The organism is Herbidospora solisilvae (assembly GCF_009901565.1).
Lineage (GTDB): Bacteria > Actinomycetota > Actinomycetes > Streptosporangiales > Streptosporangiaceae > Herbidospora > Herbidospora solisilvae.
Window position 1 is genome coordinate 613117 of record NZ_WXEW01000003.1, and the last position, 56057, is coordinate 669173.

Sequence of the window (56057 nt, forward strand, 5' to 3'; positions counted from 1 at the left end):
TAGTAGTCGGCGCTGTGCGGGCCGACGTTGGTGATCTCGAAGTAGTAGGTGATCTTGGCCCCGGCCTTCACCTTCTTCGGATAGACGACGTTGTGCACCTTGAAGGTGGCGAAAGGAGCCTTCTTCGCGGTGACGCCCTTGGCGGCGCTCGCCAAAGCGGGCGCGGCGCTCGCGGGAACGCTCACCGCGAGCGGCCCTAAGAGCATGAGTCCGGCGACGATGCCGGAAGTTCGGCGCATGGAATTCTCCGTTGGACAAGACATGGCAATCCCCGTATGTCTAGACCATTATCACTTTGGAACGGTTAAGCACTACTACACTTCGCGTAGAGTTGATCGTTTGTACGGGGGAGCACCGTCGTGCCGCAGACTTCGCCATTACGGCCTGGCGACCCAACTGAGCTGGGGGTTTACCGCATCGATGCGCGCCTTGGGGAGGGCGCGCAGGGTGTCGTGTACGCCGGGACCGCACCCGACGGGACCCCGGTCGCGATAAAACTGTTGCGCGTTACGGACGCAATCGACGCCGACTCGTTCCTTCGCGAGGTCTCCGCCGCGCGCCGCGTCGCGCAGTTCTGCACCGCTCAGGTCATCGGCGCCCACATGGACGGCGACCGCCCCTACATCGTGTCCGAGCTCGTCGACGGCGTCTCGCTGCAGCGGGTCGTCCAGCAGGAGGGCCCCCGCACCGGCGGCAACCTCCACCGGCTGGCCGTCGGCACCATCACCGCCCTGGCGGCCATCCACCGGGCCGGGATCGTCCACCGCGACTTCAAGCCGTCGAACGTGCTGCTGGCGCAGGACGGGCCGCGCGTGATCGACTTCGGCATCGCGCGGGCGCTCGACTCGTCGTCGACCCTGTCGAGCGGGGTGGTCGGGACGCCGGCGTACATGTCGCCCGAGCAGATCGAGGCCAAGCGCGTCGGGCCGCCGTCCGACATGTTCAGCTGGGCCGTGACGATGTTCTACGCGTCGACCGGGCGGCCCGCCTTCGGCCACGACAGCCTGCCCGCCGTGCTCTACCGGGTCATGAACGACACCCCCGACGTCTCGACGCTGCCCGACCTGCTGCGCCCCATCGTCGAGGCCAGCCTCGACAAGCAGGCCGAGAACCGCCCGACCGCGAGCGAGGCCCTGTTCGCCCTCCTCGACCACCAGGTCGACGACGACCTCGACAAGTCCCTCCTGGCCGGCCTCAACGCCGCCTCGAAGAAGAAGGACAACGCGCCGCCGGCGGAGAAACCCGCGTCCGCGCCGGTCACCCCGGGCTTCGCCCCGCCCGACCCGCAGGCGCCGCATCTGCGGCCACCGGGCGAGGGCTTCCCGCCACCTGGCTATCAGGCCCAGCCGGGATATCCGCAGGGCCCGGGCCAGAGTTTCCCGCCACCCGGTTATCAGGTCCAGCCGGGGCATCCGCAGGGCCTGGGCCAGAGCTTCCCACCACCCGGCCATCAGGGACAGCCGGGCCACCCGCAGGAGCCGGGCCAGAGTTTCCCGCCACCCGGTTATCAGGTCCAGCCGGGATATCCGCAGGGGCCGGGCCAGAGTTTCCCGCCTCCGGGTCATCAGGCACAGCCCGGCTATCCGCAGGCCCCTGGATACCCGCCGCCCTACCAGCAGCCGCAACCGGGGCAGAGCTTCCCGCCGCCGGGCTACCAGGGTCCGCTCGGACCGCACCAGAGTTTTCCGCCGCCCGGATACCAGCCGCCGGCCGAGCCGAAGGCCAAGGGCAAGGCGAAGGCCAAGCCGAAGTCGAAGTCGAAGGACGTGGCGACGTCCAAGGACACACCGCCGCCGCCCCTCGACGCCGACGCGACCACCTACCACCCCCGTCCCGATCCCACCGGCGGCTGGCTCGGCGAGGCGCCGCCCACGAAGAGCAGGGCGGGCCTGGTCACCGGGGTCCTGGTCGGCGTGCTCGGGGTGGCGGCGACCGCGCTGTTCCTCGTGCCGAACCTCTTCGGCGACGAGGACGAGCCCGAGAAGATCCCCGTCGCCGCCCAGGGCGGGGTCACCGACGCGCCCGTGACCCAGCTGCCGAGCACCACCACCTCGGCCTCGGTCCCGTCGCCGGCGGCGGCCTCGTTGTCGCCGACCACCGCGCCGTCACCGTCGCCCAGCCCGACGCCGACCGTGGCGCCGGTGCCCGAACTCGGCAAGCAGGACGGCGGCTCCCTGGCCGGCCACCGGAGCTCCATCTACTCCGTCGCCGTCGGCGGCGACAAGGACAAGCCCGTCGTCGTCACCGCCAGCGTCGACCGGTCGGTCCGGATGTGGAGCGCCGAGTCGCACAAGGCGCTCGGCAAGCCGATCTACGCCCACGGCGACTGGGTCTACGCCGTCGCCACGGCCGAGGTCAACGGCCGCCCGCTCGCCGTCACCGGCAGCCGCGACGGCTCGGTCCGCGTCTGGGACGTCGAGAAGCGCAAGGCCGTCGGCGGCGGCCTGTGGGGCCACGGCGACTCCGTCTACACGGTCGCCATCGGCAAGGTCGGCGCCAAGTGGGTGGCCGCCTCCGCGGGCGCCGATGGCCGCATCAGGTTGTGGGACCTGAAGACCCGTCAGCCCATCGGCGGCGGCATCAGGGCCCACAAGAACGTGATCAACTGGCTGGCCTTCGGCCAGGTCGGCGACAAGACCGTCATCGTCTCGGCCAGTGAGGACAAGAGTCTCAAGGTCTGGGACGCCTCGTCCGGCAAGCAGTACGGCAAGACCTTCAGGGGCCACGGCAAGCCCGTCTACTCCGTCACCACCGGCGAGGTCGACGGCAAGGCCGTCGCCATCTCGGGCGGCCAGGACAAGAAGGTCCGCGTCTGGGACCTGAAGACCGGCAAGCAGGTGGGCAAGAGCCTGACGGGCCACAAGGACAACGTCTACTCGGTGGCCTACCGCGAGATCGGCGGCCACCCGATGGCGGTCTCCGGCTCCACCGACGGCACGCTCCGGATGTGGGACCTGGAGGAGTCGGAGGAGGCCGGCAAGCCGGTGAAGGCCCACGACGGCAAGAACGTCTACTCGGTCGGCTTCGCCGACGTCGACGGCGAGACGGTCGTCGTCTCGGCCGGGGAGGACAAGCGGGTCAGGTTCTGGAAGCTGGAGGACTAGGCGCGGAGTTGTTCGAGGATCGCGTGGTGGGCGGCGACCCGCGCCCGGCGTACCGCATGATCGAGGGCCTTCAGCGCCTCGCGGCGCGCGGTGACCTGACCGGAGGTCAGCCCGCGCTCCTCGGCCAGCCGCAGCGCGAGCGAGAGGCGGGCCGCGAGGTGGCCGACGCGGTGGGCGCGGCCGGGGTAGCCGGGCGCCAGCGCGCCGTCGACGTGGTCGAGCGCCGGGAAGCCCTGCATGGGCCCGTCGACCGAGGTCAGCGCGTCGGTCGCCGACCGCATCGCGGCCGACAGGGCCCGCTCGGCGTCGGCGAGCTGCGGCACGTCGGCGTCGGCGACGTGGGCGTCGTGGACGGTCCACCGGATGCCCGAATAGGACGAGCCGCGCCGGTCGGGGGAGGGCACCAGCCCGAACCGCCGGGTGCCGAGCACGGCGATGACGGCCTGCCCCGCTTCGAGCGCGGCGCCGTTGAAGACCGGCGGCCCGGTGAGGCCGAGAAGGTCACCGGGGATGGGCAGCGCCAGCCGGAACGACGACAGTCCGGTCGCCCGCAGTTCGGCGAGGAAGACGCGCAGCGGCGACTCGCCAGTGATATCCGTCACGATCTGGGGACCGGCCACCCGCTCAAGGGCGTCGACGGCGTCGTCGAGACCGGCGTGGCCGGTCAGCCAGGCGTTCCCCCAGGAGACCAGGGCCGCGGAGATCGGTGAATCGGTGCGCACCCCAACCACGATAAGGCAATAGATTTTACGCGGACGGATTCGGACGTGAGGGGGATCGTCGTGGGCGGTCAGGTGCTCAACATGCGTGGCGTCGCCATCCGGCGCGACGGCGCGATCCTGGTGCGCGACATCGACTGGGCGGTGGCCGAAGACGAACGCTGGGTGGTGATCGGCCCCAACGGCGCCGGCAAGACCACACTGCTGCAGATCGCCGCCGCGCTGCTGTTCCCCACCGACGGCCACGTCGACATCCTGGGCGAGCGCCTGGGGCAGACCGACGTGTTCGAGCTGCGTCCGCGCATCGGCCTGGCCAGCTCGGCGCTGGCCGAGAAGGTCCCGCCGGAGGAGAAGGTCATCGACCTCGTGCTGACCGCCTCCTACGCCATCCTGGGCCGCTGGACCGAAGAGTACGACTCCCACGACGTCACCCGCGCCGTCGAGCTGATCGACCAGCTCGGCTGCGCCCACCTGATCCGCCGCCGGTTCGGCACCCTGTCCGAGGGTGAGCGCAAGCGCGTCCAGATCGCCCGTGCCCTCATGCCCGACCCCGAGCTGCTGCTGCTCGACGAGCCGGCCGCCGGGCTCGACGTCGGCGCCCGCGAAGATCTGGTAAGGCGCCTTTCCCAGCTCGCGCAGGACCCGAAGGCGCCGACGATGGTGCTCGTCACCCACCACGTCGAGGAGATCCCGGCCGGGTTCACCCACGCGCTGATGCTCCGGCACGGTTCGATCGTCGCCCAGGGCCCGATCGACTACGTGATGACCGGCGACAACCTGTCGAAGACGTTCGGGGTGCCGCTGGGGCTGGAGAGGAACGCGTCCGGTCGTTGGTACGCCCGGCCATTCTGATATTTCGTTCTTTTTCCTCTTGTAAAGCGTCGTCCAAATATCATTCACTCCAGTCGTCACAGACTGGAGTGGACGCATGACCCAGCTCGTCATCACCCTCGTCGTGGTCTTCCTCGCCGCGTTCGCGCTGGCCCGGACGATTCGCATCGTGCCGCAGGCGACGGCGAGAATCGTCGAACGGTTCGGTCGATATCACCGCACTCTGAACGCGGGACTGAACATCGTCGTGCCGTTCATCGACCGCATCAAGGTCGAGGTCGACCTGCGCGAACAGGTGGTGACGTTCCCTCCCCAGCCGGTCATCACGTCCGACAACCTGGTCGTCTCCATCGACACGGTCATCTACTTCCAGGTGACCGATCCGAAGGCGGCGACGTACGAGATCGCGAGCTTCATCGTCGCGGTCGAGCAGCTGACCGTGACGACCCTGCGCAACGTGGTCGGCGGAATGGACCTCGAACGCACGCTGACCTCCCGCGAGGAGATCAACACCGAGCTGCGCGGGGTGCTCGACGACGCGACCGGCCGCTGGGGCATCCGGGTCAACCGGGTCGAGCTGAAGGCCATCGACCCGCCCGCCTCCATCCAGGACTCGATGGAGAAGCAGATGCGCGCCGACCGTGACAAGCGCGCCGCGATCCTCACCGCCGAGGGCAACAAGCAGTCGGCCATCCTCACCGCCCAGGGCGAGCGCGAGGCGGCCGTACTGAAGGCACGCGGCGAGGCCGAGGCCGTGGTGCTGCGGGCGCAGGCCGAGGCGGAGGCCCGCGCGATGCGGGCGAAGGGCGAGGCCGACGCGATCGGCATGGTCTTCAAGGCCATCCACGACGGCAACCCCGACGAGCGGCTGCTGGCCTACCAGTACCTGACGACACTGCCGCAGATCGCCAAGGGCGACGCGAATAAGTTGTGGATCGTCCCCTCGGAGATGGGCAAGGCCCTGGAGTCCTTAGGAGGCCTCTTCCAGCCCCAGAGCAAGCCCGACAAAGACCTCCCCGTCAAGCCTCCCGCGACCTGACCGGAAGTCCCGCCCCCGTGTCCTGAGCTCGGGCCGCTGCCGCCTAGGATTCCGTCAGCCGGTACGAGATGAGGATCTGTGACACCGTGTTGACGGCGTGGGAAGCGGCCGCGGTGTTCGCGGCCGGGATCGGGGCGGGCGGCATCAACGCCGTCGTCGGCTCCGGTTCGCTGATCACGTTCCCGACGCTGCTCGCGGTGGGTTATCCGCCGATCGTCGCGAACGTGTCCAACAACATCGGGCTGGTGCCCGGCGGCGTCACCGGCGTGCTCGGCTACCGGGCCGAGCTCCGGGGGCAGCGCGCCCGGCTGACCAGGCTCGCCGCCGCCTCGGTCCTGGGGTCGCTGGTCGGCGGGTTCCTGCTGCTCCGGCTCCCGGCCCAGGCCTTCGACGTGATCGTGCCGGTGCTGATCGCCATCGCGTGCGTGCTGGTGGTCATCCAGCCCTGGGTGGCCGGCTGGATCTCCCATCGCCGCCGTTCGGAACACGGCGGGCCGTGGCTCTGGCTGGGAATCTTCGGGGCCGGCATGTACGGGGGCTACTTCGGCGCCGCCCAGGGGGTCGTGCTCATCGGGCTGATGGGGGTGTTCCTCGACGAGGAGCTCCAGCGCCTCAACGCGGCCAAGAACCTGCTGTCGCTGCTGGTCAACTTCACCGCGGCGGTGCTGTTCGTGGTGATCGCCGAGGTCGACTGGACCGTGGTCGCGCTGATCGCGCTCGGTTCGGCGATCGGCGGATTCGTGGGCGCCCGGATCGGGCGGCGTATTCCCGCGCCCATCCTGCGGGGGGTGATCGTCGTGGTGGGGATCACGGCGATCGTGAAGTTGTTGGCCTGATTTATGCGTACAAATTATCGAAAACGGGTATGAAACCCCATGTGAAAGGGGATCGCGTAGAAATCGTCATCGACGCCGGAGGAACCCCCCGCACCTACGAGGTCATCGCGACGAAGGCCGGCCGCCGGGTCGAGGTGACCACCGGCCGGGGTGTCGTCGAGGTCTCCGAAGTGACCAGGAACGGAACTCCGGTCCGCACCGCCCGGTTCATGCAGAGCCGGGTGCTCGCCCTGGTGGAGCACCCGATCGACGCTAACGAGCCGGCCTGACCTGAACCACGCCGTCGCGGCGCACCCTCGTCTCGAACGAGGGCTGCCTCGCCGTCGCCGGGCCGTGGATCACCGCGCCGTCGGCGATCCGGAACACGCTGCCGTGCCACGGGCACACCACGCACGGCTCGCCGTTCTCGATCGTCACCCGGCCCTGGTGCAGCGGCCCGGCCAGATGGGAACACCCGTCGGCCAGCACCGTCACGCCCTCGCCCAGCCGCAGCACGAACAGGTCGATGTAGCCCAGGCGGCGGGCGACGGGCCGCCCGTTGGGCAGGTCGCTGATCGGGCCGAGGTCGTGCCAGCCGGTCGGCACCAGATGGCTGACCTGCTCGGCGTGGTTGGCCCCCGCCGCGAGCCGGTAGGCCAGGTGGCCGCCCAGGTAGGCGCCGGCGCTCGCGGCCATCAGGCCCGCCGTCGCGAAGAACCGCCCGGCCCTCTCGCGCCCGGCGATCCGGAACGCCAGCGAACCGGCGTAGAAGCCCACGGCGGCGGCGTTGGCGATGGCGTGCACGAACCCGACCCGCTGCTGCTCACGGTGCAGGGCCGACCAGTCGGTGACCCCCGCCGCGGCGGTCGGCAACGCGGTCGCCAGGCCGGCGGCCAGAACGGTTCGGGCGGCCATGGGGTCGGACTTGGTCGCGTCGAGGATGGCGGTGGCCACGAAACAGCCCACGGCCACGGTCGCCAGCGGCGGGTGCACCGGATGGCCGATCGGCACGCCGTGGAGCGCGTCACGCACCCAGCCGGGCCCGATCCGCGATCTGACCGCCTTCGCGAGCCCCCTGATCGGCCGGTCGAGCGCGGTCGCGTGTTCGAGCCGGTCGAGGAGATCGCCGCCGCCATTGCCGATTTTGCGTGGCTTCGCGGACTTCTCGGTTGATCTGTCCATCGATGTCACCCCCTGACACGACGTACCCGGCCTGTCAGGAGACGAACATCATCGGGCGAGGTGACCTCGCAGGACCGACGTCTCCACCAGATCGTGGGCGTAGGCGCCCAGGGTGGGGGAGCCCTCCTCGATGATCGCCACGTTGGCGAGCACCTGCGAGGCGGTGACCTTGTAGAGCGCCCAGGTGCCGCCGTCGTTGTGGTGGTTGGCCATGATCGGCGCGAGCCGGTCGAGGGCCTTGGCGTAGCGGGCCTCCGGGGTCTGCCGGGCCTCGAACTCGTCCCACAACTCCCGCAGGGGCCCGGCCTGGTCGCTCGGCAGCAGCCCGAAGATCCGGTCGGCGGCGGCCCGCTCGGCCGCCTCCTGCGCCTCGACGGCCACCCGGTCGTAGATGAAGGTGTCACCGGCGTCGATCTCGACGATGTCGTGGACGAGCAGCATGCGCACCACCCGGTCGATGTCGGTGCCCTCGGGGGCGTGCTCGGCCATCACCAGCGCCCAGACGCCGAGCTGCCAGGAGTGCTCGGCGTCGTTCTCGCGGCGCGATCCGTCGATGAGGGTGTTCCGGCGGATGACACGCTTCAGCTTGTCGATCTCCACCACGAAGGCGAGCTGAGCGTCGAGGCGATCCCGGTGCTGCGCGATGGTCACCGCGCCACCCTATTCCGTGGTGATCAAACGCGGCACAGGATCACCGGAACACCGTTGAACACGGCATTCCCGGACAGCGGATCAATGATCTTTTCATCCGTCAGCACGTTGACGTTCACGCCCGCGTTCCCGGACGCCACCTGTTGCGGCAACCCGTCGTGTCCCCAGCCGTGCGGCAGGCTCACCACGCCGGGCATGATCTTGTCGGTCGGTTCGAGCGGGACGGTCAGCTCGCCCGCCTCCGACCGGATCAGCGCGTGGTCTCCGAGCCCGAGCCGGGCGACATCGGCGGGGTTGATCTGGAGCGTGCAGCGGTTGCTGCCGCCGACGAGTGGTTCGATGTTGTGCAACCACGAGTTGTTCGACCGCAGGTGGCGGCGTCCGATCAGGACGAACTCGGGCGCCGCCCGGTCGAGCCGGTCGCGGAGCCGGGAGACGTCCTCGACGATCTCCGGCGGCGCCAGCTCGATCTTCCCCGAGGCCGTGGTGAGGATCCCGGGCAGGCGTGGCCGCAGGGGTCCAAGGTCCAGGCCGTGGGGGTGCTCGTCGCGCAGCTTGCGCAGCGTGAGGTCGCCGCCGTTCCATTTCCCGTACGGCCCCAGCCGCAACATGGCGTCGAGACGGCGCTCGGCCCCGGTGTCCCCGTCGAGTTCGGCCGGGTCGTGGTCGCCGATGATCTGACCGATGATCAGGTCGTCGACGTCTTCGATGCCGGAGGCGATCGTGATGAGCCGGGTGAGGATCTCGGCCTCCGACGGCCCGTCGGCCGCCATGACCGGCGGCGAGTAGCGGGCGTAGTTCCGCACCGCGAAGTTCAGCAGCGCGAAGTCGTAGTGGCCGGTGGCCAGCAGCCGGGGCGGCGGCAGGATCACGTTCGCGTGGCGGGTGGTCTCGTTGAGGTAGATGTCGACGCTGACCATGAAGTCGAGCCTGGTCAGAGCTTCGGCCAGCCGTTTCGCGTTGGGCGCCGACGAGGCCGGGTTCCCGGCCACGGTGACCAGGGCTCTGATCCGCCCCTCGCCGGGCGTCTCGATCTCGTCGGCCAGGGTCGCGACGGGCAACTCGCCGTTGGTCTCCTTCAGGCCGCGGACCCGGCTGGTCCAGCGTCCGGTCCGGTACGGCTTGCGCCGGCGCGCGCCCTCGGTCGCGGGCGCCGGGAACATGGCCCCACCCGGGCGGTCGAGATTGCCGGTGAGGACGTTGAGGACGTCCACGAGCCACTGGGTCACGGTGCCGAACTCGGCGGTGCAGGTCCCGATGCGGGCGTAGACGGCGGCGGTGGGGGCGGCAGAGAGGGCGCGCGCGAGCCGTACCGTCACCTCGGCCGGGACGCCGCAGGCGGCCTCCACCACCTGCGGCGGGAAGTCCTTGACGACCGCCTCGACCTCGGCCAGCCCCTCGACGGGCAGGGCGACCTTCACCAGGTTCTCGGCGAAGAGCGTGTGCGCGATCCCGGCCAGCAGGAACGCGTCGGTGCCGGGCCGGACGAAGACGTGCTCGTCGGCCAGGTCGGCGGTCCGCGTCCGCCGGGGATCGACCACCACGAGGGTCCCGCCCCGCTTCCTGAGGGCCTTGAGACGGCCGGGGAAGTCCGGCGCGGTGCAGAGCGACCCGTTCGACTCCAGCGGATTGGCCCCCAGCATGAGGAGGAAGTCGGTCCGGTCGAGATCCGGCACGGCGATCGTCATCGGATGCCCGAACATCAGCCCCGAGGCGACGTGCTTGGGCATCTGGTCGGCCGTGCTCGCCGAGAAGACGTTCCGGGTGCCCAGCGCCCTGATGAGCGCCCCTCCGTAGAGAGACCCGGCCATGCTGTGGGCGCTGGGATTGCCCAGGTAGACGGCCCGCTCGGGTCCCGAGATGTCCTTCAGGCCCTTGGCGACGGCCGCGAATGCCTCCTCCCAGCTCACCTCGCGCCACTGGTCACCCTCGCGAACCAATGGTGCGGAGAGCCGGTCGGGGTCTTCGTCGAGCCGCCCGAGCGAGGCCCCCTTGGGGCAGATGAAACCCTTGGAGAAGGGATCGTCACGGTCGCCGGTGACCTTGGTGACGTGGCCACCCTCAAGGGTGATCGTGAGACCGCAGACGGCCTCACAGAGCGGGCAGGTTCGGTGGACGGTCGTCATGGATCTCATCGTGCGCCCACGAGCAGGAGGGGCGGAAGCCCCAGAACGGAATAAAATTCTGCGGCCCCGCCGTCGCCCAGACGCCCCCGCGGACCGTCCGGGCCTCCTCCTGAGCCGCGCCCGGCGCCCGGTGGGCACGGCCCAGCTCTATGGGGTCAGCCGGCCAGCACGAGCCGGCCGGCCTCCTCGACCTCGCGGACGACGTCGAAACGGGGGTCACGGTAGACGCGACTCCCGAAGCCTCTGCGAGTGGTGGTCCATTCCAGCTCATAGGCCCAACGATCCTGCGCCGAGCACAACCGACGGTCGGCCCCATCGCGGAGCAGTATGAGTCGGGCCTTGCATAGCAAGATGGCGTTGGTACGGTGGAAGGGCATAGGAGACTCCTTATCGGTGGCTTCGAGTGGAGCTCTCGGGTCGGGTCGTCGGTGGCAGCCTTCGGCCCGGCCTTTTTTCATTGCCGGAAGGTCTGGAAGACCGGGTGTCCGGTTGATGATCTTCTGTAGACCTTTCTGTCTTGATGGTCTATCAGATGAGATTTGTCGGCAAGACGTGGCGCAAAACTTCCTGAGGAATACACTGCAAGTACCGATGCAAATTGCATATACGATCGACGGTGGCCCTCCCGATGAGGGCACCAGTCCACGTCTTCGAGACGGAGGGGACGGGTATGCCAGAGAAGGACACTGCCACACCTCGTCGTCGCCGCCTCGGGCAGCAACTTAGGAAACTTCGCGAAGCAACCGGGATGACCGGAGCGCAGGTGGCCAAGCCGCTGGACTGGTCAGCCGCGAAGGTGAGCCGTATAGAAAACGGCCTGACTCTGCCCAGTGAGGACGACGTTGCCGCGTTGGTTGCTGCGTATGGCGGCGACAAGCCTGTGCTGAGCCAGATTCTGAGGCTTCGTCGAGATGCCGCCCAAAAGGGCTGGTGGGAGCGCTACGGCGATTCCCTTCCGGCCGGGTTCCGGGCATTCCTCGAAGTTGAAGCCGAAGCCGAGGAGTTGCGGAACTGGGAACCGACGGTTCTCCCGGGGCTCCTGCAGACCGAGGACTACGCACGTGTCTTGATGGGTCACTTGGCCCAGCCGATTCTTCAGGCCCCGAAGACGTGGTTGCAGGATCGGGTCGAGGTGAGGGTTCGCCGCCAGCAAACTCGTCTGCACACCTCGACGCCCCTTCGCTTCAGGGCGGTTTTCGAGGAGTCACTGCTCCGCCGCGATGTCGGCGGTCCGGCGGTGATGCTTGATCAAATGGAGAGCTTGGTTGCCACGAGTGAACTCGATCATGTTGATATCAGGATCATCTCCACATCAACCCTCCTGCCGGTAACCACCGGCCCGTTCGTGCATTTTTCATTCCCTGACTTCCCAGACCTCGTGTACCTCGAAGACCTCGACGGTTCTCGGTTCATGGAAGACCCAGAGGTAGTCTTCAAATACGAGCGAGCCTTCGGCCATTTGGCTGAGGCAGCCCTGGACCCCCTGGCCTCACGGCAGTTGATCAAAGATGCTGCAGCGTACTGGCAGGGCAGGGTGCCGGCGCGGAACGGGAACGTCAGCCAATGAGCACCCAGAATGTGGTCTGGAAGAAAAGCACCCTCAGCACGGCGGGCAACTGCGTGGAGGTTGCCTGCCTCGAAGAGGGGCGAGTGGGTGTGCGTGACAGCAAGGACCAAAGCGGCCCCGCCCTTTTCTTCACGAAGAGCGAGTGGCAGGCGTTCATCGGTGGTGTGAAGAGAGGCGAATTCGACCACTAGTCCAGATGTGACGGATGGTCCGGCTGCGCTGTTGGCGTACAGTCGGACCATATCCTCACGTTTAGGACATTGAGTGCCAAGTGCCCTTATCGTCATTATGGGGGTGACTAAGACGAAAAGGGGTGGGCCGTGTCGAATGTCGACATGTCCGATGCCGTCTGGCAGAAGAGCAGCTACAGCGTGCAAGGCAACTGCGTTGAGATCGCTCGGCTGGCAGGGAGCTACACCGCACTGCGCAACAGCCGGGACCCTGAAGGGCCCGTACTGGTCTTCACGGAAGCCGAGTGGAACGCCTTCCTCCAGGGTTTGGCGGTTGGAGAGTTCGACTGAGGCCTGAAGTGACAACGGCCCGCATCCTCGGTGGGGAGGAGGCGGGCCGTAACTATGTTCAGGGTCAGTCGATCCCGAGCCCCTGGGCCACGCCCTGTCCCAGGTCCTTGTGGACGTTGGTCCAGTACTCGACCACGCGCTTCTGCACCTCACGCGTCATCTCCGGCGCCGAAGCGTGCCCCACGATGTTGCTCGTCAGGTTCGCCCGGTCCTCGTCGCCCAGCACGTTCTCCCACAGCGCCCGAGGCTGCACGAAGTCGTCGTCCTCCGCGTGCGGCCGGTATGCGGAGCGCATGATCTCCCCGGTCACGTGGTAGGTGTCCCCCGCGTACAGGTCCTCGAAGGCCGCCGGGCCGCCCATGCTGTTCGGCGCGTAGACGGGGTCGGGCATGTTGGCGTACCGCATCGCCCCGTCCCGGTTGTAACTGTGGACGGGCACCTTCGGCGCGTTGATCGGCAGCTGCTGGTAGTTGGCCCCGATCCGGTAACGGTGCGTGTCCGGGTAGGAGAACAGCCGCCCCTGCAGCATCTTGTCCGGCGAGGGCCCGATCCCGGGCACGAAGTTCGACGGCTCGAAGCCGGCCTGCTCCACTTCCGCGAAGTAGTTCGCGGGGTTCCGGTTCAGCGTGAAGCGGCCGATCGTGATCTCCGGGTAGTCGCCGTGCGGCCAGACCTTCGTCAGGTCGAACGGGTTGAACCGGTAGTCGGCCGCCTCCTCGAACGGCATGATCTGCACGTTCACCGTCCACGACGGGTGGTCGCCGCGCTTGATGGCGTCGTACAGGTCCCGGATGTGGAAGTCGGCGTCCTGGGCGATCATCGCGGTCGCCTCGGCGTCGGTGAAGTTCTTGATGCCCTGCTCGGTGCGCAGGTGGTACTTGACCCAGAACTTCTCGCCGGCGGCGTTGTACCAGAGGAACGTGTGCGAGCCGAAGCCGTGCATGTGCCGCCACGACGCCGGGGTGCCGCGGTCGCTCATCAGGAAGGTCACCTGGTGGGCCGACTCGGGAGACAACGTCCAGAAGTCCCACTGCATGTTGTGGTCGCGCATGTGGTTGTCGGCGCGGCGTTTCTGGCTGTGGATGAAGTCCTGGAACTTCTGCGGGTCTCGTACGAAGAAGATGGGGGTGTTGTTCCCCACGAGGTCGTAGTTGCCCTCATCGGTGTAGAACTTGATCGCGAAGCCGCGCGGGTCGCGCTGGGTGTCGGCGCTGCCGAGTTCGCCGGCGACCGTCGAGAAGCGCAGGAACAGGTCGGTGCGGGCGCCCTTCTGGAAGAGCCCCGCCTTGGTGAACTGGCTGACGTCCTCGGTGATCTCCATGAACCCGTGGGCGCCGCCCCCCTTGGCGTGGACGACACGCTCTGGCACCCGTTCCCGGTTGAACTGGGCCATCTTCTGGATCAGGTAGTGGTCCTGCAGCAGAAGCGGGCCCCCGGGGCCGACGGAGAGCGAGAACTCGTCGCTCGGGGCCGGTGTGCCGGAATCCGTCGTGGTACGTGGCCTGCCATTCATTCGGTCAGTCATCGGGTGTCCTCCAGAGTGGTCTGGTCTCACCGCCTTCCCCACGCTACGTCGCTTAACTTGAACTGTTCAAGTAAGTGAATTTCCCTAGTTTGTCCATAAGGAGTCTCCCTAAGGCGCGAACCTTCATGAGATGGCATGCTCTGGACCGTGAGACGTGCAATTGCGATGATCGCCGCCGCTGCCCTGAGTGCCGGATGCGCCGCCGCCGAGGGCGACCCCGGCGTCCAGCGCGTCAAGGCCCCCGAGCAGGCCACCCGCGAGACGCCGTCTCCCAAGCCGAAGCCGACGAAGAAACCGTTCACCATCGCGTTCGGCGGTGACGTCCACTTCGAGGGCATCCTGCGGTCGCGGCTGAACGCCAACCCGAAGACCGCGCTCGGGCCGATCGCCAAGGTGCTGTCCAAGGCCGACATCGCGATGGTCAACCTGGAGACCGCCATCACCGAGGCGGGCACCCCGGCCCCCGGCAAGCAGTACACCTTCCGCGCCCCGGCCACCGCGCTGACCGCGCTGAAGGCCGCCGGGGTCGACGTCGCCTCGATGGCCAACAACCACGGCATGGATTACATGCAGAGCGGCCTGGACGACTCGCTCGCCGCCATCAAGAAGTCGAAGTTCCCCATCGTGGGCATCGGGCGCAACGCGACCGAGGCCTACCGCCCCTGGCGGACCGTCGTGAACGGCAACAAGGTCGCGATCATCGGCGCGACGCAGGTGCTCGACGCCGAGTTCATCTCCTCGTGGACGGCCACCGGCTCCCAGGGCGGCCTCGCCTCGGCCAAGGAGGAGGCGCGGCTGATCCAGGCGGTCAAGAACGCCCGCCGGAACAACGACACGGTGATCGTCCACCTGCACTGGGGCACCGAGCTGCAGAAGTGCCCCAACGAGGCGCAACTCTCACTGGCCCCCAAGCTGGTCGAGGCGGGCGCCGACGTCGTGGTCGGCGGGCACGCCCACATCCTGCTCGGCGCGGGTTACCTCGACGACGCCTACGTCAGCTACGGCCTGGGCAACTTCGTCTTCTACAACTGGGGCCCCGACACCGGCCGCACCGGCGTGCTGACCCTGACGATCAACGGGCGCAAGGTGATGAAGGACGCCTGGACCCCGGCCCGCATCAACGGCGGCGTGCCGGTCCCGGTCACCGGGTCGGCGGGCAGGCAGGAGATCGCCTACTGGCGGTCGCTGCGCGAGTGCACGGGACTTTCGGCCAAGCCCTGATTTGTCAATCGGCTGGTCATGGCGTTGTCAGCACCGGCGGCACTACCGTCTCCTCATGACGCAGCGGTCCCAGTTCATTCTCGACGTCCTGCTGGCCGAGTTCGGTGAGTCCATCGGCCGCGCTCCGGGGGCGTTCCGGGCCAAATTCCGCAAGATGGCCGCCTCCCCGTTCGCCTTCTACCGGGGCAGCGCGTGCCTGTTCTACGCCGACCTCGCGGGTGAGCTGGCCGACGACGCCTTCCTCGACGACCTGACCCGCCGCGTCTGGATCCACGGCGACCTGCACGCCGAGAACTTCGGCACCTACATGAACTCCTCGGGCCGCCTGGTCTTCAACGTGAACGACTTCGACGAGGCCTACGTCGGGCCGTACATCTGGGACCTGAAGCGGTTCGTGGCCAGTGTCGCGCTCATCGGCTACGCCAAGGCGCTGTCCGACGAGGTCATCTCCGAGCTGGTCCGCGAGTTCGCCGGCTCCTACCTCCACGAGCTCACCGCCATCGCCCACGGCGGCGACGACGCCATCGGCTCGCTCACGCTGGAGACCACCAGCGGGGTGCTCCACCGGGTGCTGCAGACCGCGCGGCTGAACACGCGGGTGGCGCTGCTCGACGAGGAGACCACGATCGAGAACTTCGAGCGCCGCTTCGCGGTCGCCGACAACCGCCACCCGGTCGACGACGCCACCCGCGAGGCCGTGCTGGCCGCCTACGAGGGCTACCTGGCCACGCTGCCGCAGCCACTCAACCCGGTCGAACACCACGTCAAGGACATGGTCCTGCGGCAGGGCATCGGGATCGGGTCGGCGGGGCTGCCGTCGTACAACCTGCTGCTCGAAGGGCACACCCAGGCGCTGGAGAACGACGTCATCCTCTACATGAAGCAGGCCCAGGTCCCGGCCGTGGCCCGCTACATCGACGACGAGAAGGTGCACGGCTACTTCAGGCACCAGGGCCACCGCACCGCCGAGTCGCAGCGTGCCCTCCAGGCCTACGCCGACTCCTGGCTCGGGTACGCCGACCTGAACGGCGTCGGCCAGCTCGTCGCAGAGGTCTCGCCCTACTCGGCCGACCTCGACTGGAGCGACGTCAACGAGCCCGCCGAGCTCGCCTCGGTGATCACCGACCTGGGCCGCGCGGTCGCCCGCATGCACTCGGTCGCCGACGACGAGTCGAGCCACGACCTGGTCGACTTCTCCACCGAAGAGGCGATCGTCGCGGTGGTCGACGGCAACGAGGCCGAGTTCACCACGCTGCTCGTCGACTTCGCCCACGAATACGGCGCCCGCGCACGGCACGACCACCAGCTCTTCGTGGATCTGTTCCGTAACGGGCGATTCCCCGGTCTGTAGATTCCCGGGCAAGATAGGGAGAGTGTCCAGCCAGCCCCTTGACTACTCCGACGATGCCGGAAACTCCTCGCTGCGCCGTCAGCCGACGCAGCGCCGCAGCGCGCGCCGGGTCGAGCGCATGCTCGACGCCTGCGCCGAGCTGCTGGACGAGGTCGGATACGACGGCCTGTCGACGACCAGGATCGCCGAGCGCGCCGACGTGGCGATCGGCTCGGTCTACCAGTTCTTCCCCGACAAACGTGCCATCAGCCAAGCGCTGACCAGGCGCAACGTCGAACTCTTCGTGGCCCGGGTGGGCCGCCGCTTCATCAGCGAGGAATACGGCGGCTGGTGGGACGCGGTCGACGCGATCATCGACGAGTACGTCGAGATGCACCGATCGGTGCCCGGCTTCAGGTCGTTGCGGTTCGGCGACGCGGTCGACCTCAACCTGCTCGACGCGGGCACCGACAACAACACCGTCATCGCCGGCCGCCTGCGCGGACTCCTGCTGAAGGAGTTCGGGATGGCCGACAGCGAACGCCTCGACACCGCGATCCTCGTGGCGGTCGAGGGCGGCGACGCCGTGCTCAAACTGGCCTTCCGGCGTGATCCCGACGGAGATCCCGAGATCATCGCGGAGGCCAAGACCCTGGTGCGCAGCTATCTGTCGCGGCAGCTGCGCGACTTCACCGCGTCGGCCAACCGGGCGGCGCCTGGAGCTCGATCCGGCTCCTGATGAGCGCCTCGACGGCGGCCGGGTCAGGCATGGGCGTGCGCGGTTCGGCCAGGATCACGCGTTGGAGTTGTGACCGGCACGGTTGCCGCTGCGCCCTGTCCTGGCCTGTCTGTGCGGCCCGCAGTTCGGCGTCGCGCAGTTCGAGGGTCCGCATGTCGGCGCCCCTCGCCGTCCTGATGTCCTTCAGTTGTGCCCTCAGCCGGAGCACCTCATTGACGGCTTGTTCGTGGGCCTCGAAACGCGCCGCGACATAACCCGCCAAACCGGGCAGAATCGCAGCCGCCATCAGCGCGCCGGCCACTGTGAAGGTCGTCTGCTTGGAAAGGCCCATCGCAGTCCCGTCACCTCCTGATGAAGCTCAGGTCCTGTCAATAATGCCCATGAGCTGGAACGACACACGCTCTGTAGGTGATCTGGCGCGAATCGTTGCCGGAGGAATGCCTGCCGTTGTCCGGGCAAAGAACCTTCGCGCTCGCTAGCCTCATCCTTGTGGCACATGTGACGCGGGAGCAGCTTGATCGTCTGCTCGAACAGGCTCTGCTGCTCGACGACCACGGTGCCCTCGCGAGGCGCCTCGACGACCTCGCGCAAGGGTACGAATCGGGCGAGGTATCCCGGGCCTACATCCTGGCCCTGGCCGCTGAGGAATGGCGTCAGGCGGGTCACCCCGACGCGGCGCTCGACCGCTACCGCATGGCGGCCGAAGACGACGGGGGAGACGTCAACGTCGACCCCCGGGCCGGCATCGCCGACACCCTCTTCGAACTCGACCGGCCCGACGAGGCCCGCGACGTGATCGAGGCCCTGCGCGCCGCGCCCTGCACCCCGGCGACCGTGCTCAACGTGGCCGAGACGCTGGCGGCGTACGGAGACCTGGCCGGAGCCCACGAATGGGCCACCGAGGGCGTCACCGCCTGCCCCCCGGGCAACTCGCTCCGCGAGTCGCTGCTGCGCACGCGCTACCGCATCCGCATCGACCTGGGCCTCCCGGAAGACGACCTCGACGCCCTGGCCTCCTGACCGAAGAGAAACGGGCCGCGAGTGTACGCACACTCGCGGCCCGTTGTCATATGTCGACGGCCCGCCCGCTCTCGGGGAGCGCTGGCCGGAGGCGAAGGGGAAAACAAGATCAGTGGTGGCGGGATGCCGCCTCAGTGGAGGAGGGCTCCGCCGAGGAGGCCGCCGGTGAGCCTGGTGACGCCGGAGAGGCCGCCGACGCCCAGGTCGTCGGCCTTCTTCTTCGGCGCGGGGGCCTGCTGCGGCTGGACTCCGTCGACGACGCCGCCCACCGAGTCGGTGAGCCCGGGGGGCACAACGGCCACCTTCGGCACCTTCGGCAGCGCCTTCGACATCCGGGGCACCGGCGGCACACCCGGCAGGTCGGGCAGCACCGACAGATCAGGCACCACGTTGGGCACTCCCGGCAGAGCGGACCCCGACGCGACGCCGAGCACCCCGTCGGTCCGCGCCAGGCCTGCCAGCCCGAGCAGGGCGGCGGCACGCTGGACGGTCCGGGACACCTCGTCGGCAGGGGCCACCCGCCCGCACGGCACCCCGGCCAGGCGGCCGGCCTGGGCCATGGTCATCGCCGCGGACCCGCCCGTGCGGGTCAGGTCGCGGGCCGTCCGGCCGGCCGCGCCCGCCGCCCGCGCGACGTCGGCGGCGCCCTTCACGAACGAGGCGGCGACCGCGCCCGTCCTGGCGGCGGCCCGGTAACCGGTCACGCACACGCCGTCGTCGGCGTGGGCCTGGTGGCCGGCGGCGGACAACCAGCTCACCCCGGCGGTGACGACCGCCAGGGCGACGAGCCGCCCCCGGATGCTACGTGGTGTCGTCGGCATCGACGTCCCCCTGTTGCTTGCGGTAGTTCGGTGAGTGCCGAACGTAGCAGCGGGGTTTTCGCAGCCGGGAGCCGCTTGTCCCAGTCGTGGCGAACTGATTACGCGCCGGGCCGCACGCTCAGCGTGTCGCCGGCCTCGTCGAGGTCGACGATCACCTCGTCGCCGTCGCGGATCTCCCCGCTCAGCAACGCGCGGGCCAGCTTGTCGCCGATGGCCGACTGCACCAGGCGGCGCAGCGGCCGGGCGCCGTAGAGCGGGTCGTAACCGGTCAGGGTCAGCCACTCGCGGGCCGCCGGGGTGACCGTCAGCGTCAGCCGCCGGTCGGACAACCGCCGCGCCAGGTGGTTCACCTGCAGGTCGACGATCTGCGACAACTCCTCGGAGCCGAGCGCGTCGAACAGGATCACGTCGTCGAGCCGGTTGAGGAACTCCGGCTTGAACGACCCCCGCACCGCCGCCATCACCGCGTCGCGCTTGGCCCCCGGCTCAAGAGCCGGGTCGACCAGGAACTGCGAACCGATGTTGGACGTCAGGATCAGGATCGTGTTCCGGAAGTCGACGGTACGCCCCTGCCCGTCGGTCAGCCGCCCGTCGTCGAGCACTTGGAGCAGGATGTCGAAGACCTCGGGATGGGCCTTCTCGACCTCGTCCAGGAGCACCACCGTGTAGGGACGGCGCCGCACCGCCTCGGTGAGCTGGCCGCCCTCCTCGTAGCCGACGTAGCCGGGCGGCGCGCCGACCAGGCGGGCCACGCTGTGCTTCTCGCTGTACTCGCTCATGTCGATGCGGGTCATCGCCCGCTCGTCGTCGAACAGGAAGTCGGCCAGCGCCTTGGCCAGCTCGGTCTTGCCGACACCGGTCGGGCCGAGGAACAGGAACGAGCCCGTCGGCCGGTCGGGGTCGGCCACGCCCGCCCGCGCCCGCCGGACGGCGTCGCTGACGGCCTGCACGGCGGCCTTCTGGCCGATGAGACGCTCACCGAGCACGTCTTCCATGCGCAGCAGCTTGGCGGTCTCGCCCTCCAGCAGGCGGCCCGCCGGGATGCCCGTCCAGGCGGAGATGACCTCGGCGATGTCGTCGGGGCCGACCTCCTCCTTGACCATGGTCTGCTCGCGCTGGGACGCCTGGATGGCGTCGGCCAGCTCCTTCTCCAGGCGCGGCACCTCGCCGTACATGAGGCGGGCTGCCTCTTCGAAGTCGCCGTCGCGCTGGGCCCGCTCGGCCTGGCTGCGGGTCTCGTCGAGGCGCATCTTCAGGTCGCCGACCCGGTTGAGGCCGGCCTTCTCGGCCTCCCAGCGGCCGACCAGGCCGTTGAGCTCCTCCTGGCGGTTGGCCAGCTCCTCGCGGAGCCGTTCGAGGCGGGCCACGCTCGCCTCGTCGGTCTCCTTGGCCAGGGCCAGCTCCTCCATCTTGAGCCGGTCGACGATGCGCTGCAGCTCGTCGATCTGCACCGGACGGGAGTCGATCTCCATGCGCAGCCGCGAGGCGGCCTCGTCGACCAGGTCGATCGCCTTGTCGGGCAGGAACCGGGCGGTGATGTAGCGGTCGGACAGGGTCGCGGCGGCCACCAACGCGCCGTCGGCGATCTGGACCTGGTGGTGGGCCTCGTAGCGGCCCTTCAGGCCACGCAGGATGGCGATCGTGTCCTCGACGGTGGGCTCGCCGACGTACACCTGCTGGAAGCGGCGCTCCAGCGCCGGGTCCTTCTCGATGCGCTCGCGGTACTCGTCGAGCGTGGTCGCGCCGATCATGCGCAGCTCGCCGCGGGCCAGCATGGGCTTGAGCATGTTGCCCGCGTCCATCGCGCCCTCGGCCGCGCCCGCGCCGACCATCGTGTGCAGCTCGTCGATGAACGTGATGACCTGGCCGTCGCTCTCCTTGATCTCGTTGAGCACGGCCTTCAGACGCTCTTCGAACTCGCCGCGATACTTCGCCCCGGCGACCATCGCGCCGAGGTCGAGCGCCACGAGACGCTTGTTCCGCAGGCTCTCCGGCACGTCGCCCGCCACCACCCGCTGGGCCAGACCCTCGACCACGGCGGTCTTGCCGACGCCCGGCTCACCGATCAGAACCGGGTTGTTCTTGGTCCGCCGCGACAACACCTGCACCACCCGGCGGATCTCCGAGTCACGGCCGATGACCGGGTCGAGCTTGCCGTGGCGGGCCCGCTCGGTCAGGTCGACGCCGTACTTCTCCAGCGCCCGGTAGGTGTCTTCGGGGTTCTCACTGGTGACCCGGGTGTGACCGCGCACCTTCTCGAACGCGTCGAGCAGTGCCTGCGCGGTCGCGCCCTGGCCCTTCAGCAGGTCGGCGACCGGCCCGCCGTCGGTGGCGAGGCCGACCAGCAGGTGCTCGGTCGAGACGTAGTCGTCTTCGAGCTGCGCGGCCCGCTGGGCGGCGGTGTGCAACACGGTCAGCAACTGGCGGGAGGTCGACGGCGCGCTCACCGTGGCGCCCTGCGCCTTCGGGAGCGCGGCCAGCATCTCCTCGGCGCGGGTGCGCAGGCTCTTCCAGTCTGCCCCGACGGCCTCGAGCAGCGGGACGGCCGTGCCCCCGGTCTGCGCCAGCAACGTGGTCAGCAGATGAGCCGGCGCCACCTCGGGGTTTCCTTCGGCCGCCGCCCGGCGCACCGCCCCCGCCAGCGCCTCCTGGCTCTTCTGGGTCAGTTTGTAATCCACCTGTTTACCTGCCTCGCTTCGCTCGGCGGCCCAGCCGCTTCCAGCCGGCGTCTTCCCTCGTCGCTCCGGGTCGCTTCGCTCCCCTGCGCTCCTCAGTCCAGACGCCGGCGCGGCTGGGCACTTCCCCCATATGACAAATGCTTGGACCTATGACGGTGGGAGTTCATACCTGACCAGAGCCCGGATCAGCTTGAGTTCCGCGGCCATGCGGGTCAGTTCGTCTCTCAGGCGGAGGTTCTCGGTCTCCAGCTCCAAGATGCGTTTGATGCCCGCCAGGTTGATGCCCTCTTCCTGTGACAGGCGCTGGACCTCGCGCAACAAGACGATGTCACGGGTCGAATAAAGGCGGCCTCGGCCGGCTGTGCGGCCGGGGCTGACCAGGCCCAGGCGGTCGTACTGGCGCAGGGTCTGGGGGTGGAGGCCGCTGAGCTGGGCCGCCACCGAGATCACATAGACGGGCGTCTCGTCGGACAGGTCGAAGAAATTGGCGTCCATGCGCTACTCGCTTCTGGCCTGCTTGATCAATTCTTCGCGAAGGTCGTGGCCGTCGGTCGCGTCGCGGAACTGCTCCAGGGCGGCCCTGGCCTTCTCGTCGAGGTGTTCGGGCACGGCGACCTGGACGGTCGCCAGCAGGTCGCCCTTCGTGCCGTCCTTGCGCGGGGCGCCCCGGCCGCGCACGCGGAAGGTGCGGCCGTTGGGGGTGCCCTCGGGGATGCGGAGCGTGACCGGCATGCCGCGCAGGATCGGCACCTTGATCTCGGCGCCGAGCGCGGCCTCGGGGAACGTGACCGGCACGTTGACCGTCAGGTTCTCGCCGCTGCGGCCGAACACGGGGTGGGGCTGGACGTGCACCAGCACGTAGAGGTCACCCGCGGGACCGCCGTTCTCGCCGGGGGCGCCCTTGCCCTTCAGCTTGACCCGGCCGCCGTCGCTGACGCCCGCGGGGATGCGGGCCTGGATGGTGCGGGTGCTGCGGCCGCGGCCGCTGCCCTCGCAGACCGGGCACGGGTCGTCGACCAGCAGGCCACGGCCCCGGCAGTCGCGGCAGGGCTCGGAGAAGGCGAAGTTGCCCAGGTTGCGGCTGGCCGCGCCGGTGCCGTCACAGGTCGGGCAGACGCGGGGCGTGGTGCCGGCCTTGGCGCCCGTGCCGGAACAGGCCGGGCAGGCCGAGGAACTGGTCAGCCGCAGCGAGACGGTCGTGCCGTCGATCGCCTCGGCGAACGACAGGGTGACCTCGGACTCGATGTCCTGGCCGCGGCGGGCCCGCCCGGCGGTGTTGGCCTTCGGGCCGCCGCCGCGGTTGAACAGGCCGCCGAAGATGTCGCCGATCCGGTCGCCCGCCTGGGCGGTGCCGCCGAACAGGTCGCCGAAGTCGAAGCCCTGCTGGCCCTGGCCCGGCCGGCCGCCCCGGCCGTACCCGCCGAGACCGCTGCCGAACAGGCTCCTGGCCTCGTCGTACTCCTTGCGGCGCTTGGTGTCGCTCAGGATGTCGTAGGCCTCGGAGACCTCCTTGAACTTCTCCTCGGTCTCCTTGTTGCCCTTGTTCGCGTCGGGGTGGTACTGCCGGGCGAGCTTGCGGTAGGCCTTCTTGATCTCTTCGGGGGTCGCGGTCTTGGGCACACCGAGGACGCCGTAGTAGTCCTTCTCCAGGTAGTCCTTGGTGCTCATCTAACGCTTCCTCCGCGTGAAAGACACATATGTGATGGGTGCCCCTCCCGCGTCCGGGGCGGGAGGGGGCTCCCTGGAGAATCAGGCGCCGGCGGGCTCGTCGTCGAGGACGTCGCCACCACCGGTCTCCGGCTCGGCCACCGCGACCCGGGCGGGGCGCAGGACGCGCTCGCCGAGCCGGTAGCCGGGCTGCAGGATCTCGACGCAGGTCGGTTCGGTGACCTCGGTCGAGTAACTGTGCATCAGGGCCTCGTGGAACGTCGGGTCGAAGGGGTCGCCCTTCGTGCCGAACGAGGTCAGGCCCAGCTTGCCGACGGCCGCTTCGAGCGACTCGCTCACCTTGGCGAAACCACCGGTCAGCTCCCCGTGGTCACGCGCCCGGCCGATGTCGTCGAGAACCGGCAGCAGTTCGTTGATGACACCCGCGACGGCCTGCTCCCGGACCGTGATCCGGTCGCGTTCGACCCGCTTGCGGTAGTTGGCGTACTCCGCCTGCAGACGCTGGAGATCGGCGGTGCGCTCGGCCAGGAGCTCCGCGGCCGCCCCGCCCAGGGCGGAGGCGTCGGCCGCGGTCTCGTCGGGGGCCGGTGCGTTCTCGCGGGCCGCCAGCGTCTCGGGGTCGATCTTGCGGTTGTCGCGGATCACCGGCTCCTGCTCGGAACCGTTCTCACGCGGGGTCACTTGGCGCCGCCCTCCCGCTTCGGCTCGTCGTCGACGATCTCGGCCTCGACGACGTCGTCGTCGGCCTTGCCCGCGTCACCCTGCTCGGCGCCGGGGGCGCCTTCACCTGCCTGGGCCTGCGAGTTGGCGTAGATCGCCGAACCCATCTTCTGGCTGACGGTGGCGAGCTTGTCGGCGGCGGTCCGGATGGCCGGGACGTCGGTGCCCTCCAGAGCCTTCTTCAGCTCGGCGAGCGACTCGGTGACCTCGGTCTTGATGTCGGCCGGAACCTTGTCGTCGTTCTCGCGGAGGAACTTGTCGGTCTGGTAGGCCAGCGAGTCGGCGTTGTTGCGGACCTCGGCCTCCTCACGACGCTGCTTGTCCTCCTCGGCGTAGGACTCGGCCTCGCGGACCATGCGGTCGATGTCGTCCTTGTTCAGCGCGGAGCCGCCGGTGATGGTCATCGACTGCTCCTTGCCGGTGCCCAGGTCCTTCGCGCCGACGTTGACGATGCCGTTGGCGTCGATGTCGAAGGTGACCTCGATCTGCGGGATGCCGCGGGGCGCCGGGGCGATGCCGGTGAGCTCGAAGGTCGCCAGCTTCTTGTTGCGCGCGGCGATCTCGCGCTCGCCCTGGTAGACCTGGATCTGCACCGACGGCTGGTTGTCCTCGGCCGTGGTGAAGACCTCGGAGCGCTTGGTCGGGATCGTCGTGTTGCGCTCGATGATCTTGGTGAAGATGCCGCCCTTGGTCTCGATGCCCAGCGACAGCGGGGTCACGTCGAGCAGCAGGACGTCCTTGACCTCACCCTTGAGCACACCCGCCTGGAGCGCGGCGCCGATGGCCACGACCTCGTCGGGGTTGACGCCCTTGTTGGGCTCCTGGCCGCCGGTGAGCTCCTTGACCAGCTCGGTCACGGCGGGCATGCGGGTCGAGCCGCCGACGAGCACCACGTGGGCGATGTCGGAGACCTTGATCCCGGCGTCCTTGATGACCTGGTGGAACGGGCCCTTGCAACGGTCGAGCAGGTCGGCCGTGATGCGCTGGAACTCGGAGCGGGTCAGCTTCTCCTCGAGGTGGAGCGGGCCCTCGGCCGAGGCGGTGATGTAGGGCAGGTTGATCGTGGTCTCGGTCTGCGCCGAAAGCTCGATCTTCGCCTTCTCGGCCGCCTCGCGCAGACGCTGGAGGGCCATCTTGTCCTTAGACAGGTCGACCCCGTGGGCGTTCTTGAAGCGGGTCACCAGCTCGTCGACGACGCGCTGGTCCCAGTCGTCGCCGCCCAGGTGGTTGTCACCGCTGGTGGCCTTGACCTCGACGAACCCGTGACCGTCTTCCTGGCCGACGTCGAGCAGCGACACGTCGAAGGTGCCGCCACCGAGGTCGAAGACCAGGATGGTCTGGTCCTTGTCCTTGTCGAGCCCGTAGGCCAGCGCCGCGGACGTCGGCTCGTTGATGATCCGGAGCACGTTGAGGCCCGCGATCTGGCCGGCTTCCTTGGTGGCCTGGCGCTGCGCGTCGTTGAAGTAGGCCGGGACGGTGATGACCGCGTCGGTGATCTTCTCACCGAGGTAGGCCTCGGCGTCCTGCTTCAGCTTCTGGAGGACGAAGGCGCTGATCTGCTGGGGCGTGAACTTCTTGCCGTCGATCTCGACGGACCAGTTCGTGCCCATCTCACGCTTGACAGAGCGGATGGTCCGGTCGACGTTGGTCACGGCCTGACGCTTGGCGACCTCGCCGACGAGGACCTCTCCGTTCTTCGCGAAGGCGACCACCGAGGGGGTGGTGCGGGAGCCCTGCGCGTTGGCGATGACGGTGGGCTCACCGCCTTCGAGGATCGAGACGACGGAGTTGGTCGTCCCCAGGTCGATACCTACCGCACGTGCCATGAGTACGTCCTTGTAGTCAAAGTTGAGTCGTGGTGACTCAAGTTTCGGTGAGTACGACAGCCCTTGTCAAACGCTGTCCTGTCAACGGTCTTGAGTCTAGTGGGCTCAACTCTCAGCGCGAGCGGAATGTTCCCGGGATATCCCTGATTCGACCCTTAAGGGTTACCTGGCACCGTCGAGGATCACCCTCTTCCCGACGGGCTTCTTGAGCTTCACGTACGTGGCCTTCTTGATCGCCATGGCCACGCACATGCCGGCGTCCTTGACCGAGCCCTCGTACAGGGTGATCCGGACCGTCTTCCCGGTCTCCTTCACCGTGACCTTGGTCAGCACGGTGCACGGCTCGACGCCCGACCACCACACGACGCGCACCCCGCGCATGTGGGGCTTGGCGCTCAGCCACTTCACCTTCTTGGGGGAGAGGGCGCCCTTCTGGACCTTCACCACCTTCGGCCCGGGGCCGGCCTGCGCGGGGGCGGCGGCGGGGACGAGCAGCGCGGCCACGGCCGCGGCGACGACTAAGAGTCTCACTTGGCACCATCCACGACTTCCCGGCCGGCCAGGGGTTTGGCCAGCTTGACGAACGTCTCCTTCTCGATCGCGATCTGGATGCAGGCCGCCTCGGGATCGGTGGTGCCCTCCCAGAGGGTCACCGTGACCTCGGTGTCGGACTCCTTCACGTCGACGCGGTCGAGGGTGTAGCAGGGCTCGACCCCCGAACTCCAGGAGATCATCACGCCGTCTCCGGCGGGGGTGGCGCGGGTCCAGGGCACCTTGCGCGGGTCCACCGTGCCGCCCTTGGGCCGCACCAGCTCCGGCCCGGGGCTCGGCGTGGCCGAGGCCGGCGGGGTGGCGGGCTGGTCGGGACCGATCGGTGAACCGCTGTCCACGGTGTCTCCCTTTCCGCAGGCCGCGGTCATGATCACGGCCGTGAGCATGGCCGCGGTGGCGAGCCAGATCCTTCTCATGCCCCTATGACGGGCGTCACTCGGCGGGGGTTCAGTAACCCGTTGACTCCGGTATGGGCCCAGGTTTAATTTCATCACATGATGAGTTCTGCTGAACCCGCGATAGCCGTCACCGGGCTGCGGGTCGTCCGGGGAGCCCGCGAAGTGCTCCACGGCTTGTCGTTCGAGGTGCCGAAGGGCCAGATCACCGGGTTGCTGGGCCCGAGTGGTTGCGGCAAGACCACGCTGATCCGATCGATCGTGGGCGTGCAGGTCGTCGCCGGGGGCGAGGTGACCGTGCTGGGGCGTCCGGCGGGGTCGGCCGAGCTGCGCCGGCTCATCGGCTACTCCACCCAGAACCCGGCGATCTACCGTGATCTGTCGGTCATGGAGAACCTCCGCTACTTCGCCGCCGTGCTCGGCGCGCCGAAGACCGACCCGGCCCGGGTTCTCCGGGAGGTCGGCCTCGAAGGGCACGCCGACCAACTGGGCGGCACCCTGTCGGGCGGCCAGCTCAGCCGGGCCAGCCTCGCGGTCTCGCTGCTCGGGTCGCCCCAGCTCCTCGTCCTCGACGAGCCGACCGTCGGGCTCGACCCGGTGCTGCGCAAGGAGTTGTGGGAGCTGTTCGGCGGCCTGGCCGAGCGCGGCGTGACGATCCTGGTCTCCAGCCACGTCATGGACGAGGCCGCCCGCTGCCAGCGCCTGATCATGCTGCGCGAGGGCGACATCCTCGCCGACGACAGCCCCGAGGGCCTGCGCGCCCGCACCGACACCGCCGACCTGGAGCAGGCCTTCCTGCGCCTCATCGAAGAGAGGCAGCCGGCATGATCACGCTCGCCACGGCCCGCCGGATCCTGGCCCAGCTCCGCAACGACCACCGCACGGTCGCCCTCATGGTGCTGGTGCCCAGCCTGATCATGATCCTGCTCTACTACGTGATCGACAACGAGCCGGTCTTCGCTCAGTGGGCCCCCGCCCTGCTGTCGATCTTCCCGTTCCTGGTGATGTTCCTGGTCACCTCCATCGCCACCCTCCGCGAGCGCACCTCCGGCACGCTGGAGCGGCTGATGGCCTCCCCGCTGCGCCAGCTCGACCTCCTCCTCGGCTACGGCCTCGCCTTCGGCGCCGCCGCCGTCCTCCAGGTGGCCCTGGCGCTGACGGTCTCGCTGACCTGGCTCGGGCTCGACCTGCGGGGAGACCTCTGGGCGCTGGTCCTGGTCGCCCTGCTCAACTCGCTTCTCGGCACCGCGCTCGGCCTGTTCTGCAGCGCGTTCGCCCGTTCGGAGTTCCAGGCGGTCCAGTTCATGCCGCTGGTGATGGTCCCGCAGCTCCTCCTCGGCGGGATCATCGTGCCGCGCGACCAGATGGCGACCGTGCTGGAGTGGATCTCCAACGTGCTGCCGATGTCCTACGCCCTGGAGGCCATGAAGCTGGCCGTCATGAGCGGCGACCTGGGCTCCGACTTCTGGCGCGACATCGCGGTGGTGGCCGGATCGGTCCTGCTGGCCCTGGTTCTGGGGGCCGCGACGCTGAAGAGGCGCACCCCGTAAACTGCCACGCATGATCGCGATCCTGGGCACCGGCAAGATGGGTGAGGCTCTGCTCTCCGGCCTGGTCCGGGCGGGGCGGGCGGCTGACCAGATCATGGTCACCACCCGCCGGCCCGACCGGGCCAGGCAGCTGACGGAGACCTACGGCGTCAAGGTCGTCACCAACCTGGAGGCGGCCGAGCAGGCCGACGCGCTGATCCTCGCGGTCAAGCCCCAGGACATGGGCACCCTGCTCCGCGAGATCGCCCCCGTGGTGCCGTCCGACCGGCTGGTCATCTCGGTCGCGGCGGGCATCACCACCGACTTCGTGCAGGCCCGGCTGGGCGGCCCGATCCCGGTCGTCCGGGTCATGTCGAACACGCCGGTGCTGGTCGACGAGGCGATGAGCGTGATCTCGGCCGGGGCCCACGCCAAGGAGGAGCACCTCAAGCTGACCGAAGACCTGCTCCAGCCGGTCGGCAAGGTGCTGCGCATCCCCGAGTCGCAGCAAGACGGCGCGACGGCCCTGTCGGGCTCGGGTCCCGCCTACTTCTTCTACCTGGTCGAGGCCATGGTCGACGCGGGCATCCTGCTCGGCATGCCGCGGGCGGCGGCCCTCGACATGGTCAAGCAGTCGATCGTGGGCGCCGCGATCATGCTGCGTGACTCGGGGGAGCACCCGGTGATCCTCCGCGAGGCGGTCACCTCGCCCGGCGGCACGACGATCGCCGCCATCGCCGAACTGGAGCGCCACCGCGTGCGCGCCGCCTTCCTCGACGCGATCGAGGCCGCCCGCGACCGCAGCCGGGAGCTCGGCGGCACGAACAAGTAGCCCTCGCTACCCACTGTGACCAGGCGAAAAAGGCTTATTAGTTAGGAAGCTTTCCTTATAGGCTAAGGCGAGTGGTTGTACTCTCCCCGGCTCGCCTGTGGTCTCGTGACTTCTCCCTCTACTTCGTCGGCCGGGCGGTCGCCCTCATGGGCGACGCGATGTTGCCGGTGGCGGTGACGCTCGGCGTCCTCGGCATCTACGGCCCGGTCGGGGTCGGCGTCGTCCTGGCGGCGTGGATGGCGGCCTTCGGCGGTCTGGTCCTGTTCGGCGGGGTGCTGGCCGACTGGTTCACCGCCCGGCGCATGATGATCTTCGCGGACGTCCTGCGCATCGCCACCCAGCTCACGATCGCGGTGGCCTTCTTCGCCGGGCAGCCCCCGCTCTGGCTCCTGATCACGATGTCGTTCCTGAGCGGCCTCGGGGCGGCGCTCTTCCAGCCCGGCGTGAACAGCATGATCCCGCAGATCGCCGCCGACCCCCAGCGCGCCAACGCCACCCTGCGCGTGGCCGACGCGGTGGCCCGTCTCGTCGGCCCCGGCATCGCCGGCGCGATCGTCCTGTTCGGCGGCCCCGGTGTCGTGTACGCCATCAACGCCGGAACGTTCCTGGTCAGCGCCCTGTGCCTGCTCGCCATGCGGGTGCGGCTGACCAAGACCGAGGCGACCTCGCTGATCAGCGACCTGCGGGAGGGCTGGGCCGAGTTCCGGTCCCGTACGTGGATGTGGTCGGTCATCCTCGTCTGGGCGGTCTACGGGATCGTCCTGTTCGGCCCGATGTGGCCGGTCGGCGCCCAGGTCATCTCCGAGACCAACGGCGACGCGGCCTACGTCATGGCCATCACGGGCGAGGGCCTCGGCAGCATCGTCGGCGGCCTGGTGGCCATGCGCTACCGCCCGGTCAGACCGCTCTTCTCAGGCGCGGTGGCGATGATCGCCTTCATGGCGATGCCCCTGGTCGTCGCCCTGGCCGCCCCCATCCCGGTGATCGTCACCGGCTACACCCTCGCGGGCGCGGCCTGGGCCTTCTGGTCGGTGATGTGGGCGACCAGCGTCCAGACCCAGGTCCCGGGCGAGGTCCTCAACCGCGTCACCGCCTACGAGGTGGCCGGTTCGGTCCTGAGCATCCCCATCGGCCAGTCCCTCGGCCCGATCGTCGGCGAGGCCGTCGGCGCCCAGACAGTCATCTGGGCCGGCTTCTTCGCGGGACTGGCCGGCATCGGCGTCCTGCTGTCCATCCGCCCGGTCAGGAACCTGCGCGCGGTCGGCCGCTGACTCGGGGACCGGCACGGCCGGGATCTACGATGGGCTGTTGTGGTGATCCGGCGTGGTATCCCCCTGTTGGCGCTCCTTCTCGCGTTATCCGCCTGCACGGCGGAGGAGGCGCCCGTCGTGCAGACCGCGAACGTGGCGCGGGCGCCCGTCAGTGAGGTGGTGGAGGCCCCGGCGACCGTCGGGGCGCGGGCCACCGCGAGCCTCACCTCTCCCGCGGCCGGGACCGTCGCCAAGCTCTACGTCTCCGACGGCGACACCGTGAAGAAGGGCGAGATCCTCGCCCGCATCAGCGCGCCGCAGGCCCGTGACCGGCTGAAAGAGGCCAAGAAGGCCGACCGGCAGGCGGCGCGGCCGGTCTCCTTCGGAGGTGCGCCGAGTGTGCCGTCGCTGCGGCTGCCGAACGGGATCGACCCCCACGTCCGGAAATCGTTCGCGCAGGCCCGGCAGGCGGCCCGCAAGGTCGAGGACAAGGCCATCCGCAGGCACCTGCTGTCGGCGATCGACCTGGCCGAGAGGCAGCACCGATCCCAGCAGAAGGCGCTGAACGGGATCGTCGGCGGCCTCAACCGCATGCTCACCTCGTTCACCGGGCAACTCGGCGCGGGCATGAGCGGGCTCTCGTCGTCGATGAGCTCCCTCCAGGCCGCCTCGCGCAGCCAGACCCGGGCCGCCCTGAAGGCCGCAGAGGAGACCGTCGAAGGGCTCACGATCAAGGCGCCGTTCGGCGGGGTCGTCACCCTCGGCGGCGGTGGCGGGTCGGCCACGCCCGCGCTGCCCGATCTGGCCGAGCTCGTCTCCGGCGGCGGGGTCCCGGCCCAGGCGGCCGGCAGTTCGGCGGGCACGATCGCCGAGGGCGTCCCGGTCGGCCAGGGGGAGACGCTGCTGAGCGTCACCGACGTCTCCGAGCTGAACCTGCGGGCCGACGTCGACGAGACCGACGTGCTGCTCGTCGAGAACGGCACCCGCGCCGAGGTCGAGTTCGACGCCGTGCCCGGCGCGGTCTACACGGCCGAGGTCACCGGCGTCGGGGTCACGCCCCAGGAGGGCGCGACGGGCGGCGTCAGTTATCCGGTACGCCTCTCGCTCGCCGAAGGCCGCTTCGACGACGGCTCCGAGGCACCCGACCCCAAACCCGGCATGAGCGCCGTCGTCCGCATGATCGTCAAGGAGTCGCCCGAGGCCGTCGCGGTCCCGGCCGCCGCCGTGGTCACCAGCGGGCGCGACACTGTGGTCTGGGCCGTCGTCGGCGGCAGGGCCGAACGCCGGACCGTCACACTCGGCGCGGAAGGGGACGCCTACGTCGAGGTCGTCAACGGGGTGAAGGTCGGCGACCGGGTCATCACGCGGGGGGCCGACGGCGTGCGTCAGGGGCAGGAGATCCCGTGAGCGCCTTCGAGGCCGCAGGGTTGACGAGGTCGTACCAACTCGAAGGCGTGACCGTGGACGCGCTGCGCGGCGTCGACCTGACCATCGGCGACGGCGAGTTCGCCGCGATCGTCGGGCCGTCGGGGTCGGGGAAGTCGACCCTGATGCACCTGCTCGGCTGCCTCGACCGGCCGACCTCGGGGGTGCTGAGGGTGGGCGGCGTCGACGTCTCGACCCTCGACGACACCCAGTTGGCCGAGCTGCGCAACCGGATGATCGGCTTCGTCTTCCAGTCGTTCCACCTGCTCGCCCGGACCTCCGCCCTGGACAACGTGGCGTTGCCGCTCGTCTACCGAGGGGTCGCCAAGGCCGACCGGCGCAAGCGGGCGCGGGCCGCGCTGGAGGCCGTCGGCCTGGCCCACCGGCTCGACCACCGCCCGTCGCAGATGTCGGGCGGCGAGCAGCAGCGGGTCGCCATCGCCCGCGCGCTCGTCGGCGACCCCCAGGTGGTGCTGGCCGACGAGCCGACCGGCAACCTCGACACCCGCAACGGCGAAGAGGTCATGGGCCTGCTCGAACGCCTCAACGCCGACCAGGGTGTGGCGATCGTGCTGGTCACCCACGAAGCCGAGGTGGCGAACCGGGCCCGCAGGCAGATCCACGTCAGAGACGGCCTGATCGAGCGGGACGTCGCGTGAGGACCGCCGAGGCCTTCCGGATGGCCCTCGAAGCGCTGCGGGTCAACCGGCTGCGCAGCGCCCTGACCATGCTCGGCGTGATCATCGGCGTGTCGGCCGTGGTGATCCTGGTCGCCATCGGCACCGGCGCCAAGGACGCCATCGAAGACGAGATCTCCGGCCTTGGCTCCAACATCATCCTCGTCGTGCCGGGCCAGCTGAACTTCCAGGCCGCCCCCACCCAGAGCCGCCTCGACCTGTCCGACGTCAACTACGTGCGCAGGGTCGTCGGCGACCCGAGCCGGGTCACGGTGTCGGTCCAGTCGGGCGAGAACATCCGCGTCGGCCGCAACGAGGCGTTCGTCACCGTCGTCGGCACCGACGAGAACATCCCCAACGTCTTCGAACGCCCGCTGAAGCGGGGCCGCTACCTCACCGAGACCGACGTCGACACCCGCCGCCGCGTCGCGGTCCTGGGCTCGGAGGTGTCGCAGCAGCTCTTCGGCGACCTCGACCCGGTGGGCAGACAGGCCACGATCGCCGGGGTGCGGTTCCGGGTCGTCGGCGTGTACGAGAAGGTCGGCGCCACCTTCGGGGTCGCGCGCGACCGGGAGACCCACATCCCGGTCACCACGGCCCAGCGGCTGCTCGGCGTCCAGCGCGTCAACGGCATCGCCATCGGCGCCTCCGGCCCCGACGTGATCGACTCCCTCGGCCAGAAGGTCGTGGACGCCCTGACCTCCCGCTACCCCGACGAGAAGTTCTCCGCCGTCACCCAGACCCAGCTCCTCGGCACGATCGGCACCGTCCTCGGCATGCTGACCGGCGTGCTGGCCGCCATCGCGGGCATCTCGCTGCTGGTCGGCGGGGTCGGGGTGTCCAACATCATGCTGGTCAGCGTGCGCGAACGCACCAAGGAGATCGGCCTGCGCAAGGCCCTGGGCGCCCGCCAGCGCGACGTCCTCGGCCAGTTCCTGATCGAGGCCGTGCTGCTCACCACGATCGGCGGCACCATCGGCATCGCACTCGGCATCGGCGGCTCCCTCCTGATCGAGGCGCTCTCTCCCGTACCGGCGTCGATCACCCTCTGGTCGATCCTGCTGGCCTTCGGCGTCTCGGCCGTCGTGGGCGTCTTCTTCGGCGTCGCCCCGGCCCGCCGCGCGGGACGCCTCGACCCGGTGGTGGCCCTCCGGGCCGAATGAGCGTGCGGTAATTTGCTGGCTATGAGCGACTTCGCGCGTGGCGCCTGCGGACCCGTGCGGGTCGTCTGGGACGACGCCCTGACGTCGTACGACTTCGGGCCCCATCACCCTCTCGCGCCGGTGCGGGTCGAGCTGACCATGGCGCTGGCCCGGGAGCTCGGGGTGCTCGGCGCGGTCGAGATCGTGCCCTGTGCCCCGGCGACCGACGACGACCTCGCGAGCGTGCACAAGCGCGACTACATCGAGGCGGTCAAGCGGGTCTCAGAAGACGGCCGGCCCGATCTGCGGGCGGGGCTCGGCACCAGCGACAACCCGGCCTTCGCCGGCGTCCACGAGGCCTCCGCGCTGATCGCGGGGGCGACGCTGGAGGCCGTGAAGCAGGTGCACCAGGGCGGCGCGATGCACGCGCTGAACGTCGCCGGGGGTCTCCACCACGCCATGCCGGCCACGGCCAGCGGCTTCTGCGTCTACAACGACCCGGCGGTCGCCATCGCCTGGCTGCTCGCACAGGGGGTGGAGAAGGTCGCCTACGTCGACGTCGACGTCCACCACGGCGACGGCGTGCAGGCCATGTTCTTCGACGACCCCCGGGTGCTGACGATCAGCCTCCACGAGTCGCCCCGCACGCTCTTCCCCGGCACCGGCTTCGCCGAGGAGACCGGCGCCGAGGGGACGGCCGTGAACGTGCCGCTGCCGGCCGGCTGCGGCGACGCGGGCTGGTTGCGGGCCTTCCACGCGGTGGTGCCGCCGCTGCTGCGCGAGTTCGCCCCCGACTTCCTGGTCACCCAGCACGGTTGCGACTCCCACGCCCTCGACCCGCTGGCCCACCTGATGTTGTCGCTCGACGGCCAGCGGACGGCGTACCGGGAACTGCACAAGCTGGCCCACGAGACGGCCGGCGGGCGGTGGCTCGCCACCGGCGGCGGGGGATACGAGCTGGTCCAGGTGGTGCCGAGGGCGTGGACCCACCTGATCGCCGAGGCCGCGGGTGCTCCCGTCGAGCCCGAGACCGCCACCCCCGAGGCGTGGCGCGAGTTCGTCCGCGCGCGGACCGGCGAGTTGCCGCCGCTCACGATGACCGACGGCCGCACCCCCGAATATCGGCCCATCTCCGAGGGTTACGACCCGGCCGATCCGATCGACCGCGCGATTATGGCCACCCGGAACGCGGTCTTCCCCTACCACGGTCTGGACCCACTGCCATGACATCAGGCATGACGCGAGCAGAACTCATCGACCACCTCGTGCGCACCCGCATCGCGGGTGACGTCGCCACGAGCCGTGAGAACAACCTCGACCACTACCGGTCACTCGCGGTGCGCGACCCCCACTACATGTTCGGGCTGACCTTCGAGGGCGCCTGGACCTACCGCGACGTCCTCGACCTGATGGCCAAGTCGGCGGGCGTGGTGGCCGATCCGGGCCACCGGTCGGGCCAGGACACGATCGACCCCGAGCGGACGGTCGCGGCGCTCGACGCGATGGGCGACCGGATCGCGGGGGCGCTGCGGCGGCCCGACCCCACGGTGATCATCGCCACGGGCCACCCGACCGGGCTGATGGTCGTTCACATGGCTATCGCTCGTTTCGTCGTGACTCAGGGGGCGACTCTGCTTACTCCGGCGGAAGGGTGGACGTACCTTCCCGGTTCGTTCGGCCGCCGGCGCTCGATTCGCTACATCGATGACGTCGCCCTCCTCGACGACGGTGGTGCCCTTGTGCACACGCACGACTCCGCTCCGATGCGGCGGATGCTCGAGGAGCAGAGACCGGATTTCGTCATCGCCGACCACGGCTGGGCGGGCGCGGCCGGGGAGGCGGGCGTCGAGACGGTCGGGTTCGCCGACTGCAACGATCCGGCCCTTTTCGTGGGAGAAGCCGAGGGGAAGATCGCGGTCACCGTGCCCCTGGATGACAACGTGCTGCCCCGCTATTACGGACCGTTGACCGACTACCTGCTCCGACGTGTGGCGGCCGGCCTTTAGGGGCGTCCCTTTTAGGGGTTTCACGCCCACTTTTGCACTGGTGTGTCGACCGGTTGACAACTTTTTCCTGATCCTGGGCGACTCTAATGTGAGAGAAGTTGGTCCGTTCCAAGATCAAGGCGAGGGGCACGGTCCGGCTGCTGGCCAGCGTTTTTCGGTGTTTCGCGGGCAAGATCCCCCGATGGCTGATGAAATGGGGGGTTTGCCTCTGTGGAGTCCCGACTTACGCTGACAGCAGTACACGTGCGTGAGCAATGGCACCAGTGGGGATAACCCGGAAACACGTGCGGAAGAGGCGTCCGATGGGTGCAGGCGAAAGACCTCTCAGCGAGGTGAAGTTCCTGACGGTGGCAGAAGTGGCCACCGTCATGCGGGTGTCCAAGATGACGGTGTACCGGCTCGTGCACTCGGGCGAGTTGCCGGCCATCAGGGTAGGCCGGTCCTTCAGAGTGCCCGAACAGGCGGTGCACGACTATCTGAGGGACGCTTTCATCGAGGCTGGATGAAGTGACCTGTAGCGACTAGCGATACCAAGGGCAACGCGGGTCCCCCAGGGGAACGATCAACCATGGATCGCCGGTAGGCTGTTGTGCCGGTGTGCGCTCGCGCACCGGTACGACGTCTATCTTCACCTGGGGGTCCCGTGGGCTCTGTGATCAAGAAGCGCCGCAAGCGCATGGCCAAGAAGAAGCACCGCAAGCTGCTCAAGAAGACCCGCATCCAGCGGCGTAACAAGAAGTAGCCCAGCGCGGTCCCTGCGAGGAAGAGTCTATGAGTCCCGTGACCCGGACAGTCCTGGTCACCGGGATATCCCGGCACATCGGCGCTCGGCTGGCGAGCGTCCTCGCAGCCGACCCGGCCGTCAGCCGGGTCATCGGAGTCGACACGGTGCCGCCGACGTCGCTTACGCGTGATGGCGGCGCCCAACTCAACCCTCTGGGCCGCGTCGAGTTCGTCCGCGTCGACCTGCGCAGCCCCGACATCGCCCAGGTCATCGCGGCGGCCGACATCGACACGGTCGTCCACATGAGCCTGATGAGCGGGCCGGCCGGCAGTCGTCCGGCGATGAAAGAGCACAACGTCATCGGCACGATGCAACTGCTCGCGGCCTGCCAGCGCTCCGAGACCGTGCGCCGGGTCGTCGTACGCTCCACCACGGCCGTCTACGGCTCCTCGCCCACCGATCCCGCCGTCTTCACCGAGGACAGCGAGCCGGTGGAGGTTCCCCACACCGGCTACGGCAAGGACGCGTCCGAGGTCGAGGGCTACGTCCGCGGCTACGCGCGGCGGCGGCCCGACGTGGTGACGACGACGTTGCGGTTCGCGAACTTCATCGGGCCCAAGGTCGACTCCCCGCTGACCCGCTACTTCCGGGCGCCGGTCCTGCCGACCGTGCTCGGCTTCGACCCGCGGCTCCAGTTCGTCCACGAAGACGACGGGGTCGAGGTGCTCAGGCGGGCCGCGCTCGACGATCATCCCGGCGTCTTCAACGTCGCGGGCGACGGCGTGCTGCTGCTCTCGCAGTGCCTGCGGCGGGCTGGCCGGTTCTTCCTGCCGGTGCCGGCCCCGGCGTTCCGGTTCCTGGGCGAGGCCGCCCGCGCGGTCGGGCGCATGGATTTCACGCCCGACCAACTGGCTTTGATGAGCCACGGCCGGGTGGTCGACTCGGCCAGGCTGGCCGACGAGTTCGGCTGGGTGCCCAAACACACCACCGCGTCGGCGTTCGACGACTTCCTCCAGACCCGGAGCACGTGGTGACCCCCGAGGAACTCCTCACCTTCGCCTCCCGCCGCATCTCGGGCCGCTACGAGGTCGACGAGTTCGGCTACGACGCCGAACTCAACGACAAGATCCTCCTCGAACTGCTGCGCCCGCTCTACCGCCACTGGTTCCGCGTCGAGACCATCGGCCTGCACAACCTGCCGCCCGACGGCGCCCTCGTGGTCGCCAACCACTCGGGCACCCTTCCGATCGACGCCCTGATGTTGCAGGTCGCCCTTCACGACGAGGCCGGGCGGGTGGTGCGGCTGCTCGGCGCCGACCTCGTCCACCGGCTGCCGCTGCTCGGCCACCTGTCCCGCAAGACCGGCCACACTCTGGCCTGCAAGGAAGACGCCGACCGGCTGCTGCGCAAGGGCGAGCTCGTCGGGGTGTTCCCCGAGGGCTTCAAGGGCATCGGCAAGCCCTGGTCCCAGCGCTACAAGCTCCAGCGGTTCGGCCGGGGCGGCTTCGTCGCCTCCGCGATCAGGGCCGGGGTGCCGATCGTGCCCTGCTCGATCGTCGGGGCCGAGGAGATCTATCCGAAGATCGGCGAGCTGCGCCCGCTGGCCCGCCTGCTCGGCCTGCCCTACCTGCCGATCACGCCGCTGTTCCCGTGGTTCGGCCCGCTCGGGCTGGTGCCGCTGCCGTCGAAGTGGCTGATCGAATTCGGCGAGCCGATCAGGTCCGACGAGGTCGACCCCGCCGAGGCCGACGACCCGATGGTGGTCTTCGAGCTCACCGACCAGGTCCGCGAGACGATCCAGCGCTCGCTCAACGCGCTGCGCCTGCGCCGCGGACCGGCCTTCTTCCTTTAGTGCTTCCTGTAGTGGCGTCGCAGGGCCAGCCCCGCCGCCACGCCGCCCGCGATCGCGCCCGCCGTCGCCGCGATGGGCAACCCGATCATGGTCGCCTTGCGGGTGGTGCGGAAGTCGCGCACCTGCCAGCCCCGCTGCCGGGCGTGTTCGCGCAGCTCGGTGTCGGGGTTGATGGCGTAGGGGTGGCCGACCAGCGACAACATGGGCAGGTCGTTGGCCGAGTCGCTGTAGGCCGAGCAGCGGGTCAGGTCGAGCCCCTCACGGCGGGCCAGCGCCCTGACCGCCTCGGCCTTGGCCGGGCCGTGCAGTAAATCGCCCACCAGGTGACCGGTGTAGGCGCCGTCTTTGGTCTCCGAGACGGTGCCGAGCGCGCCGGTCAGGCCGAGCCGGCGGGCGATGACGTGGGCCAGCTCGACCGGCGTCGCGGTGACCAGCCACACCCGCTGACCGGCGTCGAGGTGGGCCTGGGCCAGCGCGCGGGTGCCCGACCAGATGCGGTCGGCCATCATCTCGTCGTAGATCTCCTCGCCCAGCAGGACGACCTCGTCGACCTTCAGCCCGGCGACGAACGCCAGGGCCATCTCCTTGGCCTTGGCGACGTGGTCGGGGTTCTCGTTGCCGCGGACCCGGAACATCGCCTGCCCGACGGCGAACTTGACCAGGTCGCCGGTGGTGAACAGGCCCCGGGCGGCCAGGCCCCTGGCGAAGTGGTAGATCGACGCGCCGCGGACCATGGTGTTGTCGACGTCGAAGAATGCGGCGGCGGTCGGATCGGGCTCGGCGCTCGGGGCCGGCAACGCGGCCGCGGCCGCCACCTCACCCGCGAGTTCCGCCGCTTCGCGCCGTCTCAGTAGCCGCTTCATAACCTCCGAGCTTAACCGCTGGGCCCCCTTCGCCCGGTTGCCCGCGCGTGAACAGCACTAGTTGCCGGCGGGCCCCGCGTAGCCGTCGATCAGGCTCAGATACTCGGTCGCGATCTCGCGGTTCTCGGCGTCGAGCTTCGGCACCATCTTCTCGACGACCTTCTTCTGCTCCCGGGCGAACCGGCGCACCTTCGCGGGCGGCTTGGTGGGCTGTTTCACCTTCTCCAGCGCGAGCCGCGTGGTGCTGTCCATGTCTTCGAGGGTCTGCTCGATCAGTTCCTCGCGGTCGGGCGTGGCGGCCTTCAGCAGTTCGGCCGCCTCGGCGGCGCGCGAGCGGGCCACCGTCATCTGCCGGTCGGCGCGTTCGGCCTCGCTGCGGGTGAGCGTCAGCAGCGTCGACTCGGCCGCCCGCTTCAGCGGGTAGAGCACCTCGCCCGGCCCGGACGAGTAGGTCACCGCCGCCACGGACATGGTCGCCGTGACCATCGCGCCGAGCGCCAGCCACGGGCGCAGCCGCACCAGCAGGGGGACACGCCGGATGCGCGGCCGTGCGTGCGCCGGCCCGGGGCGCCGCGGCGCGGCGCGTTCTTCCTGGTGTGTACGTAACAACTCGGCCCGCAGCTCCTCGCGGAACTCGGCCCGGGGCCCGGCGACCTCGCGGCCTGCGGCCTCACGACGGCCGAGCTCCTCCAGCCGGGCGGCGACACGCGCGGCACGCCGCGCACGCGGAAGACGCCACCACCCCATCGCCAGAGCTCCCGCTCGAAGATCCACCCACCCCTGCGAATAGACCAACGACGCTGCGTCGGAGGGGTTACGGGGTGTGTCTCAACTGAGATCTTTCGGGAGCGACCTGGCCAGCGCCTTGATGGCGCGGAACTGGAGGGCCTTGATCGCGCCGCTCTTCTTGCCCATCGCGGCGGCGGTCTCGGCGAGCGACATGCCGTACAGGAACCGCATGATCACGCACTCCTGCTGCTCGGGGCCGAGCTGCTGGACGGCGCGCATGACGTGCTCGTTCACCATGTTGGTGATCGCGGCGTTCTCGGGGATGTGGGGGCCGTCGAGCGGGGTGTCGAAGACCTCGGCGGTGGACACCTCAAGGCGGCTGCGGCCCGACTTGTAGTGGTCGGTGATCAGGTTGCGGGCGATCGTCACGAGCCAGGCGCCGAAGTCGCGGCCCTGCCAGGTGAAGTCGGAGATGTTGCGCAGGGCGCGCAGGAACGTGTCGCTCGTCAGGTCCTCGGCGAGGGGGTGGGAGCCCACGCGGAAGAAGACGTACCGGTAGACGAGGTCGACGTACCGGTCGTAGAGCTGCCCGAAGGCCTCGGTGTCGCCCGTCTTGGCGCGCAGCACCAGCGTGCGCATCTCGTCGAACTCGGGCGAGACCGCCTCGGGCGCGGGCTGCAACGCTCCAGCGGGGACCGAAGGGGCCAGCCCGGCTAACGACCAACTGTTCAGCATCCGGATATCCCATGGGAGAGGGGAAGTCGGCGTGCTCGCCACTCTAGAAATCTCCCATAAATTACACAATGAGGGTGGTCTCTGTAATCCCTTCCGTAACGGACGCTTGAGACGAGTCCCGCTGGCTGGGCGTGTGGACAGGGACAGGCCATAGAGTTGGTCCGTCATGGAACTCGTTGTCGCAGTCATCGCGTTCGCGGGGGCGATCCTCGCCGCGATCACCACAGGCGTCCTGGTCGGGCGGATCCGCGAGGAGTCCTCCGGCTGGCTCGTGGCGTGGGCGATCACCACGGTCGCGGTGTGCCTCGGGCTCGGCGCGATCGCCATCGGCACCCTCCTCGGGTTCGGCCCGCTGACCTTCCGCGTGTTCCAGATCGGCGGCGCGCTGCTGGCGCCGCTGTGGCTGGCCGGTGGACTGATCCAGCTGCTCGCGGAGTCACGGTCCGCCCGGCTCGCCGGCTGGCTCCTGGCGGGCGGCCTGAGCTTCGTCGGCGTGGTCATCATGACCCTCGACCCGGTGCAGAGCGGCTTCAACAAGACGCTGCCGATCGCCGCCGACAAGTGGGACATCCCGCCCGAGTGGTTGCTGCGCGGCGTCCACGTGCTCGCGCTGGCGATCCTTTTCGTCGCGCTGATCGTCGCGCTGATCCGCATGCGGTCGGGCGACGACTACGACGCCGACAACATGAACGCGACCGTCGTGCTGGCCCCCATCGGCATGGCCGCGATCGGCTCGCAGCTCTTCCTGGTGCAGGGCATCTTCGTCGCAGCGCTGCTGGCCGCCATCCCCGGTGGCGTCTGGTACGCCGTCAACCGCCCCCTCGCCCCCTACGACGACGAGGAGGAACCGGCGCCGCAGCAGCAGGGCCCGCCGAGCGGCCCCATGCCGGTGCAGCCGCAGCAGCCGGTCTGGCAGGAGCAGAGCCTCGGCCGCCGCGTGGCCGGGATGCCGCCGCCCCAGCCACAGCCCATGGCCAGCCCCATGAGCGGGCCGATGAGCGCCCCCATGGGCGGTCCCATGGGCGGTCCCATGGGCGGCCCGCCGATGCCCACCACCGGCCCGCAGCCGGCGGTCCCGCCCGCGCCCCGTTCGGGCCTCGGCGACCTGGTCGCCGAATACCGCGCCGGCGAGCAGCAGGGCGGCGGCTTCGACTACGCCTCCCGCATGCAGCCCCCGCCGCCGCAGCAGCAGCCGCCCCAGCCTCCGCTGCCCCCCGACTTCGGCGCCCCGGCGACCGGCACCTTCATGGCCGCCGACGCCTTCAACCCTCAGGCCCCCGAATACGCCATGCCGGTGCCGCCGCCGACGGCCTCAACCGAGTTCCAGATGCCGAACACCGGGGTGCTCTACCCGGGTCAGGTGCAGGCCGCCCAGTCGATGGCGGCGGCGCAGGTCCCGGCCCCCACGACGGCGACCGGTTCGGTCCGGCCCTCACCGAACATCTACGGCATGCTGACCGTCTTCACGCTGATGGACGGCGCCGGCGAGGCCTTCGACAGGCTGGCCGAAGACACCGTCGAGCAGGTGCTCCGCAACGAGCCCGACACGCTCCTGTTCGTCTGCCACGGCGTGAAGTCGGCCCCGCTCCAGCGGCTGGTCTACGAGCTCTACCGCGACCAGACCGCTTTCCACGACCACCAACGGCAGGCCCACATGGAGCGGTTCGCCACCGAGCGTCAGCCGCTGGTGCTGGCCACGAATGTGATCGAACTCACGGTCAACGCCGCCAAGGTCGTGCCGCTGCCCACGACCTTCAGGATCTGAGCGCCTGCCGCAGCCGGTTCTCGTCGACCCGCCAGTAGTCGTGCTGCACGCCGTCGACCAGTGTGACGGGAATCATCTCCCAGTATTTCTCCAGGTCGGCGGGGTTCTGTGTGATGTCGCGCTCGTCCCATTCGACGCCGAGTTCGGTCGCGACGCGCTCGATGACGGCGCGGGCGTCGTCACACAGGTGGCAGCCGGGTTTGCCGAGCAGCGTGATGCGGTGAGCCATATGCCTACCGTATGGGGCGGATTCGAGACCGGCCGCCAGTCCTGACACCCTGGAAGTGAGCACGACAAGGGGGTCGCTCGACTTTGTGCATCACTTCACAAAGGCACTAACCTGGAAAGCGGCCCCGAAACCGATTCCCCCTCAGGAGTGCCGGCCTGTGATCCGCCGAACCCCGCAACAACCGCGTGAACGCGGCATCCCCGACGCGACCGTCGCCCGGCTGCCGCTCTACCTGCGCGCGTTGAACGGTTTGGCCGAGCGGGCCGTAGCCACAGTCAGTTCCGAGGATCTCGCGGTCGCGGCAGGGGTAAATTCCGCCAAACTCCGCAAAGATCTGTCGCATCTGGGCTCTTATGGAACACGGGGCGTCGGCTACGACGTTCAGTACCTCATCTACCAGATCTCCCGCGAACTCGGCCTGACCCAGGACTGGGCGGTCGCGATCGTCGGAGTCGGAAACCTCGGACGGGCCCTCGCCAACTACGGCGGGTTCGTCTCCCGGGGGTTCCGGGTGGCCGGGCTGCTCGACGCCGACCCGGAGGTCGTGGGCGACCACATCGCCGGGCTCGTCGTGGAACACAGCGACGAACTGGAATCGGTGATCGCCAAGCGGGGGGTGTCGATCGTGGTCATCGCGACTCCGGCGACCGCCGCCCAGGCGGTCTGCGACCGGGTCATCGCGTCCGGAGTGACGAGTATCTTGAACTTCGCCCCCGTCGTGCTCACGGTTCCTGCGGGCGTCGACGTCCGCAAGGTCGATCTGTCCATCGAACTACAGATCCTCGCGTTCCATGAGCAGCGCAAGGTGAATGGGGGGCCCGTAATGGGCGAGGAATGGGCGGGGGAGGTCTCATGAGTCTGCTGATCGTGGGGCTGAGCCACCGGAGCGCGCCGGTCTCGGTGCTCGAACAGGTGGCCATCTCCGGCGACGCCCTGGTGAAGCTCCTCCACGACGTGCGGCAGGACGCCCACGTCGCGGAGGCCATGGTGGTCTCCACGTGCAACCGGGTCGAGGTCTACGCCGAGGTCGACCGGTTCCACGGCGGGGTGTCGGCGATCACCACCCTGCTCGACCGCCACGCGGGGGTCGACCTGGCTCCCCATCTCTACGTCCACTATGAGGACCAGGCCGTACACCACCTGATGTCGGTGGCCTCCGGGCTCGACTCGATGGTGGTCGGCGAGGGGCAGATCCTCGGGCAGATCCGGGCCGCGCTACGCCTGGCCCAGCAGGAGGACGCGGTCGGCTCGATCCTCAACGAGCTGGTCCAGCAGGCTCTGCGGGTGGGCAAGCGGTCCCACAGCGAGACCGGCATCGACCGCGCGGGCGCCTCCCTCATCGGTGTCGGCATCACCCTGGCCGAGACCGTGCTCGGGCCCGTCGAGGGCCGCCGGGCGCTGGTCGTCGGCGCGGGCTCGATGAGCGCGCTGACCGCCGCGACCCTCGCGCGGGCCGGCGTGACCGAGATCGTCATCGCCAACCGGACCTTCGAGCGGGCCGAGCGGCTCGCCGAGACCGTCGGCGGCCGGGCCGTGCCGCTGTCGGAGATCGCCGCCGAGCTGGCCACCGCCGACCTGGTCGTCTCCTGCGTCGGCGCGGGCACCCGCGTGATCACCCCCGAGATGATCCCCGCGCGGCGGGTCCCCCTCTTCCTGCTCGACCTCGCGCTGCCGCACGACGTCGACACCGCCGTCCGGGCGCTGCCCGGGGTCACCCTGGTCGACCTCGAAGACATGCAGCAGTCGGGCGCCGGGTCCGACGGCGGCCGGGCCGCCGACATCGCGGCCGTACGCCGGATCGTGGCCGACGAGGTCACCGCTTACCTCAACTCCGCGCGCGCGGCCAAGGTGACGCCTACTGTGGTGGCGCTGCGCAGTCGCGCGGCCCAGGTGGTCGAATCGGAACTCGGCCGGCTCCACTCGCGCATGCCCGATCTCGACGAGCGTCAGCGCGACGAAGTGGCGCAGGCGGTCCGGCGGGTGGTCGACAAACTGCTCCACGAGCCGACTGTGCGTGTCAAGCAGCTCGCTGCGTCTCCGGCAGGCGATCATTATGCGGAGGCGCTGCGCGAACTGTTCAACCTGGACCCGAAGGCGCCCGACGCCGTTTCCCGGATGGAGATCGAGCAGTGAACCTGAGGCTGGGCACCCGCAAGAGCCTGATGGCGACCACGCAGTCGCAGCAGGTGGCGGACCGGCTGACCGAGCTCACCGGCCGCGCCGTCGACCTCGTCGGGATCACCACCTTCGGCGACGTCAGCAAGGCCCAGCTCTCCCAGCTCGGGGGCACCGGCGTCTTCGTCAGCGAGCTGCGCGAGAAGCTGGCCGCCGACGAGATCGACTTCGCGGTCCACTCGCTCAAGGACCTGCCGACCACCCCCGACCCCCGGCTCGTCCTGGCCGCGATCCCGCTGCGCGACGACCCCCGCGACGCGCTCGTCGGCGCCCGCAAGCTCGCCGATCTGGCGCCCGGCTCCCGCGTCGGCACCGGTTCGCCGCGCCGCATCGCGCAGCTGCGGCTGCTGCGCCCCGACCTCGACTACGTCCCGATCCGCGGCAACGCCGACACCCGGATCGGCAAGGTGACCTCCGGCGAGCTCGACGGCGTCGTGCTGGCCGCCGCCGGCCTGGCGCGGCTCCGGCGCGACGACGAGATCGCCAACTTCTTCGACACCGACGAGATGCTGCCCGCCCCCGGCCAGGGCGCGCTCGCGGTGGAGTGCCGGGCCGACCGGCCCGAGCTGATCAAGCTTCTGAGCACGCTCGACGACGCGCGCACCCGTGACGCCGTCGTCGCCGAGCGTGCCGTACTCGCGGCGCTGGAGGCGGGCTGTTCGGCCCCCGTCGGCGCCTATGCCGTCGATGACGGCCACACGCTCACCCTGACCGCCACCGTGGTGTCCATCGACGGCGCCGCGGCGGTGCGCAAGTCCACCACCGGACCCGTCTCCTCGGCCATGGAACTCGGGCGCGAGCTCGCGGCCACCATGATCGCGGAGGGGGCCGGGCAATTGATGGGAGAGCAGGCCCATTGACCACATCAGAGCATCATGAGCATGGCATCGGGGGCTTCGTCGCCTTCGTAGGAGCTGGTCCCGGTGACGAGAACCTGCTGACGCTCCGGGGCGCCGATCTGCTGTCCAAGGCCGACGTCGTGGTCGTCGACCGCGAGTCGTACGGCCCGCTGCTGCGGCACTGCCGGGCCGGCGTCGACGTGCGTGACGTCGTGGCCGACCCCGGCGCGCTGGCCGGCGCGGTCGGCGCGGCCAAGGCCGGGAAGCTGGTCGTCCGGGTGTGCCCCGGCGACCCGTCGTTCTTCTCCTCGGTGTCCGAGGAGGTCGCGGCGTGTTCGCAGGACGAGGTCGACTTCGAGATCGTGCCCGGCGTGCCGCCGGCGACGGCGGTGCTGACCTACGCGGGCATCCCGCCGGCGTCGTCCGGGCCGGAGTTCCGGATCGTCGACGCGAGCCAGGTCGACGACTGGTCCAAGCACGCCTCGGTCGAGGGCACGCTGGTGATCTACAACGGGGTGGCCGAGGCGCCCGCGATCGGCAAGGCGCTGATCGCCGCAGGTCTGCCCGACTACACCCCGGTCGCGGTGACCAGCGACGGCACCACCACCGAGCAGTACACCGTGGTCTCCTCGCTGGGCCGTCTCGGGCCCGACCTGAAGCACGCCGGCATGACCGAACCGGCGCTCGTCGTGGTCGGCGACGCCGTCGGCCAGCGTGAGAAGCACTCGTGGTTCGAGACCAAGCCGCTGTTCGGCTGGCGGGTTCTGGTGCCGCGTACCAAGGAACAGTCCGCGGGCCTGTCGGAGCAGTTGCGGAGCTACGGCGCGGTGCCCGAGGAGGTGCCGACGATCTCCGTCGAGCCGCCTCGCACCCCGCAGCAGATGGACCGCGCCATCAAGGGCCTGGTCACCGGCCGCTACGAGTGGGTGGCCTTCACCAGCGCCAACGCGGTCAAGGCCGTGCGCGAGAAGTTCGAGGAGTACGGCCTCGACGCCCGCGCCTTCGCCGGGCTGAAGGTGGCCGCCGTCGGCGAGGCGACCGCGAGGGCCCTGGTCGAGTTTGGGGTCAAGCCCGACCTGCTGCCGACGGGCGAGCAGTCGTCCGAGGGGCTCCTGGAGGAGTGGCCGCCCTACGACTCGATGCTCGACCCGATCAACCGGGTGCTGCTCCCAAGGGCCGACATCGCCACCGACACGCTGGTGGCGGGCCTGACCGAGCTCGGCTGGGAGTGCGACGACGTGACGGCCTACCGGACCGTCCGGGCCGCCCCGCCGCCCGAGGAGATCCGCAACGCCATCAAGAGCGGCGGCTTCGACGCCGTCCTGTTCACCTCGTCCTCGACGGTGCGCAACCTCGTCGGCATCGCCGGCAAGCCGCACAACGTCACGGTGATCGCGGTCATCGGGCCGCAGACCGCCAAGACGGCCGAGGAGTTCAACCTGCGCGTCGACGTGATGGCCGACAAACCCTCGGCCTCGGCGCTGGCCGCCGCACTGGCGGAGTATGGTGCCAAGCAGCGCCAGGCGGCCGTCTCCGCCGGCGAGATCCCACGCCGCCCCTCGCAGACCCGAAGGGGTGCCCGGCGACGTCCCAAGTGACCTCAGAAGGTGGTTTTCGCATGAGTGCCGAGTTCCCGGTCGCCCGCCCGCGACGGCTGCGCCGGACCGCTCCGCTGCGCCGGATGGTGGCCGGGACCCGGCTCCACCCGGCCGAGCTGATCCTGCCGCTGTTCGTCAAGGAGGGCATCACCGAGCCGGCTCCGGTGGGGTCGATGCCGGGGGTCGTCCAGCACACGCGCGAAAGCCTCCGCAAGGCCGCCCACGAGGCCGCTGAGGCTGGCGTGGGCGGCGTCATCCTGTTCGGCATCCCGGCCGTCAAGGACGGCCGGGGCTCCGGCGCCGACGACCCCGAGGGCATCGTCCAGCTCGCCCTGAACGATCTGCGGAGCGAGGTCGGCGACGCACTGGTGATCATGTCCGACACCTGCCTCGACGAGTACACCGACCACGGCCACTGCGGCATCCTGACCGAGGCCGGCGAGGTCGACAACGACCTGACCCTGGAGCGTTACGCCGCCGCCGCGGTCGCCCAGGCCCGCGCGGGCTCCCAGGTGATCGCGCCCAGCGGCATGATGGACGGCCAGGTCGGCGCGATCAGGGCCGCCCTCGACGCCGACGGCCACGCCGAGATCCCGATCCTGGGTTACTCGGTCAAGTACGCCTCGGCGTTCTACGGCCCCTTCCGCGACGCCGCCGAATGCGCCCCCCAGTTCGGCGACCGCAGCGCCTACCAGCAGGACCCGGCCGGCCCGGTCGGCGAGGCGCTGCGCGAGGTGCGGCTCGACCTCGCCGAGGGCGCCGACGCCGTCATGGTCAAGCCCGCGCTGGCCTACCTCGACATCCTGCGCCAGGTCAGAGACCTGGTCGACGTGCCGGTGGCCGCCTACCAGGTGTCGGGCGAGTACGCCATGGTCGAGGCCGCCGCCGCCAACGGCTGGATCGACCGCGACCGCGTGATCATGGAGTCGCTGATCGCGATCCGCCGCGCGGGGGCCGACCTCATCCTCACCTACTGGGCCACGGAAGTGGCCCGGCGGCTGGGCTGACTCGACGCTTTGTCATCGGGTGGATTCAGAGCGCGAACCACGGCCGGCCTTCGGCCGTCCACGGCCCGCTTTCCTGGGGTCGCCCTGCGAAGATCCGGTCGGTCCGGGCATTATCGGGGGCAACAGCCCGTTTTTTCTCTGTGGGGGAGGAACAGCATCTGATGGTCGGGGTCCCGCTCGCTCGCCGCTCCAAACGCCGCGCGCACCGAATACCGCACCGGCTCGAAGCGGTGGTCGACTACGCCCGGCTGGGCTGGGCGAGCTGTCTGGGAGCTCATCCGCTGCGTGAGGGGCAGCGGGCGTGCTCATGTGACCGTGTGGGCTGTCCGGATCCGGGCGCCCATCCGCTGTCGCCGGCCTGGCGTATGCAGGCCACGACCGACACGGCGCAGCTCACCCGGTGGTGGGAGCAGGAGCCAGAGGCGAATGTGATCCTGCCCACCGGACGGGTATTCGACGTGTTCGACGTCCCGGCGGACCTCGGGATGTCCGCCCTGACCGCCATGGAGTCTCCAGGCCCGGTTGCCGCAAGCGGCGACCGGGTTCTTTTTTTCGTGGCCACGCGCGGCAACCCCGAGGACGAGGACGAATGGTGGACGTCGTCGATCGACCACGCCCCGGAGACGATCGAGTCGAATCCGGGGCTGCGCTGGCACTGCCGTGACTCCTACGTCCTGGCGCCGCCGTCGTCGCTGGTCGGCGGGGGGACGGTGCGGTGGTTGCGGCCGCCCGACGGGCGTCCGCTGCCCGATCCGCTGCGCGTGCTGGACGTGCTCGCCGACTAGGCTCGGTGGCCGTGAGTCGTACCGATGAATCAGCGGCCCTGTTCGCGCGGGCCAAGGAGATCGTGCCGGGTGGGGTCAACTCGCCGGTCCGGGCGTTCAACTCGGTGGGGGGCACGCCCCGCTTCATGGCGTCCGGACAGGGTCCCCACATCACCGACGTCGACGGGAACACCTACGTCGACCTGGTCTGCTCGTGGGGGCCGATGATCCTGGGCCACCGCCACCCGGCGGTGGTGGAGGCGGTCACCCGGGCGATGTCGGGCGGGTTCTCCTTCGGCACGGCGACCGAGGGCGAGGTGCTGCTGGCCGAGGAGATCGTCTCCCGGGTGGCGCCGGTCGAGAAGGTCCGCCTGGTCAGCTCGGGCACCGAGGCCACGATGAGCGCGGTACGGCTCGCACGCGGCTTCACCGGCCGCTCGAAGATCGTCAAGTTCGCCGGCTGCTACCACGGCCACGTCGACGCCCTGCTGGCCTCGGCGGGGTCGGGCGTGGTGACGTTCGGCCTGCCCGACACCCCGGGGGTGACGGGCGCGGCGGCGGCCGACACGCTGGTGCTGCCCTACAACGACCTGGCGGCGGTCGAGGAGGCGTTCACGCTCCACGAGATCGCCGCGGTGATCACCGAGGCGTGCCCGGCGAACATGGGCGTGGTGCCGCCCGCCGAGGGCTTCAACCGGCGGCTGAAGGAGCTCTGCGCTGCCAACGGCGCGCTGCTCATCGTCGACGAGGTGCTGACCGGCTTCCGGGTCTCGGCCGAGGGGTGGTACGGCCTCGACCCGGTGGACGCCGACCTGATGACCTTCGGCAAGGTCATGGGCGGCGGGCTGCCCGCCGCCGCGTTCGGCGGACGGGCCGACGTGATGGCCCGGCTGGCCCCCGAGGGCCCGGTCTACCAGGCGGGCACCCTGTCGGGTAACCCGCTGGCCTGTGCAGCCGGTCTGGCGACGCTGCGGCACTGTGACGCCGACGTCTACGCGCGAGTCGACGCCGCCGCGCTGGCCCTCGGCGACGCCGCGTCCGGCGCGCTCGCGGCCGAGGGTGTTCCCCACCGGCTGCAGCGGGCCGGGAACCTGTTCTCGATCTTCTTCACCGAGGGGCCGGTGACCGACTTCGCGTCGGCGAAGACCCAGAACACGGCCGTGTTCACCGCGTTCTTCCACGCGATGCTCGACCAGGGCGTCTATCTTCCCCCGTCGGCCTTCGAAGCCTGGTTCCTGTCGTCCGCCCATGACGACGAGGCGCTGTCGAAGGTCGTCGACGCACTCCCGATCGCGGCCAAGGCCGCGGCCCAGGCTGCGGGTTAGGCGCTCCGGGCGCGGTTCTTGGCGCGCGATTGGCGAGCGTTGGTGGCCAGGGTCTCGAGGTAGGAGACGCGGGCGACGGTGGACTGCTTCGTGAAGAGGTTGTTGATGATTCGCATGTCTTCATGATGCAACGCTTAATAGTTGAGGACAAGCGAGATTTTCTTGGGTGGACCCTTTAGACTGACTACATGTTGGACTTGCACCGCTTGAAGGCCCTGTACGCGGTCGCCACCTACGGCTCGGTCGGCGCGGCGGCCGAGGCGCTGATGGTCACCCCGTCGGCGATCTCCCAGCAGCTCGCGAAGCTGGAGAAGGAGACCGGCGCGGTGCTCGTCGAGCGCAACGGCCGGGGCGTGAAGCTCACCGACGCCGCCGGGCTGCTCGCCGAGCACGCCGAGAAGATCCTCGCCCTGGTCGAGACGGCCGAGGCCGACTTCGAGGCGCTGCGCGGCGCGGTGGTCGGGCGGCTCTCGATCGCCGCCTTCCCGACGGCCGCGCGCGGCATCTTCCCCGCCGCGCTCAAACTGCTCAACGAGCAGCATCCCGACCTGGGCATGCTGTTCTGGGAGCGCGAGCCCGAGCGGCAGATCCGCGAGGTCACCCGAGGCGAGATCGACCTGGCGGTGGTGCAGGACTGGCTGAACCGCCCGATGGCCATCCCCGAAGGGCTGTCGCGGGCCGCCCTGCTCGACGACGTCGCCGACATCGCCGTGCCGGCCGACCACCCGCTGGCCGACCGGCGTGAGATCTCCCTGTCGGAGCTGCCCGACGACCGCTGGATCACCTCGGCGCCGGGCACGGTCTGCCACGACTTCCTGCTGTTCCTGGTGCGGTCGGCGGGAAAGGAGCCCGACATCGTCTGCATGGCCGACGAATACCCGACCCAGCTCGCGCTGGTCGCGGCCGGCCACGGCCACGCGCTGATCCCCAGGCTCGGGCGCGGCGTGCTGCCGGAAGGGGTGCGGGCGATCCCGATCCTGCCCCGGCCGACCCGTCGCATCTACGCCCTGTGGCGTACCGACGCGGCCCGCCGGCCGGCCATCCGGGCCGCCGTCGACGCGCTGCGCACGGTGTGCGGCCAGTTGGAGACCACGCTCGAGCTGGTCTGAGGCATTCCGATCAGACTCTTCGGCTGGCCTGACGCCGTCTCGTCATTTCCCGCGAGTAGGCTGGCGCCACCATGACTGAGACGACCGTCGTTCACCTGTTGCGCCATGGTGAGGTCTACAACCCGACCGGGGTCCTCTACGGCAGGCTGCCCGGCTTCCACCTGTCGGACAACGGCCGGGCGATGGCCGACATGGTGGCCAAGTCGATCGCCAACCGCGACATCGTGACCCTGTGGAGCTCACCGATGGAGCGCGCCCAGGAGACCGCCGCACCCTCCGCCGAGGTGCTCAAGCTCCCCGTGGTCCTCGACGAGCGGCTGACCGAGGCCATGAACGTCTTCGAGGGCAAGCCGGTCGCCGGCGACAACCGCGCCTTCTTCCGCGATCCCCGCAACTTCTGGCACTTCCGCGACCCCCGCCGCCCTTCATGGGGTGAGGCCTACCGCGACGTCGTGGCCCGCATGAAATCGGTCATCGACGACGCCCGCGCCGAGTCCCGGGGCCACGAGGCGCTGCTGGTCTCCCACCAGCTGCCGATCTGGATCATCCGCCTGGCCGCCGAGAGCAAACGCCTCTGGCACGACCCCCGCCGCCGCCAGGCCAGCCTGTGCAGCCTGACCACCTTCACCTTCGACGGCGACCGCCTCATCAGCGTCGGCTACAGCGAACCCGCCGCCGCACTGCTCAAGAACTAGTAAAGATCTCGCCCCCGTGTCGCCACGTCTACTTGTGCCGTGTCCGGGCGCGCCGGCGTCTGGACTGAGGAGCGCAGGAGAGCGAAGCGAACCGGAGCGACGAGGGAAGACGCCGGACAAGAGCGCCCGGACCCGCCGCGCCGGAGGCGCGGCCATCAAACCAAGCGCCCGGACCCGCCGCGCCGGGGGCGCGGCCATCAAACAGAGAGCGCCCGGACCGACCACCAACCAGGTGGGTCGATACTATGTTTGCTCTACCGGTTGTAGTTCAAGGAGATCTCCTCCATGTCCCCCTTCTCGCGTGCTCTCGTCGCCGTGTGCTCGGTGCTCGTTCTGACCGGATGCGCCGGGAACGTCGGGGGGTCGGGGCAGCCGGAGTCCGACGACACCCGGTTCGTCGCCGGTGACGGCAAGGTCCAGGTCTTCGACGTAGGCGAGCGCAAGCCCGCCCCCGTCGTCGAGGGCCAGACCCTTGAGGGCACGCCCACGAAGATGGCTCCCGGCAAGGTCACGGTGATCAACTTCTGGGCCTCGTGGTGTGCGCCGTGCCGGGCCGAAGGGCCGACGCTCAAGGACGTCGCCGCCCGCACCAAGGCCGACGGCGTCGACTTCCTCGGCATCAACTTCAAGGACCAGAAGGCCGCCGCCACCGCCTACGACGCCCAGCTCACGCCGGGCTATCCGAGCATCCACGACCAGAGCGGCAAGGTCCTGCTCGGGTTCTCCGGCACGGTCCCGCCCGCCGCCATCCCCTCCACGCTCATCATCGACAAGGAGGGCCGGATCGCGGCCCGCGCCCTGGGCGCCGTGAAGTACCAGGCCCTCCTCGACGCCGTGACCAAGGTCTCCAGTGAATCTCGCTGACACCGTCGCCTCCGGGTCGCTGCTGGTCGCCCTGCCGATCGCGCTGCTCGCCGGCCTGGTGTCGTTCCTGTCGCCCTGCGTGCTGCCGCTGGTGCCGGGCTATCTGTCGTACGTGACCGGCATGAGCGCCGACCCCAAGCGGGGGCGTCTGGTGCTGGGCTCGGGGTTGTTCGTGCTCGGGTTCGCCCTGGTCTTCGTGCTGGGCGGGGCGTTGTTCGGCGGGCTCGGGGCGGCCATGCTCGGGAACGCCGAGGTGATCACGCGGGTGCTGGGCGTGGTCACGATCGTGCTGGGGCTGGCCTTCATCGGGATCATCCCCGGGTTGCAGCGCGACTTCCGCATCCACCGGGTGCCGGCCGCCGGGCTCGCCGGGGCGCCGCTGCTGGGTATCGTGTTCGGACTCGGCTGGACGCCGTGCATCGGGCCGACGCTGGCCGTCGTGCTGACCCTCTCGGTCGACCAGGGCAGCGCCGCCAGGGGCGCGCTGCTCGCGTTCGGCTACGCCCTCGGGCTCGGGCTGCCGTTCGTGGCGGCCGGGCTCGCCTACCGCAAGGCGCTCCACACGTTCCGGGCGGTGCGCCGCCACACCCAGCTCATCACGCGGATCGGAGGAGCCATGCTGGTCGCCGTCGGGCTGCTGCTGGTCACCGGTCTGTGGGGCGAGCTCATCGCCGGTCTCCAGGTGTGGATCGGCGGATTCGAGCCGGTGATATGACACTGACCGACGAAGAGAAGACGACCGGCACCGGCCCCGCGGGGCTGGGCGTGGTCGGCTGGCTGCGCTGGGGCTGGCGGGTGCTCACCTCGATGCGCACCGCCCTCATCCTGCTGTTCCTGCTGGCCCTGGCCTCGGTGCCCGGGTCGCTCTACCCGCAGCGCGGGGTCGATCCCGGCGCGGTCGCCCGCTACTTCCAGAACGACCCGACCAAGGCCGAGTGGCTCGACCGGTTCTCGCTGTTCGACGTCTTCACCTCGCCCTGGTTCGCGGCGATCTACCTGCTGCTGTTCCTGTCGCTGATCGGCTGCGTGCTGCCGCGCACGATGGTGCACCTGAAGGAGATCCGGCGCACGCCGCCGCCCGCGCCCCGCAACCTCGCCCGGTTGCCGCACCACGCCGACATCGAGGGCGACCTCGCCTCGGCCGAGGCCTACCTGCGGTCGAAGCGCTGGCGGGTGACGACCGGCGACGGCTGGGTGTCGGCCGAGAAGGGGCACCTGCGCGAGACCGGCAACCTGCTCTTCCACGTCGCGCTGCTCGTGCTGCTGGTCGCCGTCGGGGTGGGCGGGCTGTTCGGCTACCGGGGCAACGTGCTCGTGGTGGAGGGCGACGGGTTCGCGAACACGGTGGCGGCGTACGACCGCTATCTGCCGGGGTCGCAGGTGTCGCCCGAGGACCTTCAGCCGTTCTCGTTCACGCTCAAGGACTTCCAGGCGACCTACATCGGGCCCGGTCACGAGAAGCAGGGCCAGCCGCTCGACTACTACGCCAAGCTGGCCGTGCAGGATTCGCCCACGTCTCCCGAGCGTGAGGTCACCCTCCGGGTCAACGAGCCCCTTGAGGCCGACGGCGCGCTGACGTACCTGATCGGGCACGGCTACGCCCCCACGTTCCGGATCACCGGCGGCGACGGGAAGGTCGCTTTCGAGGGCGCGGTGCCGTGCCTGGTGAACAACACCTCGACCTACGAGTCGGAGTGTGTCATCAAGGTGCCCGACGCGGCCCCCGAGCAGCTCGCGTTCCTCGGCCGGTTCCTGCCCTCCACGGTGCCCAACGGCAAGGACTGGTTGTCGATCTTCCCGGGCGCGGCCAACCCGACCGTGCAGATCTGGCCGTTCAAGGGCGACCTGGGGCTCGACGAGGGAATCCCCCAGTCGGTGTACGACCTGGGCGGCCACCAGAACCTCAAGCCGCTCGGCCAGATGACCGAGTCGCCGAAGCCGATGGCCGTCGGCGACGTGGCCGACCTGCCCGAAGGGGCCGGCAAGATCGAGTTCACCGGTGTGAAGGAGTGGATCACCCTCCAGACCACCTACGACCCGGGCCGCTTCCCGGCCCTGCTCGCCTCCGGCGCCGCCATTCTCGGCCTGCTGCTGTCCCTGCTCATCCACCGCCGCCGCGTCTGGGTGCGGGTGAGGGACGGAGGGGTCACGGTGGGAGGATTGACCCGCACCGAGGGCGGAGACTTCGGCGAGGAGTTCGCCGAGCTGACGAAAGCCCTGGAACACCACGCTCGCGCAGAGGTGAAGGATGTCTCCTGATCGTTTGGCCACGCTGAGCGACCAGCTCGTGCTGGCCGCCATTCTCCTCTACCTGGCCGCGATGATCGGCTATGCCCTGGAGCTGGCCTTCGGCCGGGTCACCGAGACGGTGAAGGAGCGCCGTCTGGTCGCCGTCGGCGGTCCGTCCGACGACCTCCCCGAACCGGCCCCGGCGCCCGAACCGGCGTCGTGGGCCCCCAAGGCGGGCCTCGTCGGCACCGCCGCCATGTGGCTCGGCTGGGCCGCCAACGTGGGCGGCACGCTCACGCGCGGCCTCGCGGTCGACCGCTGGCCGTGGGGCAACATGTACGAGTTCGTCGTCGCCATGCTGCTCGCGGCCGTGACGGTGTTCCTGCTCCTGCAGGTGCGTTACCCGGTCAGGTTCCTCGGCGCGTTCGTCGGCGTGGTCGCCGCGATCGGCCTGGGCTTCGCGGTCCGCGTCCTCTACACGCAGGCCGGCCCGGTCGTGCCCGCGCTCGACTCGTACTGGGTGGCCATCCACGTCACCGCCGCCGTCGCGGCCAGCGGACTGTTCATCGTCGGCGGCGTCGCCGCGGCGCTGTTCCTGATCCGCAAGGAGGGCCCGTCGCGGCTGCCGTCGCGGGCCGACCTCG

Annotated in this window: 57 protein-coding genes and 1 pseudogene (2 of these 58 only partly in view); 39 read left to right on the forward strand and 19 right to left on the reverse strand. The window is 69.7% G+C overall.

The genetic code is table 11. From position 1 onward, the window contains the following. On the reverse strand, nt 1–239 hold the 5' portion of the coding sequence (locus tag GT755_RS12660; RefSeq protein ID WP_161479895.1) for a hypothetical protein. It extends 445 nt beyond the left edge of the window; the window shows 239 of its 684 coding nt (coding positions 1–239); its start codon is at nt 237–239; the stop codon falls past the left edge of the window. Nucleotides 240–359: 120 nt separating this feature from the next. Between GT755_RS12660 and GT755_RS12665 the strand changes: the two genes are divergently transcribed. Then, nucleotides 360–3104, forward strand: coding sequence for a WD40 repeat domain-containing serine/threonine protein kinase (locus tag GT755_RS12665; protein WP_161479896.1), 2745 nt, complete (start codon nt 360–362; stop codon nt 3102–3104). On the opposite strand, the gene GT755_RS12670 is transcribed toward GT755_RS12665, so the two are convergent. Beyond that, complete coding sequence (locus tag GT755_RS12670; protein WP_285585972.1) at nt 3101–3826, reverse strand: hypothetical protein; 726 nt, start codon at nt 3824–3826, stop codon at nt 3101–3103. The genes GT755_RS12665 and GT755_RS12670 overlap by 4 nt on opposite strands. A gap of 60 nt (nt 3827–3886) precedes the next feature. Between GT755_RS12670 and GT755_RS12675 the strand changes: the two genes are divergently transcribed. From GT755_RS12675 to GT755_RS12690, 4 genes are all read left to right on the forward strand, one after another. Further along, a complete protein-coding gene (locus GT755_RS12675; protein ID WP_030456193.1) occupies nt 3887–4675 on the forward strand; it encodes an ABC transporter ATP-binding protein in 789 nt (262 codons plus the stop codon). A 76-nt stretch (nt 4676–4751) separates the two neighbouring features. Further along, a complete protein-coding gene (locus GT755_RS12680; RefSeq protein WP_161479897.1) occupies nt 4752–5693 on the forward strand; it encodes an SPFH domain-containing protein in 942 nt (313 codons plus the stop codon). An 89-nt stretch (nt 5694–5782) separates the two neighbouring features. After that, nucleotides 5783–6529 (forward strand): sulfite exporter TauE/SafE family protein, encoded by a 747-nt coding sequence (locus GT755_RS12685; RefSeq protein ID WP_161480046.1) that lies wholly within the window; start codon nt 5783–5785, stop codon nt 6527–6529. A gap of 41 nt (nt 6530–6570) precedes the next feature. Further along, nucleotides 6571–6798, forward strand: a complete 228-nt coding sequence (locus GT755_RS12690) for a hypothetical protein (protein WP_030456190.1) — start codon at nt 6571–6573, stop codon at nt 6796–6798. On the opposite strand, the gene GT755_RS12695 is transcribed toward GT755_RS12690, so the two are convergent. Genes GT755_RS12695 through GT755_RS12705 form a run of 3 tightly spaced genes read right to left on the reverse strand, consistent with a single transcriptional unit; the run spans nt 6782 to nt 10467 of the window. Next, entirely contained in the window at nt 6782–7690 is a 909-nt protein-coding gene (locus tag GT755_RS12695; protein WP_161479898.1) for a Rieske (2Fe-2S) protein, read from the reverse strand. The two genes, GT755_RS12690 and GT755_RS12695, sit on opposite strands and share 17 nt — an antisense overlap. Before the next feature lie 48 nt (nt 7691–7738). After that, nucleotides 7739–8341, reverse strand: a complete 603-nt coding sequence (locus GT755_RS12700) for an HD domain-containing protein (protein ID WP_161479899.1) — start codon at nt 8339–8341, stop codon at nt 7739–7741. Nucleotides 8342–8364: 23 nt separating this feature from the next. After that, nucleotides 8365–10467 carry a molybdopterin-dependent oxidoreductase gene (locus GT755_RS12705; RefSeq protein WP_161479900.1) on the reverse strand — a complete coding sequence of 701 codons (2103 nt, stop codon included), beginning with the start codon at nt 10465–10467 and terminating at the stop codon, nt 8365–8367. A 670-nt stretch (nt 10468–11137) separates the two neighbouring features. Between GT755_RS12705 and GT755_RS12710 the strand changes: the two genes are divergently transcribed. The 3 genes from GT755_RS12710 (at nt 11138) to GT755_RS12720 (ending at nt 12555) form a co-directional block, all read left to right on the forward strand. Next, entirely contained in the window at nt 11138–12034 is an 897-nt protein-coding gene (locus tag GT755_RS12710) for a helix-turn-helix domain-containing protein (RefSeq protein WP_268903254.1), read from the forward strand. Continuing rightward, nucleotides 12031–12225 (forward strand): DUF397 domain-containing protein, encoded by a 195-nt coding sequence (locus GT755_RS12715; RefSeq protein WP_161479902.1) that lies wholly within the window; start codon nt 12031–12033, stop codon nt 12223–12225. The genes GT755_RS12710 and GT755_RS12715 overlap by 4 nt, the downstream gene beginning before the upstream one ends. 129 nt (nt 12226–12354) lie before the next feature. Next, entirely contained in the window at nt 12355–12555 is a 201-nt protein-coding gene (locus GT755_RS12720; protein ID WP_030456183.1) for a DUF397 domain-containing protein, read from the forward strand. 64 nt (nt 12556–12619) lie between these two features. Here the strand turns inward: GT755_RS12720 and GT755_RS12725 are convergent, their stop codons facing one another. Further along, entirely contained in the window at nt 12620–14068 is a 1449-nt protein-coding gene (locus tag GT755_RS12725) for a catalase (RefSeq protein WP_161480047.1), read from the reverse strand. Nucleotides 14069–14215: 147 nt separating this feature from the next. On the opposite strand from GT755_RS12725, the gene GT755_RS12730 reads away from it, so the two are divergent. From GT755_RS12730 to GT755_RS12740, 3 genes are read left to right on the forward strand one after another with little or no spacing between them, the layout of a single operon-like run. Next, nucleotides 14216–15301: a CapA family protein gene (locus GT755_RS12730; protein WP_161479903.1), complete on the forward strand. Its 1086-nt coding sequence runs from the start codon at nt 14216–14218 to the stop codon at nt 15299–15301. A gap of 55 nt (nt 15302–15356) precedes the next feature. After that, nucleotides 15357–16652: a DUF2252 domain-containing protein gene (locus GT755_RS12735; protein WP_161479904.1), complete on the forward strand. Its 1296-nt coding sequence runs from the start codon at nt 15357–15359 to the stop codon at nt 16650–16652. Nucleotides 16653–16674: 22 nt separating this feature from the next. Further along, a complete protein-coding gene (locus GT755_RS12740) occupies nt 16675–17370 on the forward strand; it encodes a TetR/AcrR family transcriptional regulator (RefSeq protein ID WP_328794322.1) in 696 nt (231 codons plus the stop codon). Here GT755_RS12740 and GT755_RS12745 read toward each other — a convergent pair. Next, nucleotides 17321–17701, reverse strand: a complete 381-nt coding sequence (locus GT755_RS12745) for a hypothetical protein (protein ID WP_161479905.1) — start codon at nt 17699–17701, stop codon at nt 17321–17323. The two genes, GT755_RS12740 and GT755_RS12745, sit on opposite strands and share 50 nt — an antisense overlap. Nucleotides 17702–17859: 158 nt before the next feature. Between GT755_RS12745 and GT755_RS12750 the strand changes: the two genes are divergently transcribed. After that, nucleotides 17860–18390: a tetratricopeptide repeat protein gene (locus GT755_RS12750; protein ID WP_328794323.1), complete on the forward strand. Its 531-nt coding sequence runs from the start codon at nt 17860–17862 to the stop codon at nt 18388–18390. Nucleotides 18391–18521: 131 nt separating this feature from the next. Here GT755_RS12750 and GT755_RS12755 read toward each other — a convergent pair whose 3' ends face one another. The 8 genes and pseudogenes from GT755_RS12755 to GT755_RS12790 form a co-directional block, all read right to left on the reverse strand. Continuing rightward, complete coding sequence (locus GT755_RS12755) at nt 18522–19211, reverse strand: hypothetical protein (RefSeq protein ID WP_161479906.1); 690 nt, start codon at nt 19209–19211, stop codon at nt 18522–18524. A gap of 98 nt (nt 19212–19309) precedes the next feature. Further along, the gene (gene clpB, locus GT755_RS12760; protein WP_161479907.1) at nt 19310–21889 is read right to left on the reverse strand and encodes an ATP-dependent chaperone ClpB; all 2580 of its coding nucleotides are present in this window, start codon (nt 21887–21889) and stop codon (nt 19310–19312) included. 236 nt (nt 21890–22125) lie between these two features. Continuing rightward, nucleotides 22126–22384 (reverse strand): annotated as a pseudogene (locus tag GT755_RS12765) (heat shock protein transcriptional repressor HspR); the annotation flags it as partial. A gap of 3 nt (nt 22385–22387) precedes the next feature. After that, nucleotides 22388–23557 (reverse strand): molecular chaperone DnaJ, encoded by a 1170-nt coding sequence (dnaJ, locus tag GT755_RS12770; protein WP_161479908.1) that lies wholly within the window; start codon nt 23555–23557, stop codon nt 22388–22390. Nucleotides 23558–23638: 81 nt separating this feature from the next. Beyond that, nucleotides 23639–24238, reverse strand: a complete 600-nt coding sequence (grpE, locus tag GT755_RS12775; RefSeq protein ID WP_161479909.1) for a nucleotide exchange factor GrpE — start codon at nt 24236–24238, stop codon at nt 23639–23641. After that, on the reverse strand, nt 24235–26103 hold the full coding sequence (gene dnaK, locus GT755_RS12780; RefSeq protein WP_161479910.1) for a molecular chaperone DnaK: 1869 nt from the start codon (nt 26101–26103) through the stop codon (nt 24235–24237). The genes grpE and dnaK overlap by 4 nt, the downstream gene beginning before the upstream one ends. Nucleotides 26104–26265: 162 nt before the next feature. After that, entirely contained in the window at nt 26266–26634 is a 369-nt protein-coding gene (locus GT755_RS12785) for a hypothetical protein (protein WP_161479911.1), read from the reverse strand. Then, the gene (locus GT755_RS12790) at nt 26631–27071 is read right to left on the reverse strand and encodes a hypothetical protein (protein ID WP_202609919.1); all 441 of its coding nucleotides are present in this window, start codon (nt 27069–27071) and stop codon (nt 26631–26633) included. Before GT755_RS12790 ends, GT755_RS12785 begins: the two co-directional genes overlap by 4 nt. Before the next feature lie 81 nt (nt 27072–27152). On the opposite strand from GT755_RS12790, the gene GT755_RS12795 reads away from it, so the two are divergent. The 13 genes from GT755_RS12795 to GT755_RS12855 all read left to right on the forward strand — a co-directional run bounded on the left by GT755_RS12795 (nt 27153) and on the right by GT755_RS12855 (nt 38487). Continuing rightward, nucleotides 27153–27878, forward strand: a complete 726-nt coding sequence (locus GT755_RS12795) for an ABC transporter ATP-binding protein (protein ID WP_235966485.1) — start codon at nt 27153–27155, stop codon at nt 27876–27878. Next, nucleotides 27875–28600 carry an ABC transporter permease gene (locus tag GT755_RS12800; RefSeq protein ID WP_161479913.1) on the forward strand — a complete coding sequence of 242 codons (726 nt, stop codon included), beginning with the start codon at nt 27875–27877 and terminating at the stop codon, nt 28598–28600. Before GT755_RS12795 ends, GT755_RS12800 begins: the two co-directional genes overlap by 4 nt. Before the next feature lie 10 nt (nt 28601–28610). Continuing rightward, nucleotides 28611–29411 (forward strand): pyrroline-5-carboxylate reductase, encoded by an 801-nt coding sequence (gene proC / locus GT755_RS12805; RefSeq protein WP_202609920.1) that lies wholly within the window; start codon nt 28611–28613, stop codon nt 29409–29411. A 71-nt stretch (nt 29412–29482) separates the two neighbouring features. Beyond that, a complete protein-coding gene (locus GT755_RS12810; protein WP_328794324.1) occupies nt 29483–30682 on the forward strand; it encodes an MFS transporter in 1200 nt (399 codons plus the stop codon). A gap of 66 nt (nt 30683–30748) precedes the next feature. Next, entirely contained in the window at nt 30749–32068 is a 1320-nt protein-coding gene (locus tag GT755_RS12815) for an efflux RND transporter periplasmic adaptor subunit (RefSeq protein WP_161479914.1), read from the forward strand. Beyond that, a complete protein-coding gene (locus GT755_RS12820; RefSeq protein ID WP_161479915.1) occupies nt 32065–32745 on the forward strand; it encodes an ABC transporter ATP-binding protein in 681 nt (226 codons plus the stop codon). Before GT755_RS12815 ends, GT755_RS12820 begins: the two co-directional genes overlap by 4 nt. Continuing rightward, a complete protein-coding gene (locus tag GT755_RS12825; RefSeq protein WP_161479916.1) occupies nt 32742–33926 on the forward strand; it encodes an ABC transporter permease in 1185 nt (394 codons plus the stop codon). Before GT755_RS12820 ends, GT755_RS12825 begins: the two co-directional genes overlap by 4 nt. 21 nt (nt 33927–33947) lie before the next feature. Continuing rightward, nucleotides 33948–35132 (forward strand): acetoin utilization protein AcuC, encoded by a 1185-nt coding sequence (locus GT755_RS12830; RefSeq protein WP_161479917.1) that lies wholly within the window; start codon nt 33948–33950, stop codon nt 35130–35132. 8 nt (nt 35133–35140) lie between these two features. Then, complete coding sequence (locus GT755_RS12835; protein WP_202609921.1) at nt 35141–35911, forward strand: phosphatase; 771 nt, start codon at nt 35141–35143, stop codon at nt 35909–35911. A 302-nt stretch (nt 35912–36213) separates the two neighbouring features. Beyond that, a complete protein-coding gene (locus GT755_RS12840) occupies nt 36214–36417 on the forward strand; it encodes a helix-turn-helix domain-containing protein (protein ID WP_030456159.1) in 204 nt (67 codons plus the stop codon). A gap of 137 nt (nt 36418–36554) precedes the next feature. Next, the gene (locus tag GT755_RS12845; protein WP_018654693.1) at nt 36555–36653 is read left to right on the forward strand and encodes a 30S ribosomal protein bS22; all 99 of its coding nucleotides are present in this window, start codon (nt 36555–36557) and stop codon (nt 36651–36653) included. Between the two features lie 29 nt (nt 36654–36682). Then, nucleotides 36683–37669, forward strand: a complete 987-nt coding sequence (locus tag GT755_RS12850) for an NAD-dependent epimerase/dehydratase family protein (RefSeq protein WP_202609922.1) — start codon at nt 36683–36685, stop codon at nt 37667–37669. After that, entirely contained in the window at nt 37666–38487 is an 822-nt protein-coding gene (locus tag GT755_RS12855; protein ID WP_328794326.1) for a lysophospholipid acyltransferase family protein, read from the forward strand. Before GT755_RS12850 ends, GT755_RS12855 begins: the two co-directional genes overlap by 4 nt. Here GT755_RS12855 and GT755_RS12860 read toward each other — a convergent pair. From GT755_RS12860 to GT755_RS12870, 3 genes are all read right to left on the reverse strand, one after another. Continuing rightward, nucleotides 38484–39350, reverse strand: coding sequence for an HAD family hydrolase (locus GT755_RS12860; RefSeq protein ID WP_161479919.1), 867 nt, complete (start codon nt 39348–39350; stop codon nt 38484–38486). The two genes, GT755_RS12855 and GT755_RS12860, sit on opposite strands and share 4 nt — an antisense overlap. Nucleotides 39351–39407: 57 nt before the next feature. Continuing rightward, entirely contained in the window at nt 39408–40097 is a 690-nt protein-coding gene (locus tag GT755_RS12865) for a DUF5667 domain-containing protein (protein ID WP_161479920.1), read from the reverse strand. Between the two features lie 81 nt (nt 40098–40178). Then, nucleotides 40179–40814, reverse strand: a complete 636-nt coding sequence (locus GT755_RS12870; protein WP_161479921.1) for a sigma-70 family RNA polymerase sigma factor — start codon at nt 40812–40814, stop codon at nt 40179–40181. 166 nt (nt 40815–40980) lie between these two features. Here GT755_RS12870 and GT755_RS12875 point away from each other — a divergent pair, with 166 nt between their 5' ends. Next, nucleotides 40981–42579 (forward strand): antibiotic biosynthesis monooxygenase, encoded by a 1599-nt coding sequence (locus GT755_RS12875; RefSeq protein WP_161479922.1) that lies wholly within the window; start codon nt 40981–40983, stop codon nt 42577–42579. Here GT755_RS12875 and GT755_RS12880 read toward each other — a convergent pair. Beyond that, a complete protein-coding gene (locus GT755_RS12880) occupies nt 42569–42808 on the reverse strand; it encodes a glutaredoxin family protein (protein ID WP_030456152.1) in 240 nt (79 codons plus the stop codon). The genes GT755_RS12875 and GT755_RS12880 overlap by 11 nt on opposite strands. Nucleotides 42809–42965: 157 nt before the next feature. Between GT755_RS12880 and GT755_RS12885 the strand changes: the two genes are divergently transcribed. The 13 genes from GT755_RS12885 to ccsB all read left to right on the forward strand — a co-directional run. After that, entirely contained in the window at nt 42966–43664 is a 699-nt protein-coding gene (locus tag GT755_RS12885) for a redox-sensing transcriptional repressor Rex (protein WP_030456151.1), read from the forward strand. Next, nucleotides 43661–44941, forward strand: coding sequence for a glutamyl-tRNA reductase (locus tag GT755_RS12890; RefSeq protein ID WP_161479923.1), 1281 nt, complete (start codon nt 43661–43663; stop codon nt 44939–44941). The genes GT755_RS12885 and GT755_RS12890 overlap by 4 nt, the downstream gene beginning before the upstream one ends. Then, on the forward strand, nt 44938–45843 hold the full coding sequence (gene hemC, locus GT755_RS12895; RefSeq protein WP_285585944.1) for a hydroxymethylbilane synthase: 906 nt from the start codon (nt 44938–44940) through the stop codon (nt 45841–45843). Before GT755_RS12890 ends, hemC begins: the two co-directional genes overlap by 4 nt. Next, entirely contained in the window at nt 45840–47420 is a 1581-nt protein-coding gene (locus GT755_RS12900) for a bifunctional uroporphyrinogen-III C-methyltransferase/uroporphyrinogen-III synthase (RefSeq protein WP_030456148.1), read from the forward strand. The genes hemC and GT755_RS12900 overlap by 4 nt, the downstream gene beginning before the upstream one ends. Nucleotides 47421–47440: 20 nt before the next feature. Further along, the gene (gene hemB / locus GT755_RS12905; protein ID WP_161479924.1) at nt 47441–48427 is read left to right on the forward strand and encodes a porphobilinogen synthase; all 987 of its coding nucleotides are present in this window, start codon (nt 47441–47443) and stop codon (nt 48425–48427) included. 161 nt (nt 48428–48588) lie between these two features. Further along, nucleotides 48589–49212, forward strand: a complete 624-nt coding sequence (locus GT755_RS12910; RefSeq protein WP_161479925.1) for a bifunctional DNA primase/polymerase — start codon at nt 48589–48591, stop codon at nt 49210–49212. Nucleotides 49213–49223: 11 nt separating this feature from the next. Next, the gene (hemL, locus tag GT755_RS12915) at nt 49224–50516 is read left to right on the forward strand and encodes a glutamate-1-semialdehyde 2,1-aminomutase (protein ID WP_161479926.1); all 1293 of its coding nucleotides are present in this window, start codon (nt 49224–49226) and stop codon (nt 50514–50516) included. A 188-nt stretch (nt 50517–50704) separates the two neighbouring features. Next, entirely contained in the window at nt 50705–51625 is a 921-nt protein-coding gene (locus GT755_RS12920) for a LysR family transcriptional regulator (protein WP_161479927.1), read from the forward strand. Nucleotides 51626–51696: 71 nt separating this feature from the next. Further along, nucleotides 51697–52320 carry a histidine phosphatase family protein gene (locus GT755_RS12925; RefSeq protein ID WP_161479928.1) on the forward strand — a complete coding sequence of 208 codons (624 nt, stop codon included), beginning with the start codon at nt 51697–51699 and terminating at the stop codon, nt 52318–52320. A gap of 285 nt (nt 52321–52605) precedes the next feature. Continuing rightward, nucleotides 52606–53184: a TlpA family protein disulfide reductase gene (locus tag GT755_RS12930; protein ID WP_161479929.1), complete on the forward strand. Its 579-nt coding sequence runs from the start codon at nt 52606–52608 to the stop codon at nt 53182–53184. After that, nucleotides 53171–53899, forward strand: a complete 729-nt coding sequence (locus tag GT755_RS12935; RefSeq protein ID WP_161479930.1) for a cytochrome c biogenesis CcdA family protein — start codon at nt 53171–53173, stop codon at nt 53897–53899. Before GT755_RS12930 ends, GT755_RS12935 begins: the two co-directional genes overlap by 14 nt. Then, complete coding sequence (resB, locus tag GT755_RS12940; protein ID WP_161479931.1) at nt 53896–55443, forward strand: cytochrome c biogenesis protein ResB; 1548 nt, start codon at nt 53896–53898, stop codon at nt 55441–55443. Before GT755_RS12935 ends, resB begins: the two co-directional genes overlap by 4 nt. Continuing rightward, on the forward strand, nt 55433–56057 hold the 5' portion of the coding sequence (ccsB, locus tag GT755_RS12945) for a c-type cytochrome biogenesis protein CcsB (RefSeq protein WP_161479932.1). It continues 302 nt past the right edge of the window; only the first 625 of its 927 coding nucleotides appear in the window; it begins with the start codon at nt 55433–55435; its stop codon lies beyond the right edge, outside the window. Before resB ends, ccsB begins: the two co-directional genes overlap by 11 nt.

Bases quoted from the DNA above. Each gene is read 5' to 3' on its own strand.
- GT755_RS12875 (WP_161479922.1), top strand. From the start codon at position 40,981: ATGGAACTCGTTGTCGCAGTCATCGCGTTCGCGGGGGCGATCCTCGCC.
- dnaJ (WP_161479908.1), bottom strand. From the start codon at position 23,557: ATGAGCACCAAGGACTACCTGGAGAAGGACTACTACGGCGTCCTCGGT.
- GT755_RS12735 (WP_161479904.1), top strand. From the start codon at position 15,357: ATGACGCAGCGGTCCCAGTTCATTCTCGACGTCCTGCTGGCCGAGTTC.
- GT755_RS12865 (WP_161479920.1), bottom strand. From the start codon at position 40,097: ATGGGGTGGTGGCGTCTTCCGCGTGCGCGGCGTGCCGCGCGTGTCGCC.
- GT755_RS12800 (WP_161479913.1), top strand. From the start codon at position 27,875: ATGATCACGCTCGCCACGGCCCGCCGGATCCTGGCCCAGCTCCGCAAC.
- GT755_RS12745 (WP_161479905.1), bottom strand. From the start codon at position 17,701: ATGGGCCTTTCCAAGCAGACGACCTTCACAGTGGCCGGCGCGCTGATG.
- resB (WP_161479931.1), top strand. From the start codon at position 53,896: ATGACACTGACCGACGAAGAGAAGACGACCGGCACCGGCCCCGCGGGG.
- GT755_RS12730 (WP_161479903.1), top strand. From the start codon at position 14,216: ATGCTCTGGACCGTGAGACGTGCAATTGCGATGATCGCCGCCGCTGCC.
- GT755_RS12790 (WP_202609919.1), bottom strand. From the start codon at position 27,071: ATGAGAAGGATCTGGCTCGCCACCGCGGCCATGCTCACGGCCGTGATC.
- GT755_RS12925 (WP_161479928.1), top strand. From the start codon at position 51,697: ATGACTGAGACGACCGTCGTTCACCTGTTGCGCCATGGTGAGGTCTAC.
- GT755_RS12920 (WP_161479927.1), top strand. From the start codon at position 50,705: ATGTTGGACTTGCACCGCTTGAAGGCCCTGTACGCGGTCGCCACCTAC.
- GT755_RS12725 (WP_161480047.1), bottom strand. From the start codon at position 14,068: ATGAATGGCAGGCCACGTACCACGACGGATTCCGGCACACCGGCCCCG.
- GT755_RS12880 (WP_030456152.1), bottom strand. From the start codon at position 42,808: ATGGCTCACCGCATCACGCTGCTCGGCAAACCCGGCTGCCACCTGTGT.
- GT755_RS12705 (WP_161479900.1), bottom strand. From the start codon at position 10,467: ATGACGACCGTCCACCGAACCTGCCCGCTCTGTGAGGCCGTCTGCGGT.
- GT755_RS12870 (WP_161479921.1), bottom strand. From the start codon at position 40,814: ATGCTGAACAGTTGGTCGTTAGCCGGGCTGGCCCCTTCGGTCCCCGCT.
- GT755_RS12930 (WP_161479929.1), top strand. From the start codon at position 52,606: ATGTCCCCCTTCTCGCGTGCTCTCGTCGCCGTGTGCTCGGTGCTCGTT.
- proC (WP_202609920.1), top strand. From the start codon at position 28,611: ATGATCGCGATCCTGGGCACCGGCAAGATGGGTGAGGCTCTGCTCTCC.
- hemB (WP_161479924.1), top strand. From the start codon at position 47,441: ATGAGTGCCGAGTTCCCGGTCGCCCGCCCGCGACGGCTGCGCCGGACC.
- GT755_RS12710 (WP_268903254.1), top strand. From the start codon at position 11,138: ATGCCAGAGAAGGACACTGCCACACCTCGTCGTCGCCGCCTCGGGCAG.
- GT755_RS12680 (WP_161479897.1), top strand. From the start codon at position 4,752: ATGACCCAGCTCGTCATCACCCTCGTCGTGGTCTTCCTCGCCGCGTTC.
- GT755_RS12860 (WP_161479919.1), bottom strand. From the start codon at position 39,350: ATGAAGCGGCTACTGAGACGGCGCGAAGCGGCGGAACTCGCGGGTGAG.
- GT755_RS12695 (WP_161479898.1), bottom strand. From the start codon at position 7,690: ATGGACAGATCAACCGAGAAGTCCGCGAAGCCACGCAAAATCGGCAAT.
- GT755_RS12840 (WP_030456159.1), top strand. From the start codon at position 36,214: ATGGGTGCAGGCGAAAGACCTCTCAGCGAGGTGAAGTTCCTGACGGTG.
- dnaK (WP_161479910.1), bottom strand. From the start codon at position 26,103: ATGGCACGTGCGGTAGGTATCGACCTGGGGACGACCAACTCCGTCGTC.
- GT755_RS12890 (WP_161479923.1), top strand. From the start codon at position 43,661: ATGAGTCTGCTGATCGTGGGGCTGAGCCACCGGAGCGCGCCGGTCTCG.
- GT755_RS12715 (WP_161479902.1), top strand. From the start codon at position 12,031: ATGAGCACCCAGAATGTGGTCTGGAAGAAAAGCACCCTCAGCACGGCG.
- GT755_RS12835 (WP_202609921.1), top strand. From the start codon at position 35,141: ATGACGCGAGCAGAACTCATCGACCACCTCGTGCGCACCCGCATCGCG.
- GT755_RS12755 (WP_161479906.1), bottom strand. From the start codon at position 19,211: ATGCCGACGACACCACGTAGCATCCGGGGGCGGCTCGTCGCCCTGGCG.
- GT755_RS12830 (WP_161479917.1), top strand. From the start codon at position 33,948: ATGAGCGACTTCGCGCGTGGCGCCTGCGGACCCGTGCGGGTCGTCTGG.
- GT755_RS12795 (WP_235966485.1), top strand. From the start codon at position 27,153: ATGAGTTCTGCTGAACCCGCGATAGCCGTCACCGGGCTGCGGGTCGTC.
- GT755_RS12910 (WP_161479925.1), top strand. From the start codon at position 48,589: ATGGTCGGGGTCCCGCTCGCTCGCCGCTCCAAACGCCGCGCGCACCGA.
- GT755_RS12850 (WP_202609922.1), top strand. From the start codon at position 36,683: ATGAGTCCCGTGACCCGGACAGTCCTGGTCACCGGGATATCCCGGCAC.